Origin of the sequence: Enterobacter sp. UCD-UG_FMILLET (assembly GCF_000762975.1) — a bacterium.
Taxonomy (GTDB): Bacteria; Pseudomonadota; Gammaproteobacteria; order Enterobacterales; family Enterobacteriaceae; genus Enterobacter; species Enterobacter dykesii.
The window spans coordinates 1-57,188 of the sequence record NZ_JRJC01000014.1; the positions used below are offsets into that span (position 1 = coordinate 1).

General features: G+C 54.5%; 57 protein-coding genes, 2 tRNA genes and 1 pseudogene (1 of these 60 running past the window's edge). 23 read left to right on the forward strand and 37 right to left on the reverse strand.

Features of this window, described 5'->3' with window-relative positions; all coding sequences use genetic code 11:
• The 13 genes from LA04_RS23395 to LA04_RS06545 all read right to left on the reverse strand — a co-directional run.
• A partial coding sequence (locus LA04_RS23395) for a helix-turn-helix domain-containing protein (protein ID WP_442854765.1) occupies positions 1–159 on the reverse strand: 159 nt, incomplete at its 3' end.
• Positions 160–286: 127 nt separating this feature from the next.
• Positions 287–1,531: a tryptophan permease gene (gene mtr, locus LA04_RS06495; protein WP_047650972.1), complete on the reverse strand. Its 1,245-nt coding sequence runs from the start codon at positions 1,529–1,531 to the stop codon at positions 287–289.
• Positions 1,532–1,673: 142 nt separating this feature from the next.
• Positions 1,674–3,569 carry a DEAD/DEAH family ATP-dependent RNA helicase gene (locus LA04_RS06500; protein WP_032639702.1) on the reverse strand — a complete coding sequence of 632 codons (1,896 nt, stop codon included), beginning with the start codon at positions 3,567–3,569 and terminating at the stop codon, positions 1,674–1,676.
• Complete coding sequence (yrbN, locus tag LA04_RS24330; RefSeq protein ID WP_097397692.1) at positions 3,562–3,642, reverse strand: protein YrbN; 81 nt, start codon at positions 3,640–3,642, stop codon at positions 3,562–3,564. The genes LA04_RS06500 and yrbN overlap by 8 nt, the downstream gene beginning before the upstream one ends.
• Before the next feature lie 107 nt (positions 3,643–3,749).
• Positions 3,750–4,634 (reverse strand): lipoprotein NlpI, encoded by an 885-nt coding sequence (gene nlpI / locus LA04_RS06505; RefSeq protein ID WP_023309331.1) that lies wholly within the window; start codon positions 4,632–4,634, stop codon positions 3,750–3,752.
• 108 nt (positions 4,635–4,742) lie between these two features.
• Positions 4,743–6,881 carry a polyribonucleotide nucleotidyltransferase gene (pnp, locus tag LA04_RS06510; RefSeq protein ID WP_024906369.1) on the reverse strand — a complete coding sequence of 713 codons (2,139 nt, stop codon included), beginning with the start codon at positions 6,879–6,881 and terminating at the stop codon, positions 4,743–4,745.
• 242 nt (positions 6,882–7,123) lie between these two features.
• Positions 7,124–7,393, reverse strand: a complete 270-nt coding sequence (gene rpsO, locus LA04_RS06515; RefSeq protein ID WP_003861789.1) for a 30S ribosomal protein S15 — start codon at positions 7,391–7,393, stop codon at positions 7,124–7,126.
• 154 nt (positions 7,394–7,547) lie between these two features.
• Positions 7,548–8,258 (reverse strand): tRNA pseudouridine synthase B, encoded by a 711-nt coding sequence (locus LA04_RS06520; protein WP_047650921.1) that lies wholly within the window; start codon positions 8,256–8,258, stop codon positions 7,548–7,550.
• Entirely contained in the window at positions 8,258–8,662 is a 405-nt protein-coding gene (gene rbfA, locus LA04_RS06525; RefSeq protein WP_003024988.1) for a 30S ribosome-binding factor RbfA, read from the reverse strand. Before rbfA ends, LA04_RS06520 begins: the two co-directional genes overlap by 1 nt.
• A 90-nt stretch (positions 8,663–8,752) precedes the next feature.
• A complete protein-coding gene (infB, locus tag LA04_RS06530) occupies positions 8,753–11,440 on the reverse strand; it encodes a translation initiation factor IF-2 (protein ID WP_047650922.1) in 2,688 nt (895 codons plus the stop codon).
• Between the two features lie 24 nt (positions 11,441–11,464).
• A complete protein-coding gene (gene nusA / locus LA04_RS06535; RefSeq protein WP_029739628.1) occupies positions 11,465–12,967 on the reverse strand; it encodes a transcription termination factor NusA in 1,503 nt (500 codons plus the stop codon).
• Between the two features lie 28 nt (positions 12,968–12,995).
• Positions 12,996–13,448 carry a ribosome maturation factor RimP gene (rimP, locus tag LA04_RS06540; protein WP_014833432.1) on the reverse strand — a complete coding sequence of 151 codons (453 nt, stop codon included), beginning with the start codon at positions 13,446–13,448 and terminating at the stop codon, positions 12,996–12,998.
• A 207-nt stretch (positions 13,449–13,655) separates the two neighbouring features.
• Positions 13,656–13,732: transfer RNA gene (locus LA04_RS06545), tRNA-Met, on the reverse strand.
• Positions 13,733–14,019: 287 nt separating this feature from the next.
• Between LA04_RS06545 and argG the strand changes: the two genes are divergently transcribed.
• The gene (gene argG, locus LA04_RS06550) at positions 14,020–15,366 is read left to right on the forward strand and encodes an argininosuccinate synthase (RefSeq protein WP_023309336.1); all 1,347 of its coding nucleotides are present in this window, start codon (positions 14,020–14,022) and stop codon (positions 15,364–15,366) included.
• Between the two features lie 153 nt (positions 15,367–15,519).
• Here argG and LA04_RS06555 read toward each other — a convergent pair.
• From LA04_RS06555 to rlmE, 6 genes are all read right to left on the reverse strand, one after another.
• Positions 15,520–15,606 (reverse strand) — tRNA-Leu (locus LA04_RS06555).
• A gap of 9 nt (positions 15,607–15,615) precedes the next feature.
• Positions 15,616–15,948, reverse strand: a complete 333-nt coding sequence (secG, locus tag LA04_RS06560; protein ID WP_023333590.1) for a preprotein translocase subunit SecG — start codon at positions 15,946–15,948, stop codon at positions 15,616–15,618.
• Positions 15,949–16,171: 223 nt separating this feature from the next.
• Complete coding sequence (gene glmM / locus LA04_RS06565; protein WP_023309339.1) at positions 16,172–17,509, reverse strand: phosphoglucosamine mutase; 1,338 nt, start codon at positions 17,507–17,509, stop codon at positions 16,172–16,174.
• A complete protein-coding gene (gene folP, locus LA04_RS06570; protein ID WP_047650924.1) occupies positions 17,502–18,350 on the reverse strand; it encodes a dihydropteroate synthase in 849 nt (282 codons plus the stop codon). The genes glmM and folP overlap by 8 nt, the downstream gene beginning before the upstream one ends.
• Positions 18,351–18,448: 98 nt before the next feature.
• On the reverse strand, positions 18,449–20,383 hold the full coding sequence (gene ftsH / locus LA04_RS06575; protein WP_010436002.1) for an ATP-dependent zinc metalloprotease FtsH: 1,935 nt from the start codon (positions 20,381–20,383) through the stop codon (positions 18,449–18,451).
• A 102-nt stretch (positions 20,384–20,485) separates the two neighbouring features.
• Entirely contained in the window at positions 20,486–21,112 is a 627-nt protein-coding gene (gene rlmE, locus LA04_RS06580) for a 23S rRNA (uridine(2552)-2'-O)-methyltransferase RlmE (protein ID WP_003861812.1), read from the reverse strand.
• 127 nt (positions 21,113–21,239) lie between these two features.
• Here rlmE and yhbY point away from each other — a divergent pair, with 127 nt between their 5' ends.
• Positions 21,240–21,533 carry a ribosome assembly RNA-binding protein YhbY gene (gene yhbY, locus LA04_RS06585; protein WP_003861814.1) on the forward strand — a complete coding sequence of 98 codons (294 nt, stop codon included), beginning with the start codon at positions 21,240–21,242 and terminating at the stop codon, positions 21,531–21,533.
• A gap of 151 nt (positions 21,534–21,684) precedes the next feature.
• Here the strand turns inward: yhbY and greA are convergent, their stop codons facing one another.
• Positions 21,685–22,161 carry a transcription elongation factor GreA gene (greA, locus tag LA04_RS06590; RefSeq protein WP_014171793.1) on the reverse strand — a complete coding sequence of 159 codons (477 nt, stop codon included), beginning with the start codon at positions 22,159–22,161 and terminating at the stop codon, positions 21,685–21,687.
• Between the two features lie 228 nt (positions 22,162–22,389).
• On the opposite strand from greA, the gene dacB reads away from it, so the two are divergent.
• Genes dacB through pmrB form a run of 3 tightly spaced genes read left to right on the forward strand, consistent with a single transcriptional unit; the run spans position 22,390 to position 25,528 of the window.
• Entirely contained in the window at positions 22,390–23,823 is a 1,434-nt protein-coding gene (gene dacB / locus LA04_RS06595; RefSeq protein WP_047650926.1) for a serine-type D-Ala-D-Ala carboxypeptidase, read from the forward strand.
• 2 nt (positions 23,824–23,825) lie between these two features.
• Complete coding sequence (gene pmrA, locus LA04_RS06600) at positions 23,826–24,488, forward strand: two-component system response regulator PmrA (protein WP_047650928.1); 663 nt, start codon at positions 23,826–23,828, stop codon at positions 24,486–24,488.
• Positions 24,485–25,528, forward strand: a complete 1,044-nt coding sequence (gene pmrB, locus LA04_RS06605; protein WP_047650929.1) for a two-component system sensor histidine kinase PmrB — start codon at positions 24,485–24,487, stop codon at positions 25,526–25,528. The genes pmrA and pmrB overlap by 4 nt, the downstream gene beginning before the upstream one ends.
• Before the next feature lie 34 nt (positions 25,529–25,562).
• On the opposite strand, the gene cgtA is transcribed toward pmrB, so the two are convergent.
• The 4 genes from cgtA to rplU form a co-directional block, all read right to left on the reverse strand.
• Positions 25,563–26,738: an Obg family GTPase CgtA gene (gene cgtA, locus LA04_RS06610; protein ID WP_047650930.1), complete on the reverse strand. Its 1,176-nt coding sequence runs from the start codon at positions 26,736–26,738 to the stop codon at positions 25,563–25,565.
• A gap of 15 nt (positions 26,739–26,753) precedes the next feature.
• Entirely contained in the window at positions 26,754–27,719 is a 966-nt protein-coding gene (locus LA04_RS06615; RefSeq protein ID WP_023309346.1) for a DMT family transporter, read from the reverse strand.
• A 96-nt stretch (positions 27,720–27,815) separates the two neighbouring features.
• Positions 27,816–28,073, reverse strand: coding sequence for a 50S ribosomal protein L27 (gene rpmA, locus LA04_RS06620; protein ID WP_004385076.1), 258 nt, complete (start codon positions 28,071–28,073; stop codon positions 27,816–27,818).
• Positions 28,074–28,092: 19 nt separating this feature from the next.
• Positions 28,093–28,404, reverse strand: a complete 312-nt coding sequence (rplU, locus tag LA04_RS06625) for a 50S ribosomal protein L21 (RefSeq protein ID WP_003025032.1) — start codon at positions 28,402–28,404, stop codon at positions 28,093–28,095.
• A gap of 257 nt (positions 28,405–28,661) precedes the next feature.
• On the opposite strand from rplU, the gene ispB reads away from it, so the two are divergent.
• Entirely contained in the window at positions 28,662–29,633 is a 972-nt protein-coding gene (gene ispB / locus LA04_RS06630; protein WP_024906360.1) for an octaprenyl diphosphate synthase, read from the forward strand.
• Between the two features lie 229 nt (positions 29,634–29,862).
• Complete coding sequence (sfsB, locus tag LA04_RS06635; protein ID WP_047650931.1) at positions 29,863–30,150, forward strand: DNA-binding transcriptional regulator SfsB; 288 nt, start codon at positions 29,863–29,865, stop codon at positions 30,148–30,150.
• A 60-nt stretch (positions 30,151–30,210) separates the two neighbouring features.
• Here the strand turns inward: sfsB and murA are convergent, their stop codons facing one another.
• From murA to mlaF, 7 genes are all read right to left on the reverse strand, one after another.
• On the reverse strand, positions 30,211–31,470 hold the full coding sequence (gene murA, locus LA04_RS06640; protein ID WP_023309349.1) for a UDP-N-acetylglucosamine 1-carboxyvinyltransferase: 1,260 nt from the start codon (positions 31,468–31,470) through the stop codon (positions 30,211–30,213).
• Between the two features lie 50 nt (positions 31,471–31,520).
• Entirely contained in the window at positions 31,521–31,775 is a 255-nt protein-coding gene (ibaG, locus tag LA04_RS06645; protein ID WP_008501458.1) for a BolA family iron metabolism protein IbaG, read from the reverse strand.
• Positions 31,776–31,901: 126 nt separating this feature from the next.
• Positions 31,902–32,195 carry a lipid asymmetry maintenance protein MlaB gene (gene mlaB / locus LA04_RS06650; protein WP_047650933.1) on the reverse strand — a complete coding sequence of 98 codons (294 nt, stop codon included), beginning with the start codon at positions 32,193–32,195 and terminating at the stop codon, positions 31,902–31,904.
• Positions 32,195–32,830, reverse strand: coding sequence for a phospholipid-binding protein MlaC (gene mlaC, locus LA04_RS06655; RefSeq protein ID WP_047650934.1), 636 nt, complete (start codon positions 32,828–32,830; stop codon positions 32,195–32,197). The genes mlaB and mlaC overlap by 1 nt, the downstream gene beginning before the upstream one ends.
• A gap of 18 nt (positions 32,831–32,848) precedes the next feature.
• A complete protein-coding gene (gene mlaD, locus LA04_RS06660; RefSeq protein ID WP_047650935.1) occupies positions 32,849–33,397 on the reverse strand; it encodes an outer membrane lipid asymmetry maintenance protein MlaD in 549 nt (182 codons plus the stop codon).
• Positions 33,398–33,401: 4 nt separating this feature from the next.
• A complete protein-coding gene (gene mlaE / locus LA04_RS06665) occupies positions 33,402–34,184 on the reverse strand; it encodes a lipid asymmetry maintenance ABC transporter permease subunit MlaE (protein WP_010436044.1) in 783 nt (260 codons plus the stop codon).
• Between the two features lie 7 nt (positions 34,185–34,191).
• Positions 34,192–35,004 carry a phospholipid ABC transporter ATP-binding protein MlaF gene (mlaF, locus tag LA04_RS06670; protein ID WP_024906354.1) on the reverse strand — a complete coding sequence of 271 codons (813 nt, stop codon included), beginning with the start codon at positions 35,002–35,004 and terminating at the stop codon, positions 34,192–34,194.
• A 227-nt stretch (positions 35,005–35,231) separates the two neighbouring features.
• On the opposite strand from mlaF, the gene LA04_RS06675 reads away from it, so the two are divergent.
• The 11 genes from LA04_RS06675 (at position 35,232) to npr (ending at position 43,151) form a co-directional block, all read left to right on the forward strand.
• Positions 35,232–36,209, forward strand: a complete 978-nt coding sequence (locus tag LA04_RS06675) for a calcium/sodium antiporter (protein WP_047650936.1) — start codon at positions 35,232–35,234, stop codon at positions 36,207–36,209.
• A 13-nt stretch (positions 36,210–36,222) separates the two neighbouring features.
• A complete protein-coding gene (gene kdsD, locus LA04_RS06680; RefSeq protein ID WP_047650937.1) occupies positions 36,223–37,209 on the forward strand; it encodes an arabinose-5-phosphate isomerase KdsD in 987 nt (328 codons plus the stop codon).
• A 14-nt stretch (positions 37,210–37,223) separates the two neighbouring features.
• Positions 37,224–37,790: a 3-deoxy-manno-octulosonate-8-phosphatase KdsC gene (gene kdsC / locus LA04_RS06685; protein ID WP_023309356.1), complete on the forward strand. Its 567-nt coding sequence runs from the start codon at positions 37,224–37,226 to the stop codon at positions 37,788–37,790.
• Entirely contained in the window at positions 37,787–38,362 is a 576-nt protein-coding gene (gene lptC / locus LA04_RS06690) for an LPS export ABC transporter periplasmic protein LptC (RefSeq protein ID WP_047650938.1), read from the forward strand. The genes kdsC and lptC overlap by 4 nt, the downstream gene beginning before the upstream one ends.
• On the forward strand, positions 38,331–38,885 hold the full coding sequence (lptA, locus tag LA04_RS06695) for a lipopolysaccharide ABC transporter substrate-binding protein LptA (protein WP_033146750.1): 555 nt from the start codon (positions 38,331–38,333) through the stop codon (positions 38,883–38,885). The genes lptC and lptA overlap by 32 nt, the downstream gene beginning before the upstream one ends.
• A 6-nt stretch (positions 38,886–38,891) precedes the next feature.
• Entirely contained in the window at positions 38,892–39,617 is a 726-nt protein-coding gene (gene lptB / locus LA04_RS06700) for an LPS export ABC transporter ATP-binding protein (RefSeq protein WP_033146751.1), read from the forward strand.
• Between the two features lie 47 nt (positions 39,618–39,664).
• Positions 39,665–41,098 (forward strand): RNA polymerase factor sigma-54, encoded by a 1,434-nt coding sequence (gene rpoN, locus LA04_RS06705; RefSeq protein ID WP_047650939.1) that lies wholly within the window; start codon positions 39,665–39,667, stop codon positions 41,096–41,098.
• A 22-nt stretch (positions 41,099–41,120) separates the two neighbouring features.
• Positions 41,121–41,408 (forward strand): ribosome hibernation promoting factor, encoded by a 288-nt coding sequence (hpf, locus tag LA04_RS06710; protein WP_008501444.1) that lies wholly within the window; start codon positions 41,121–41,123, stop codon positions 41,406–41,408.
• A gap of 82 nt (positions 41,409–41,490) precedes the next feature.
• On the forward strand, positions 41,491–41,982 hold the full coding sequence (gene ptsN / locus LA04_RS06715; RefSeq protein ID WP_047650940.1) for a PTS IIA-like nitrogen regulatory protein PtsN: 492 nt from the start codon (positions 41,491–41,493) through the stop codon (positions 41,980–41,982).
• Positions 41,983–42,027: 45 nt separating this feature from the next.
• On the forward strand, positions 42,028–42,882 hold the full coding sequence (gene rapZ / locus LA04_RS06720; RefSeq protein ID WP_014885397.1) for an RNase adapter RapZ: 855 nt from the start codon (positions 42,028–42,030) through the stop codon (positions 42,880–42,882).
• Positions 42,879–43,151: a PTS phosphocarrier protein NPr gene (gene npr / locus LA04_RS06725; protein WP_003861872.1), complete on the forward strand. Its 273-nt coding sequence runs from the start codon at positions 42,879–42,881 to the stop codon at positions 43,149–43,151. The genes rapZ and npr overlap by 4 nt, the downstream gene beginning before the upstream one ends.
• 39 nt (positions 43,152–43,190) lie before the next feature.
• On the opposite strand, the gene mtgA is transcribed toward npr, so the two are convergent.
• From mtgA to lptF, 5 genes and pseudogenes are all read right to left on the reverse strand, one after another.
• On the reverse strand, positions 43,191–43,916 hold the full coding sequence (mtgA, locus tag LA04_RS06730) for a monofunctional biosynthetic peptidoglycan transglycosylase (RefSeq protein ID WP_047650941.1): 726 nt from the start codon (positions 43,914–43,916) through the stop codon (positions 43,191–43,193).
• Complete coding sequence (gene elbB, locus LA04_RS06735) at positions 43,913–44,566, reverse strand: isoprenoid biosynthesis glyoxalase ElbB (RefSeq protein WP_047650942.1); 654 nt, start codon at positions 44,564–44,566, stop codon at positions 43,913–43,915. The genes mtgA and elbB overlap by 4 nt, the downstream gene beginning before the upstream one ends.
• Before the next feature lie 232 nt (positions 44,567–44,798).
• A pseudogene (gene arcB, locus LA04_RS06740) lies at positions 44,799–47,133 on the reverse strand (aerobic respiration two-component sensor histidine kinase ArcB).
• A 135-nt stretch (positions 47,134–47,268) separates the two neighbouring features.
• Positions 47,269–48,351 carry an LPS export ABC transporter permease LptG gene (lptG, locus tag LA04_RS06745; RefSeq protein WP_047650943.1) on the reverse strand — a complete coding sequence of 361 codons (1,083 nt, stop codon included), beginning with the start codon at positions 48,349–48,351 and terminating at the stop codon, positions 47,269–47,271.
• On the reverse strand, positions 48,351–49,451 hold the full coding sequence (gene lptF / locus LA04_RS06750; protein ID WP_047650945.1) for an LPS export ABC transporter permease LptF: 1,101 nt from the start codon (positions 49,449–49,451) through the stop codon (positions 48,351–48,353). Before lptF ends, lptG begins: the two co-directional genes overlap by 1 nt.
• Positions 49,452–49,717: 266 nt before the next feature.
• Between lptF and pepA the strand changes: the two genes are divergently transcribed.
• The 5 genes from pepA to ahr all read left to right on the forward strand — a co-directional run bounded on the left by pepA (position 49,718) and on the right by ahr (position 56,344).
• On the forward strand, positions 49,718–51,229 hold the full coding sequence (pepA, locus tag LA04_RS06755) for a leucyl aminopeptidase (RefSeq protein WP_023309366.1): 1,512 nt from the start codon (positions 49,718–49,720) through the stop codon (positions 51,227–51,229).
• A gap of 86 nt (positions 51,230–51,315) precedes the next feature.
• Entirely contained in the window at positions 51,316–51,759 is a 444-nt protein-coding gene (gene holC / locus LA04_RS06760; RefSeq protein ID WP_008502815.1) for a DNA polymerase III subunit chi, read from the forward strand.
• Entirely contained in the window at positions 51,759–54,614 is a 2,856-nt protein-coding gene (locus LA04_RS06765; protein WP_047650946.1) for a valine--tRNA ligase, read from the forward strand. The genes holC and LA04_RS06765 overlap by 1 nt, the downstream gene beginning before the upstream one ends.
• Before the next feature lie 123 nt (positions 54,615–54,737).
• Positions 54,738–55,241: a GNAT family N-acetyltransferase gene (locus tag LA04_RS06770; protein WP_047650947.1), complete on the forward strand. Its 504-nt coding sequence runs from the start codon at positions 54,738–54,740 to the stop codon at positions 55,239–55,241.
• An 83-nt stretch (positions 55,242–55,324) separates the two neighbouring features.
• Positions 55,325–56,344, forward strand: a complete 1,020-nt coding sequence (ahr, locus tag LA04_RS06775; protein WP_047650948.1) for an NADPH-dependent aldehyde reductase Ahr — start codon at positions 55,325–55,327, stop codon at positions 56,342–56,344.
• A 43-nt stretch (positions 56,345–56,387) separates the two neighbouring features.
• On the opposite strand, the gene LA04_RS06780 is transcribed toward ahr, so the two are convergent.
• A protein-coding gene (locus tag LA04_RS06780; RefSeq protein ID WP_047650949.1) for a dihydroxyacetone kinase subunit DhaK crosses the window boundary here: on the reverse strand, positions 56,388–57,188 show its 3' portion. It continues 840 nt past the right edge of the window; only the last 801 of its 1,641 coding nucleotides appear in the window; the start codon falls outside the window, past its right edge; it ends in the stop codon at positions 56,388–56,390.

Sequence of the window (57,188 nt, forward strand, 5' to 3'; positions counted from 1 at the left end):
GGACGGGCCTTCCTGAGCCCAGCGCTGAAGCCACTTGTAGCCGGTGGCAGGTGAAATGCCGTAGTGACGGCAGAGGTAACGGATGTTCGCCCCGTCCTGCGAGGCGAACAAAACAAACTCAGTACGTAATGACATGGTATCTCTCGCATCCCAGGGCATAAGCGACTCCATAAACGGGTTCTTATGCCTTAGTTGTAAGTGTCTACCATGTCCCCGAACAAGTGTTCACTATGTCCCCGGACCGTACAATGGGAGAGGGCCGGGGTGAGGGGTTCAACCCCTCGTTTTACTGATACACGGGTAACAGGTTAAAGCTCGACAATATGTGTACCACCGCGTTACCCACGCCAAACACCAGGATCAGCGCAATCATCGGCTTGCCGCCCCAGACGCGGAATTTCGGGCTACCGAAACGTTTACGTGATTTGCGCGCCAGCAGCGCCGGCACAATTGCCGCCCAGATAGTTGCCGCCAGCCCTGCATAGCCGATGGCGTACAGGAAGCCGTTCGGCCACAGCAGGCCGCCCACAATCGGCGGCAGGAAGGTCAGCAGCGCGGTTTTAAAGCGCCCCATCGCCGAGTCGTCAAAGCCGAACAGATCTGCCAGGTAATCAAACAGGCCCAGCGTCACGCCGAGGAAAGAGCTCGCTACCGCAAAGTTAGAGAAAACCACCAGCAGCAGATCCAGGCTGCGGCTGTTCAGCACGCCGCTCAGCGCCTGCACCAGCACGTCGATGTTACCGCCCTTCTGGGCAATGCCGATAAATTCCGGACGCGGGATGTTGCCCATCGTCCCCAGCAGCCAAATCACATACAGACCCAGCGCCAGCAGCGTGCCGTAGACCAGACACTTCACAATGGTGCGGGGATCTTTGCCATAGTACTTCATCAGGCTCGGCACGTTACCGTGGTAGCCGAACGACGCCAGACAGAACGGCAGCGTCATCAGCAGGTACCGCGTGTAGGAGGTGTTCACTTCGGCGACGTTAAACAGCGTGGCGGGCGTCACGTGCCCCAGCAGGCTGCCGAAGGTAAGGAAGAAGGTGATGACCTTCGCGCCTAATACGATCGCCGTCATGCGGCTTACCGCTTTGGTACTCATCCAGACGATAAACGCCACAGCCAGCGCAAAACAGAGTCCCGCCAGACGCGCCGGAACGTTCAGCGACATCTCCGAGAAGGTGTGATGCAGAATCGAGCCGCTCGCAGAAATGTACGCGTAGGTCAGGATATAGAGCACAAACGCGATGGACAGCCCGTTCACCAGGTTCCAGCCTTTGCCCAGCAGATCTTTGGTGATGGTGTCGAAGCTGGAGCCAATCCGGTAGTTCAGGTTTGCTTCGAGGATCATCAGCCCGGAATGGAGCATGCAGAACCAGGTAAAGACCAGCGCCGCCAGCGACCAGAAGAACCACGCACCGGACATGACCACAGGCAGGGAAAACATCCCGGCACCTATAATGGTTCCGCCGATGATCACCACGCCGCCAAGCAGCGAAGGTGACGTTTGGGTGGTGGTTAGTGTCGCCATACAGCCTTTTCTCCAGTCAATCATGCGGTTCTGCATTTTAATGTGACGCACTGTACCAGTACAAGAGTACAAAAGGAATAAAAAAAGCCCCGATAGCGTGTATCGGGGCTGTATAGTTTACTTTACGTCAGAAGCGTAAGGCTTACGCGTCACCGAAACGACGGCGGCTGGTGCCTTCTTCACGACGTGGACCACGGTTTTCGCGACGCTCGCCGGAGAAACGACGACCTTCACCACCGCGACCTTCGCTGCGGCCGCCTTCACGACGCTCGCCACCGAAGCTGCGACCACCGCCACGACGTTCACCACCGCGGTCAGGGCGTGGCTGTGCATCACCCATCAGCTGCATGTTCATCGGCTTGTTCAGGATGCGGGTACGCGTAAAGTGCTGCAGCACTTCGCCCGGCATGCCTTTTGGCAGCTCGATGGTAGAGTGGGATGCGAACAGCTTGATGTTACCGATATAACGGCTGCTGATGTCGCCTTCGTTAGCGATCGCGCCAACGATGTGACGAACCTCAACGCCATCATCACGACCCACTTCAATGCGGTACAGTTCCATATCACCCGCGTCGCGACGCTCGCGACGTGGACGATCTTCACCACCACGCTCTGGGCGGTCACCACGTGGGCCACGGTCATTACGGTCGCCACGACGTTCGAAGCGATCGTCACGGTCACGGAATTCACGCTTAGGACGCATCGGCGCATCTGGTGGCACGATCAGGCTACGTTCGCCCTGAGCCATCTTCAGCAGTGCTGCAGCCAGGGTTTCCATGTCCAGCTCTTCGCCTTCAGCAACAGGCTGAATCTGCGACAGCAGCGCACGGTACTGGTCCAGATCGCTGCTTTCCAGCTGCTGCTGTACTTTCGCGGCGAATTTTTCCAGGCGGCGTTTGCCCAGCAGATCTGCGTTTGGCAGGTCAGCTTCTGGAATGGTCAGCTTCATGGTGCGTTCAATGTTACGCAGCAGACGACGCTCGCGGTTCTCAACGAACAGCAGCGCACGGCCAGCACGACCCGCACGACCGGTACGGCCGATACGGTGAACGTAAGACTCGGAATCCATCGGGATATCGTAGTTCACAACCAGGCTGATACGCTCAACGTCCAGACCACGTGCTGCCACGTCGGTTGCAATCAGGATATCCAGACGACCGTCTTTCAGACGCTCCAGAGTCTGCTCACGCAGGGCCTGGTTCATGTCGCCGTTCAGCGCTGCGCTGTTGTAGCCGCTACGCTCCAGGGCTTCAGCCACTTCCAGGGTCGCGTTTTTGGTACGAACGAAGATAATCGCCGCATCAAAATCTTCCGCTTCCAGGAAACGTACCAGCGCTTCGTTTTTGCGCATGCCGTACACAGACCAGTAGCTCTGGCTGATGTCCGGGCGAGTGGTGACGCTGGACTGAATACGCACTTCCTGAGGATCTTTCATGAAGCGCTTGGTGATACGACGAATCGCTTCTGGCATGGTGGCAGAGAACAGCGCGGTCTGATGACCGTCCGGGATCTGCGCCATGATGGTTTCAACGTCTTCGATGAAGCCCATACGCAGCATTTCATCTGCTTCATCCAGTACCAGGCCGCTCAGTTTAGAGAGATCCAGAGTACCGCGCTTCAGGTGATCCAGCAGACGGCCCGGCGTACCGACAACAATCTGTGGGCCCTGGCGCAGGGCGCGTAACTGCACGTCATAACGCTGGCCGCCGTACAGGGCTACCACGTTTACGCCGCGCATGTGTTTAGAGAATTCCGTCATGGCTTCTGCAACCTGAACAGCCAGTTCACGGGTTGGAGCCAGGACGAGGATCTGCGGTGCACGCAGGTCCGGATCAATGTTGTTCAGCAGCGGCAGCGAGAATGCTGCAGTTTTACCGCTACCAGTCTGGGCCATGCCCAGCACGTCACGACCAGAAAGCAGGTGTGGGATACACTCAGCCTGGATCGGAGATGGTTTTTCGTAACCCAGATCGTTAAGGGCTTCAAGGATAGGAGCCTTCAGGCCCAGATCTGCAAAAGTGGTTTCGAATTCAGCCATGTAGTACAAGTGCCTCGATATTAATGGCGGCCAGTCTACTTAGCTCATCGTGAAAATGATTAGCAATTTTCATTGAAAAGTGTGAACCGGCTCAAAGTAGGTGTATTGACGAACAACAACGCCCTCACCAGTTAAGGTGATGGCAATCAAAAGATTACGGGCTGATGTTTATGTCGTCAGCTATTGCTGGTCCGATTCTGCCAGGTCGTCATGCTCCTGGCCCAAGAGCGATAATTCCAACAATGCATAACGGTGCTCAACGAAGTTGTGTACGTTGTTAGCAACCGCTAATTTGAACAGTGCCGTAGCGCTGTCCATATCCCCCAGACTTAGGTAGTACTTACCTAAATAGAAGTTGGTTTCACTGAGATGCTCAGCGAGCGAGGTGTTATCCGTTGCGTCCGCCTTGAGGCGTTCCATCAGCGTTGCTTCGCTAATGTTGCCCAGGTAGAACTCGACAATGTTCCATCCCCACTGTTCCTTGTCCGATTTATCGAAGCGCTGTTTCAGTGCCTCTTTTGCCTGCTTCTCATCGAGCTTCCGCTCAACGATGTAAAGCCACAGGCTACGGAAAGGATCATTAGGATCGTCTTGATAAAACGCCAGCAGATCATCTTGCGCTAACTTATCACGACCGCCGTAATACAATGCGATACCGCGATTCAAGTGCGCGTAGTTGTAAGTTGGATCAAGCTCAAGTACAGAATCAAACGCTTCATAGGCAGCATCAAAATTGCCTGCCTGCGTTAAATAAATGCCTAAGTAATTGAATACTTCAGGCATATCAGGTCGGATAGCCAGCGCTTGTGAAAAATCATTTCGCGCCAATGCCCTCAGACCGAGACTATCATACAACACTCCGCGCTCATATAAAAGCTGTGCGCGTTCTTCATCGGTTAAAGCCCGACTGGCAAGTATTTGTTCCATGCGTGCCAGGATCACTTCCTGCTGCAAAGTCGGTTGCAATGGCACTGCGAGGACTTCGCTCTTACGCCAGGCAGAGTTGCTGCATCCTGCCAGCGTTAAAGCTGTCGCAACGAAACACCAGCGCAAAAAAGGCTTCATTTCCCACTCCCGAAGACAACTATTGGATGAACGTCCTGTCCCCCGGCGGCTTAACAAGGCGTCCTGCCTGATAATAGGCCCTCCGCAAAGCGGAGGGCAAATGGCAACTTACTCGCCTTGCTGTTCTGCTGCCTGTGCTTCTGGCGCAGCAGCTGGCTGAGACTGCTCGGTTGCTTCTTTAATGCTCAGACGGATGCGGCCCTGGCGATCAACTTCCAGAACTTTCACCGGTACTTCCTGACCCATCTGCAGGTAATCGGTCACTTTCTCAACGCGCTTATCAGCGATCTGAGAGATGTGAACCAGACCTTCTTTACCGCCACCGATGGCAACGAACGCGCCAAAGTCAACGATACGGGTCACTTTACCTGCGTAGACGCGGCCCACTTCGATCTCTGCAGTGATTTCTTCGATGCGACGGATTGCGAATTTCGCTTTCTCGCCGTCGGTTGCTGCGATTTTCACAGTACCGTCATCTTCGATTTCGATCGTGGTGCCAGTCTCTTCGGTCAGCGCACGGATTACGGAACCGCCCTTACCGATAACATCTTTGATCTTGTCTGGATTGATCTTGATGGTGTGGATACGTGGAGCGAACTGAGAAATGTCGCCACGCGGCGCGTTAATCGCCTGTTCCATCACGCCCAGGATGTGCAGACGCGCACCTTTAGCCTGGTTCAGAGCAACCTGCATGATCTCTTTGGTGATACCTTCAATTTTGATATCCATCTGCAGCGCAGAGATACCTTCGCGGGAACCCGCTACTTTGAAGTCCATATCGCCCAAGTGGTCTTCGTCGCCCAGGATGTCAGACAGAACAACAAAGTTGTCGCCTTCTTTCACCAGACCCATAGCGATACCAGCCACAGCGGCTTTGATTGGTACGCCTGCATCCATCAGCGCCAGAGAGGCACCACACACGGAAGCCATGGAAGAAGAACCGTTGGATTCGGTGATTTCAGACACCACACGTACGGTGTACGGGAATTTGTCTGCTTCTGGCATCACTGCCAGCACGCCGCGCTTCGCCAGACGACCGTGACCAATTTCACGACGCTTCGGCGAGCCAACCATACCAGTTTCGCCTACGGAGTACGGAGGGAAGTTGTAGTGGAACAGGAAGCTGTCAGTGCGCTCGCCCATCAGTTCGTCGATGATCTGTGCATCACGTGCAGTACCCAGAGTCGCGGTAACCAGCGCCTGCGTTTCGCCACGGGTGAACAGCGCTGAACCGTGAGTACGTGGCAGAACGCCAGTACGCACATCCAGACCACGGATCATGTCTTTTTCGCGGCCATCGATACGCGGCTCGCCTGCCAGAACGCGGCTACGAACAACGTTTTTCTCGATAGCGTGCAGAATGTCGCTCAGTTCGTTAGCGTCCAGCGTTTCATCTTCAGCAACCAGGGTGGCGATAGTTTCAGACTTGATCACGTCAACCTGAGCATAACGCTCCTGCTTGTCAGTGATGCGGTATGCATCGCTCAGACGTGATTCTGCCAGGGCTGCAACGCGTGCGTTCAGCGCGTCGTTTGCCGCTTCTGGCTGCCAGTCCCAACGTGGTTTACCGGCTTCTTTCACCAGGTCGTTGATGTTCTGGATAACGATCTGCTGCTGATCGTGGCCAAACACCACAGCGCCCAGCATCTGGTCTTCGCTCAGCAGTTCAGCTTCGGATTCAACCATCAGCACAGCCGCTTCAGTACCCGCAACAACCAGGTCCAGCTTACTTTCTTTCAGCTCTTCCTGGGTTGGGTTCAGCACGTACTGGTCGTTGATGTAGCCAACGCGCGCGGCACCGATTGGGCCATTGAATGGAATACCAGACAGTGACAGGGCAGCGGATGCGCCGATCATGGCAACGATGTCCGGGTTAACCTGTGGGTTAACGGAAACAACGGTAGCGATAACCTGTACTTCGTTAACGAAGCCTTCTGGGAACAGCGGACGAACCGGGCGGTCAATCAGACGCGCAATCAGGGTTTCGCCTTCGCTTGGACGGCCTTCACGACGGAAGAAACCACCCGGGATTTTACCGGCAGCGTAGGTACGCTCCTGGTAGTTAACGGTCAGCGGGAAGAAGTCCTGACCTGGTTTAGCTTTTTTCTGGCCAACAACGGTAACGAATACCGCAGTGTCATCCATGCTTACCATGACGGCAGCAGTAGCCTGACGTGCCATCATGCCGGTTTCCAGCGTGACGGTATGTTGACCATACTGGAATTTACGAACGATCGGATTCAGCAAAGTTCTGTCCTTTCTTAAATGTTTGACAGCACACCACCGGTGTGCTGTCGATTTGACCCGACCTTCTTCGCATCCTCGCGACTAATGACAACCAACACCCCCATGGGTGAAGCCTCTCATTAGCCGCGCGAACCTCTGCAATGAAGATCATTTATAGCAACAATACAATAGTTTCCAGTGAATTGCTGCCGTCTGGTTGAAAAAAGGGGCCATCAGGCCCCCTTTTCTGAAACTCGCAAGACTTAGCGACGCAGACCCAGACGCTCGATCAGCGCGGTGTAGCGTGCAACATCTTTACGTTTCAGGTAGTCGAGCAGTTTACGACGCTGAGAAACCATACGCAGCAGACCACGACGGCTGTGGTGATCTTTTTTGTGCTCTGCAAAGTGACCCTGCAGGTGGTTAATCTGTGCAGTCAGCAGTGCAACCTGAACTTCGGTAGAACCGCTGTCGTTAGTACCACGACCAAACTCAGAAACGATTTTAGCTTTAGCTTCAACGCTTAGAGACATTTTCAAACTCCAAAGTATAAAGAATGTAAGGATGCCGATCTCTAATTCAGCAATCCCATGTACGCCCCGCAGATTGTTAAACAATTTGCCAGGCGTTAAGCGGCGATATTCTACTCGTCTCCCCTGCTTATCGCAAGGTGAGCCGTTATCACCGTCACGCGTCGACCGGATATTCGACGACCAGACGACGCGGCGCAACGCGCCCTTCGCCATCCATTTCGCCCATACCGATGAATTTCCCTTCGTCACCTTCGGTCACGCGTACCAGTCCTTCCAGCGGCGCTTGTGCCGTACGAACCGGGTTGCCGTTCTTAAAGTAAACGGACGATGTTAAAGGAAGATTAACAACCGGGAAGTCCGCTGCCGGACTGTCCATCGGCATAAGCAAGGGATCCAGCAAATCTGCCGGCGCAATCCCCTGCGCTTCCGCCTGTTCTACCAGCTCGCGCAGATATTCCAGGGTCACCATCCGCTCCACTGGGTACTTGCTCACCGCCAGGCGGCGCATCGTGTCCCCACGGAAGCTCTCCAGCGCAGCATCAAGCTGTTCCGCGCTGAACGTCACCGGACGCTCTTCCACCACCTGGCCATCCGCGTCGGAGGTATCCGTGCGCTGGCCCAGCTTAGCGATCACACGGTAGCGCTTATCGGAGTCGAGCAGGTACTGGGAAAACTTTGTCGCCTCTCCCAGGCAGACCGGCAGCATGCCGGTTGCCAGCGGATCGAGCGCGCCGGTGTGGCCCGCACGGTTGGCGTTATAAATACGCTTAACTTTTTGCAGCACGTCGTTGCTGGAAGCGCCCTGGGGTTTATCCAGCAGCAGCACACCATGCACGTCGCGACCGCGACGACGAGGACGACTCATTAGTCCTCCTTGCTGTCGTCCGCCGGGTTAACACGACGCTCGTCGTCATGTTTAACCACGCTGGTCACCAGGTTGGACATACGCATACCTTCGACCAGCGAGTTGTCGTAGAAGAAGGTCAGTTCAGGCACGATACGCAGGCGCATCGCTTTGCCAAGCAGGGAGCGGATGAAACCAGAGGCTTCCTGCAGCGCTTTAATGCCGTTTTTCACTGCCGCTTCGTCCTGATCGTTCAGGAAGGTGACGAACACTTTTGCATAGGCCAAATCGCGGGACATTTCGACACCGGAAACGGTGGTCATCATGCCGACGCGCGGGTCTTTAATTTCACGTTGCAGAATGAGTGCGATCTCTTTCTGCATTTCCTGCGCTACGCGCTGAGGGCGACCAAATTCTTTCGCCATAATAAATTCTCCAGACAAAAAAGGGGCTAAAAGCCCCTTTTTAAAATTATTGCCGGGTGGCGCGAGGCGATCCCGGCTTACAATCGGTAATTAAGCGATGGTACGCTGAATTTCGATGATCTCGAACACTTCGATCATATCGCCAACGCGAACGTCGTTGTAGTTCTTCACGCCGATACCACATTCCATGCCGTTACGGACTTCGTTAACGTCATCTTTGAAGCGGCGCAGGGATTCCAGCTCGCCTTCGTAGATAACCACGTTGTCACGCAGTACGCGGATTGGGTTGTGACGCTTGATGTTACCTTCGGTAACCATACAGCCCGCGATCGCACCGAATTTCGGTGATTTGAACACGTCACGTACTTCAGCCAGACCGATGATCTGCTGTTTCAGCTCAGGAGACAGCATGCCGCTCATCGCTGCTTTCACTTCGTCGATCAGGTTATAGATGACGGAGTAGTAACGCAGATCCAGGCTTTCGGCTTCAATTACTTTACGCGCAGATGCATCCGCACGAACGTTGAAGCCAACCAGGATAGCGTTGGAGGCAGCAGCCAGGGTCGCGTCGGTTTCGGTGATACCACCTACGCCAGAACCGATGATCTTCACTTTCACTTCGTCGGTAGACAGTTTCAGCAAGGAGTCGGAGATCGCTTCCACAGAACCCTGAACGTCAGCTTTCAGAACGATGTTCACTTCGTGAACTTCGCCCTCGGTCATGTTGGCAAACATGTTCTCGAGTTTAGATTTCTGCTGACGAGCCAGTTTAACTTCACGGAATTTGCCCTGACGATACAGCGCAACTTCACGCGCTTTCTTCTCGTCACGCACAACGGTCACTTCGTCACCGGCAGCCGGAACTCCGGACAGACCCAGGATTTCAACAGGAATGGACGGACCTGCTTCCAGTACCTCCTGGCCCAGTTCGTTACGCATCGCACGGACGCGACCGTATTCGAAACCGCACAGAACGATATCGCCTTTATGCAGTGTACCTTCACGAACCAGAACGGTAGCAACCGGGCCACGTCCTTTATCCAGGAAGGATTCGATCACCGCACCGCTCGCCATACCGTTACGGATGGCTTTCAGCTCCAGAACTTCGGCCTGCAGCAGGATCGCGTCCAGCAGTTCGTCGATACCGGTACCCGCTTTCGCAGACACGTGTACGAACTGGCTTTCGCCGCCCCACTCTTCCGGCAGAATACCGTACTGGGAAAGTTCGTTTTTAACACGATCTGGATCCGCTTCTGGCTTATCGATCTTGTTAACTGCAACCACAACCGGCACACCTGCTGCTTTCGCGTGCTGGATAGCTTCGATGGTCTGAGGCATGACGCCGTCGTCCGCCGCAACAACCAGAACAACGATATCCGTCGCCTGAGCACCACGAGCACGCATTGAGGTAAACGCGGCGTGGCCCGGAGTATCCAGGAAGGTGATCATACCGTTGTCAGTTTCTACGTGGTATGCACCGATGTGCTGGGTAATACCACCCGCTTCACCAGAGGCAACCTTAGTAGAACGAATGTAGTCAAGCAGAGAGGTTTTACCGTGGTCAACGTGACCCATGATGGTCACAACCGGTGCACGCGGTTCAGCCGCAGCGCCAGTATCACGGTCGCTCATCACTGCTTCTTCCAGCTCGTTTTCACGACGCAGGATAACTTTGTGGCCCATCTCTTCCGCAACCAGCTGTGCAGTTTCCTGATCGATCACCTGGTTGATGGTCGCCATGGCGCCCAGCTTCATCATCGCTTTGATGACCTGAGAGCCTTTAACCGCCATTTTGTTCGCCAGTTCGCCAACGGTGATGGTTTCGCCAATCACGACGTCACGGTTAACCGCCTGAGCTGGCTTCTGGAAGCCCTGCTGCAGAGCAGAACCTTTACGCTTGCCGCCTTTACCGCCGCGAATAGCAGCGCGTGCTTCTTCACGGTCAGCTTTAGATTCAGCGTGCTTGTTACCTTTTTTCGCCGGACGCGCAGCTTTTGCATTACGGCCACGACCACGACCGCCTTCAACTTCACGGTCGTTATCATCTTCAGCCTGACGCGCATGCTGAGAAGTGGTCACGTGATAGTCGCTGGTGTCTTCAGTCGGCTCAACGGTATTCACACCATTCTTCTCGTTTTCTTCTGCCATGCGGCGCGCTTCTTCGGCGACGCGGCGAGCTTCTTCTTCCAGCTTACGGCGGGCTTCTTCTTCCGCTTTACGCTTCAGCTCGGCAGCTTCATTTTCACGGCGGGCTTTTTCAGCCTGGGCAGTTTTGGTCATTTCGTCTGTCTGTTGATTGCTCACTTTGTCTTTTTCCGCAGCGTCACGCTTCACTTTATCACTTGCGTCGCGTTTCGCTTTTTCTGCGGCCTCACGTTCAGCTTTTAATTCTGCTTCACGTTTGGCGGCAGCTTCCGCCTCACGCTGAGCTTGTTCTTCCGCTTCACGCTGTGCCTGCTCTTCCGCGGCAAGGCGTTCTGCCTCTTGCGGATCACGTTTTACAAAGGTGCGCGTCTTGCGGACTTCAATTTGGACCGATTTGCTTTTGCCACCGGTACCAGGGATGTTTAACGTGCTACGCGTTTTGCGCTGCAGCGTTAACTTGTCAGGCGTAGAACCGTGTTCACGGTTCAGGTGCGTTAACAAGGTTTGTTTTTCTTGCGCGGTCACCGAGTCATCAGCGGACTTCGGGATCCCTGCATCAGCAAATTGCTGTACCAGGCGGTCCACGGAGGTCTGAATCTCAGCAGCCAGCGATTTTACAGTTACATCAGTCATGCTGTTCCTTCCTGCTACAGTTTATTACGCTTCGTCGCCGAACCAGCAAATATTACGTGCGGCCATGATGAGCTCGCCGGCTTTCTCGTCGGTTAAACCTTCGATATCAGCCAGGTCATCAACGCCTTGCTCAGCGAGATCTTCCAGCGTACAAACACCACGGGCAGCCAGCTTGAACGCAATCGCACGATCAAGACCTTCCAGATTCAGCAGGTCATCAGCCGGCTTTTTGTCGCCAAGGCTTTCTTCCTGAGCCAGTGCCAGGGTGGTCAGTGCGTTTTTAGCGCGTTCACGCAGGGCTTCAACGGTTGGTTCATCCAGACCGTCAATTTCCAGCAGCTCTTTCATTGGCACATAGGCCAGTTCTTCCAGCGTAGAGAAACCTTCTTCAACCAGAACAGTGGCGAAATCTTCGTCAATATCCAGGTATTTAGTGAAGGTATCGATCGCCGCATGGGCTTCAGCCTGATGCTTAGCCTGCAGGTCATCAACGGTCATTACGTTGAGTTCCCAGCCGCTCAGCTGTGACGCCAGGCGTACGTTCTGACCGTTACGGCCGATTGCCTGCGCCAGGTTGCCCGCTTCAACAGCGATATCCATGGTGTGTTTGTCTTCGTCAACAACGATAGACGCCACATCAGCTGGAGCCATTGCGTTGATCACGAACTGCGCCGGGTTGTCATCCCACAGAACGATATCAATACGTTCGCCGCCCAGCTCAGTAGAAACTGCCTGAACGCGCGCACCGCGCATACCGACGCAAGCACCGACCGGGTCGATACGCTTGTCGTTGGTTTTCACCGCAATTTTCGCACGGGAGCCCGGATCGCGAGCCGCCGCTTTAATCTCGATAACTTCTTCACCGATTTCCGGTACTTCGATACGGAACAGTTCTACCAGCATTTCTGGTTTAGAACGGGTCACGAACAGCTGTGCACCACGCGCTTCAGGGCGAACGGCGTACAGAACACCGCGAATACGGTCGCCTGGGCGGAAGTTTTCACGCGGCAGCATATCTTCACGCAGGATAACGGCTTCAGCGTTACCCGGTAATCCTTCGGATTTGATCTCCAGGGAGATGTTGTCGCGGTTCACTTTCTTCACCACGCCGGTGATGATTTCGCCTTCCTGATCGCGGAACTGATCGACAACCAGCGCGCGCTCGGCTTCGCGCACTTTCTGCACGATAACCTGTTTAGCGGTCTGGGTCGTGATACGGTCGAAGGTGACAGATTCAATCTGATCTTCAACGTACTCGCCCACGTTCAGACTTTCGTCTTCAAAACGGGCGGCTTCCAGCGTGATCTCTTTGGTCGGCTGGGTCACTTCTTCAACGATTACCCAACGACGGAATGTATCGAAGTCACCGCTTTTACGATCGATTTCTACGCGAACATCGATCTCTTGTTCGTATTTTTTCTTGGTTGCTGTAGCCAGGGCACTTTCCAGCGCTTCGAAAATCTTCTCACGCGGCAGTGATTTCTCGTTGGAGACGGCTTCAACAACAGCCAAAATTTCTTTGTTCATCGCGGGCTTTTCACCTCAATCCAGACTGTTAAAAGTGGGGAACCAGGTTCGCCTTCTGGATATTACTCAGCGCGAACACTTCATCTTTGCCTTCGACTGTCACCGTGATCATTTCACCATCAACGGCTTTGATAATTCCCTGCCATTTACGGCGGTTCTGTACGGCCATACGCAGAACGAGAGCCACTTCTTCACCGGTAAAGCGCACATAGTGCTCGGCCGTGAACATCGGGCGATCGAGGCCAGGTGAGGAAACTTCCAGGTTGTACGCAACGGTAATCGGGTCTTCAACATCAAGAACCGCACTCACCTGGTGGCTGACATCAGCACAATCATCAACATTGATGCCATCTTCACTATCAATATAGATGCGCAGCGTCGATGTACGGCCGCGAACGAATTCGATGCCGACCAGTTCGTAGCCCAGTGCTTCGACCGGTGCAGTAATCATCTCTGTTAATTTTTGCTCTAATGTGGACAAGCCCACCCCCAAGACATAAAAAAAGGGCGTAAAGCCCAGTTATTCTGTAGTCAGATAACAAAAAACCCCGATAAATCGGGGCTTTAGATAACTGAACCCTATAGCCACAACTGTGGCCTGGAGCACTTTCCGAAAGAATTTTTTCAAATCCAGCTACGAAGGCTCTAAGTCTTCACAGTATATTTGAAAAAGAACTTTATGGGAAAGTGGTTGCGGGGGCCGGATTTGAACCGACGACCTTCGGGTTATGAGCCCGACGAGCTACCAGGCTGCTCCACCCCGCGCCTGAAACGTGGCAAATTCTACGCGTTTTGGACAGAATTTGCAAATAATGCTGGGATTTGGTACCGAAGACGGGACGTAAAATCGGCGTTTAGTATATTGATAGTTGACCCCACCTGTCAAGGCGACTTCCGCCAGATCGATTTGACCAAAATTTTTACAAAAAACGCACGACTCTCTTCCGGTCTTCGCCAAAAGATGATTAAATGAATACTCACTTATTTTGCATAAAAATGCACAAGAGAGCGAAAGCGGTCTCTAATCAGTCAATCAAGCAGGGTTTTATTCTATGACGACGATTCTCAAGCATCTTCCGGTAGGACAACGTATTGGCATCGCTTTCTCAGGCGGCCTGGATACCAGCGCTGCACTGCTGTGGATGCGCCAGAAGGGAGCGGTTCCGTACGCCTATACTGCGAACCTGGGCCAGCCGGATGAGGACGACTACGATGCCATTCCTCGTCGCGCTAAAGAGTATGGTGCAGAGAACGCGCGCCTGATTGACTGCCGTAAGCAACTGGTCGCTGAAGGTATCGCGGCTATTCAGTGCGGTGCGTTCCATAACACCACCGGCGGCCTGACCTATTTCAACACCACCCCGCTGGGCCGTGCGGTCACCGGCACCATGCTGGTTGCGGCGATGAAAGAAGACGGCGTCAACATCTGGGGTGACGGCAGTACCTATAAAGGCAACGATATTGAGCGTTTCTATCGTTATGGCCTGCTGACCAACGCCGAACTGCAGATCTACAAGCCGTGGCTGGATACCGACTTCATCGACGAGCTGGGTGGCCGTCATGAGATGTCCGAGTTTATGATCGCCTGCGGTTTCGACTATAAGATGTCTGTCGAGAAAGCTTACTCCACTGACTCCAACATGCTGGGTGCGACGCACGAAGCGAAAGACCTGGAATTCCTGAACTCCAGCGTGAAGATCGTTAACCCGATCATGGGCGTGAAGTTCTGGGACGAGAACGTCAAAATCCAGGCTGAAGAAGTGACCGTACGTTTCGAACGCGGCCATCCGGTTGCGCTGAACGGTAAAACCTTCTCTGATGATGTTGAGCTGATGCTGGAAGCGAACCGTATTGGCGGTCGTCACGGTCTGGGTATGAGCGATCAGATTGAAAACCGTATTATCGAAGCGAAAAGCCGTGGCATCTATGAAGCCCCGGGAATGGCGCTGCTGCACATCGCTTACGAGCGTCTGCTGACCGGCATTCACAACGAAGATACCATCGAGCAGTATCACTCTCATGGCCGTCAGCTGGGTAAACTGCTGTATCAGGGTCGCTGGTTCGATCCACAGGCACTGATGCTGCGCGATGCGCTGCAGCGTTGGGTGGCAAGCGCGATCACCGGTGAAGTAACGCTGGAACTGCGTCGCGGTAACGACTACTCCATCCTGAACACCGTGTCTGACAACCTGACCTATAAAGCAGAGCGTCTGACCATGGAGAAAGGTGAATCCGTGTTCTCGCCGGACGATCGTATCGGTCAGCTGACTATGCGTAACCTGGACATCACCGATACCCGCGAGAAGCTGTTCAACTATGTTGAGAATGGCCTGCTCTCCGCGAATTCCGGTAACGGTCTGCCGCAGGTTGAAAACCTGGAGCACAGCGATAAGAAGTAATCGCTGATATAACGTGCAAAAGGCGTCCTATGGACGCCTTTTTTGTGGGCTTTTGTCGGGCCGATAAGCACAACGCCATCCACCACTTTGCCCGCCACACACAATCTACAAACGAAAAAAAAGACGCCTTTCGACGTCTTTCTTCTGGAATATTGGTACCGAGGATGGGACTCGAACCCACAAGCCCGTTAGGGCACTACCACCTCAAGGTAGCGTGTCTACCAATTCCACCACCTCGGTACAGAATACTTAGTGCGGGATATCGCTGGTCGGCTTAGCCGGTGCAGCTGGCTGAGTCTGCTCAGTTTTCGCTGGCGCGCTCAGATTTTCCCACTCGCTTCCTTTGCTGGTCTTGTTGCTGTTGATATTGCCAAGCACAAGGCTGATGATGAAGAACAGCGTAGCCAGAATCGCCGTTGTGCGGGTCATGAAGTTCGCAGAACCACTTGAACCGAACAGCGTACCGGAAGCGCCTGCTCCGAAGGAGGCTCCCATATCAGCGCCTTTACCTTGCTGCAGCATGATCAGCGCTACGAGAGCGATGGCTACAATAAGGAAAATAACTAAAAGAGCTTCGTACATAATCAACCTGTTCCTTGCGGATTTGCCGCATACCAATGCTTCGACCAATTAGCAGGATTTTTGTTTCCCACTGAAGCGGGTGTGAATACTAACCAAAGCGAATGACCTTCGCAAGGGCATTTTTGACGCATTGTATCAACTGCGGAAAAAAACAGCAAAAAGCCATTAATTGCTTAAAACAAAGGCGACAAAAGCCGCCTTTTTATACATTTAGCGTGCACGATTATGCAGCTTTAACAGCATCCGCAATACGGTGCGCAAATTCGGTAACCTGCGCTTCGTCTTCGCCTTCTACCATCACGCGGATCAGCGGTTCGGTACCGGACTTACGCAGCAGCACGCGTCCACGATTGCCCAGGGCCGCTTCAACGTCAGCCATCACCGCTTTGACGTTCTCGTTTTCCAGCGGATCGCCTTTACCGGCAGTGAAGCGTACGTTGACAAGAATCTGTGGGAACATTTTCATGCCGCTGCACAGATCGTGCAGGCTCATATGGTTGCGCGCCATTGCGGCAACCACCTGCAGCGCGGCCACGATACCGTCACCGGTGGTGGTTTTATCAAGCAGGATCACGTGACCCGAGTTTTCTGCGCCGATGCGCCAGCCCTTCTCCTGCAGTTTTTCCAGCACATAGCGGTCACCCACTTTCGCGCGGACAAACGGAATACCGAGCTGTTTCAGCGCCAGTTCCAGGCCCATGTTACTCATCAGCGTGCCCACCGCACCACCGCGCAGCTGACCCTGACGCAGGCCCTCACGGGCAATGATGTAGAGGATTTGATCGCCGTCGACCTTGTTACCTTCGTGGTCGACCATGATCACGCGGTCACCGTCGCCGTCCAGCGCAATACCCAGGTCGGCTTTCTCTGCCAGAACACGCGCCTGCAGGGCACGAACGTCAGTTGCCCCCACCTGCTCGTTAATGTTCAGACCATCCGGCTCGCAGCCAATAGTGATGACTTTCGCACCCAGTTCGCGGAAGACATTCGGGGCGATGTGATAGGTCGCGCCATTAGCACAGTCCACCACAATTTTGAGGTGAGCCAGGCTCAGCTCATTCGGGAAGGTGCCTTTACAGAATTCGATATAACGGCCCGCCGCATCAACGATACGGTTCGCTTTACCCAGCTCTGCGGAATCAACACAGGTGATCTCTTTTTCCATTTCGGCTTCAATAGCTTCTTCCACGTCATCCGGGAGCTTGGTGCCGTCAATGGAGAAGAATTTAATGCCGTTGTCGTAGAACGGGTTGTGAGAAGCTGAAATGACAATCCCCGCTTCCGCACGGAAGGTACGCGTCAGATACGCGACTGCAGGTGTCGGCATCGGGCCCGTAAAGGACGCGGACAGTCCAGCCGCCGCCAAACCCGCTTCCAGCGCGGACTCCAGCATATAGCCGGAAATACGGGTATCTTTACCGATAATGATCTTACGGGAACCATGACGCGCCAGCACTTTGCCAGCAGCCCAGCCGAGCTTCAGGACAAAATCAGGGGTGATGGGAGCATCGCCTACACGCCCACGGATACCATCGGTACCAAAATACTTACGATTACTCATAGCGTTTGTTTTCCTTCGCTGCCAGTGTGGCTTCCACCACACGCATGGCTTCTACTGTTTCTTTGACGTCATGGACACGAATAATGTGCGCACCCTGCATCGCCGCAATCACTGCGCAGGCCAGGCTGCCGCTCAGGCGTTCGCTCGGCCCCACGTTCAGCAACTGCCCAATCATCGACTTTCTCGACATCCCCACCAGTAACGGCAGGCCAAAATGATGGAATTCCGACAGGCGCGCAAGCAACGCATAATTGTGGGAGAGATTTTTACCGAAACCGAACCCCGGGTCGAGCAGCAATTTCTCTTTTGGGATACCTGCACGTTCACAGCGTGCAATATGCTCAATAAAGAAGCGATTCACGTCGGCAAAGACATCGTCATACCTCGGTGCTTCCTGCATGGTTTTTGGTTGACCCTGCATGTGCATCAGGCATACCGGTAACCCGGTCTCTGCCGCGGCTTCAAGGGCGCCAGGCTCAGTGAGCGAGCGAATATCATTGATAATGTGAGCGCCCACTCTCGCCACTTCACGGATCACTTCGGGTTTAGAGGTATCAACGGAGATCCATACCTCAAACCGCTGCGCGATAGCTTCAACCACCGGCACCACGCGCGCCAGCTCTTCTTCCACAGACACGTCCGCCGCACCAGGACGCGTCGATTCGCCGCCCACGTCAATAATGGTGGCACCCGCATTAATCATTAAATTCGCGTGCTTAACCGCCTCGATAAGCGTGTTATGCGTGCCGCCGTCAGAGAAAGAGTCAGGGGTAACATTCAGGATCCCCATCACATGGGGATGTGAAAGATCGAGATGCGAGTCCTGAGCGAATAATTTCATTGCGAAATCCCTGGTATCTATATCGTTAAACAGAAATGAAAAACCCCGGAGCAAGCTCCAGGGTTTGAGGTACAGACAAACGCTTCAACAGCAGTGGCTTACTTATCGCCCAACTGTTCTGACATGGTGTTGCCCGGATTTGGCGTACGCGGTTCATCAACCGGACGCGGCGCACGCGGGGTGCCATTGTTGTCAGAATTATTGGAAGCACCTGGGTCTTCCCAGCCTGCTGGCGGACGTACTTCGCGGCGCGCCATCAGGTCGTCAATCTGCGGTGCATCGATGGTCTCATATTTCATGAGCGCATCTTTCATCGAATGCAGGATGTCCATATTGTCGTTCAGGATCTGGCGTGCACGTGCGTAGTTACGCTCTACCAGAGATTTTACTTCCTGGTCGATGATACGTGCCGTCTCATCGGACATATGTTTCGCTTTAGCCACAGAACGGCCCAGGAATACTTCACCCTCTTCCTCTGCATACAGCAGCGGACCGAGTTTGTCGGAGAAGCCCCACTGCGTCACCATGTTACGCGCCAGGTTTGTCGCAACTTTAATGTCGTTGGACGCACCGGTAGAAACATGTTCCACACCGTAGATAATTTCTTCTGCCAGACGACCGCCGTACAGGGTCGAAATCTGGCTTTCCAGCTTCTGACGGCTGGCGCTGATCGCGTCGCCTTCAGGCAGGAAGAAAGTCACACCCAGCGCACGCCCGCGCGGAATAATCGTCACTTTATGCACCGGATCATGTTCCGGCACGAGGCGACCGATAATCGCGTGACCCGCTTCGTGGTATGCCGTGGACTCTTTCTGCGCTTCCGTCATCACCATGGAGCGACGTTCCGCACCCATCATGATTTTGTCTTTCGCTTTCTCAAACTCCACCATAGATACGACGCGCTTGTTACCGCGAGCGGCAAACAGAGCAGCTTCGTTGACCAGGTTCGCCAGGTCCGCACCGGAGAAGCCAGGAGTACCGCGCGCAATGATTGCCGCATCGATATCTGGCGCCAGCGGTACGCGACGCATGTGAACTTTCAGAATCTGTTCACGACCGCGAACGTCCGGCAGACCCACAACAACCTGACGGTCGAAACGGCCTGGACGCAGCAGCGCAGGGTCAAGTACGTCCGGACGGTTAGTCGCCGCGATAACGATGATACCTTCGTTACCTTCGAAGCCGTCCATCTCAACCAGCATCTGGTTCAGCGTCTGTTCACGTTCATCGTGACCACCGCCCAGACCTGCGCCACGCTGGCGGCCTACGGCGTCGATTTCATCGATGAAGATAATGCACGGTGCTGCCTTCTTGGCCTGCTCAAACATGTCACGCACACGAGATGCACCGACACCCACGAACATTTCAACGAAGTCAGAACCTGAAATAGTAAAGAACGGCACCTTCGCTTCACCCGCAATGGCTTTCGCCAGCAGGGTTTTACCGGTACCCGGAGGGCCAACCATCAGCACGCCTTTCGGGATCTTACCGCCCAGTTTCTGGAAACGGCTCGGTTCACGCAGGTATTCAACCAGTTCACCTACCTCTTCTTTCGCTTCGTCACAACCGGCGACGTCAGCGAAGGTGGTCTTGATCTGGTCTTCCGTCAGCATACGCGCCTTGCTCTTACCGAACGACATGGCACCTTTGCCACCGCCGCCCTGCATCTGGCGCATAAAGAAGATCCAGACGCCAATAAGAAGCAGCATCGGGAACCAGGAAATGAAGATAGAAGCCAGCAGGCTTGGTTCTTCTGGCGGCTCGCCAACTACCTTGACGTTTTTGGTCAGAAGGTTATCAAGCAGCTTAGGATCATTCACCGGGATGTAAGTCGTGTAACGGTTACTATCTTTCTTGGTAACGTTGATCTCACGTCCGTTGATACGCGCTTCGCGAACCTGGTCCTGATTGACCTCCTGCAGGAAGGTAGAATAATCCACCTTGCGGCCATTCGACTCGCTGGGCCCAAAGCTCTGGAATACTGACATCAGCACAACGGCAATGACCAGCCAGAGTATTAGGTTTTTCGCCATGTCACTCAAGGGATTAACCTCATATTACAACTGTGTTAAAAACAGCGTCAGGATACTCTATATCCAGTTTCATTCAAACTTTCGCCTGAAATCTACCGGTTATCATTTTCGCCCGGTCGCTACAATATACACTTCTCGGGAACGGGCCCGGGAAGAGTCCGGCTTACGAACTTTAACCTTCGCAAACAGGGAGCGAATTTCCTTAAGATACTCCTCGAAACCTTCGCCCTGAAACACCTTCACAACAAAACTACCACCAGGCGCTAGTACATCACGACACATTTCTAACGCTAGCTCCACCAGATACATGGCGCGGGGGATATCCACCGCCGGTGTTCCGCACATATTTGGTGCCATATCTGACATGACAACCTGGACCTTACTGTCACCTACACGATCAAGTAACGCTTTCAGCACTAATTCATCACGAAAGTCGCCCTGAAGGAAGTCGACACCGACGATGGGATCCATTGGTAAAAGATCGCACGCGATGATTCGGCCCGTTCCGCCGATCTGCGTTACCGCATACTGGGACCATCCGCCAGGTGCCGCACCGAGGTCAACAACCGTCATCCCCGGCTTAAAAAGTTTGTCACTTTGCTGTATTTCATCAAGTTTAAACCAGGCACGGGAACGCAACCCCTTTTTCTGTGCCTGTTGAACATATTTATCGCTAAAGTGTTCCTGAAGCCAGCGGCTGGAGCTGGCAGAACGCTTTTTACCTGTCATTTAACATTTCCGTCCTGGTTCATCGTTACCTGCCTGTGACGTAAATTTCTACGCAGCTATTTGGCGATATAAGGGAGATGGCGGTAGAATGAACCGTTTTCAATCCCAACGTAAGCAAAAATATACGATGAATCTGAGTACTAAACAAAAACAGCACCTTAAAGGTCTGGCACATCCGCTCAAGCCTGTAGTGATGCTTGGCAACAATGGTTTGACCGAAGGGGTGCTTGCCGAGATTGAACAAGCGCTGGAACACCACGAGCTGATCAAGGTGAAAATCGCCTCTGAAGACAGAGACACTAAAAACCTGATCGTGGAAGCCATCGTGCGCGAAACCGGCGCCTGTAATGTACAGGTCATCGGTAAAACGCTGGTGCTCTACCGCCCATCTAAAGAGCGTAAAATCTCGCTGCCACGCTAAGGATATCCTGAATTAAACACATTTTCTGTGTGAAACGAGGGATTTCTGTCAGCAGGCGAGCAAAATGCCATGCTCCTTGAGTTGATAAAAGGCCGCTATGCGGCCTTTTTCTTTTCTTTACAATGTATCAACATCTTAGTAGAGAAGCGAATTACAGGTATTCAACCTTAATAATTTCGTATTCCACTTCACCGCCAGGGGTGCGGATGGTGACAACATCGTCCTGCTCTTTGCCAATCAGGCCGCGAGCAATCGGGGAGTTCACTGAAATCAGGTTCTGTTTGAAGTCTGCTTCATCATCACCCACGATGCGATAGGTCTGCTCTTCGTCGTTGTCCAGGTTCAGGACGGTCACGGTAGAACCAAAGATCACACGCCCGTTGTTAGGCATTTTGGTGATATCGATAACCTGTGCATTGGACAGTTTTGCCTCGATATCTTTAATACGCCCTTCACAGAAGCCCTGCTGCTCACGCGCGGCGTGGTATTCAGCATTCTCTTTCAGGTCGCCATGCTCGCGCGCATCCGCGATAGCGGCGATGATTTCAGGGCGACGCACGGATTTCAGGAAATCCAGCTCTTCGCGCAGTTTTTCGGCACCACGTAAGGTCATCGGAATAGCTTGCATTTGTTATACCTCTTAAACATTCCTGTTGGGAGCAGTGTTCCCTGCTCCTGCCCACCTAAGCGGGCAAGAAGCAAAAAGAAAACCGACCCGGGAGCAATGCCCCAGGTCAGCAGCAATTTTTCAATTTGATATGCATTTTACCGCGAAGTTCACTATGGGTCATCGTTTACTTTGCAGTGCCATGCACCGTAGTATGACGGTTTGTTTTCGGGTTGTTAGCGCGAGATTATGCGATTTTCCAGATTTATCATCGGATTGACTACCAGTATAACGTTCACCGCCCAGGCCGCGAATGTTGATGAGTACATTAATCAGCTCCCCGCAGGCGCGAACCTTGCCCTGATGGTGCAGAAGGTTGGCGCACAGGCTCCCGAGATTGACTATCATAGTCAACAGATGGCGCTGCCTGCCAGTACCCAAAAGGTGATTACTGCCCTCGCCGCCCTGCTCCAGCTCGGTCCTGACTTCCGTTTTACTACCACACTCGAGACCAAAGGTGACGTCGAGGGTGGCGAACTGAAAGGCGATCTTATCGCCCGTTTTGGCGGCGATCCGACCTTTAAGCGCCAGGATATCCGCAATATGGTTGCGGTACTGAAAAAATCTGGCGTGCAGAAAATTGATGGCAATGTGCTGATCGACACGTCCATTTTTGCCAGCCACGATAAAGCCCCAGGCTGGCCGTGGAACGACATGACCCAATGTTTTAGCGCCCCGCCCGCCGCCGCGATTGTTGACCGTAACTGCTTCTCGGTTTCGCTTTACAGCGCGCCAAAGCCAGATGATTTAGCGTTTATCCGCATAGCGTCCTACTACCCGGTCACCATGTTCAGCCAGGTTCGCACGCTGGCGAAAGGCTCCCCGGATGCGCAATATTGTGAGCTTGACGTCGTGCCAGGCGATCTTAACCGCTTCACGCTTACCGGCTGCCTGACGCAGCGCGCCGATCCGCTGCCGCTGGCCTTTGCGATACAGGATGGTGCAAGCTATGCGGGTGCCATTCTGAAAGATGAGCTGAAACAAGCGGGCATAACATACACCGGCACGCTGCTTCGCCAGACGCAGGTTAATCAGCCCGGCACGGTCATCGCCAGCAAACAGTCTCCGCCGCTGCACGATTTACTGCGAATCATGCTGAAAAAGTCAGACAACATGATTGCCGACACCGTGTTCCGCATGATTGGCCACGCGCGTTTCGGGGTGCCGGGAACCTGGCGCGCGGGTTCAGACGCCGTTCGTCAGATCCTGCGCCAGCAGGCCGGGATCGAGCTGGGCAATACCATCGCCGTCGATGGCTCCGGATTATCGCGTCATAATTTGATCTCGCCGGCCACGATGATGCAGGTGCTTCAGTACATTGCACAGCATGACACTGAGCTAAACTTTATTTCAATGCTGCCGCTGGCCGGGCATGACGGTTCGCTGCAGTATCGCGCCGGGCTTCACGCTGCCGGCGTGGATGGCAAAGTATCCGCTAAGACAGGCTCACTGCAGGGGGTTTACAACCTTGCAGGCTTTATCACTACCGCCAGCGGACAACGCATGGCATTCGTGCAGTATCTTTCCGGCTATGCCGTCGAACCGACCGACCAGCGCAATCGTCGTATTCCTCTGGTTCGCTTCGAAAGCAGGCTTTATAAGGACATCTACCAGAATAACTAGCGATGAAACTACTCATAGTTGAAGACGATCAGTTATTGCAGGAAGGGCTGGCGCTGGGGCTGGCCAATGAAGGGTATGCCCTCGACTGTGCCTGCACCGCCGCGGAGGCGGACTCTCTGATCCAGAGCGGCGAATACAGCCTGGTGATCCTCGATTTGGGCTTGCCTGATAAAGACGGCGCCACGCTGCTCAGCCAGTGGCGACGCCGCGGTATTGCCAACCCGGTGTTGATCCTGACGGCACGCGATGCCATTGAGGATCGTATCACCGGCCTTGATGCAGGCGCAGATGATTACCTGGTGAAACCTTTTGCACTTGCGGAGCTGCAGGCGCGAGTGCGGGCATTGATTCGCCGCTATCAGGGCCATAGTGATAACTTACTGACCGACGGCGATATTACGCTGAATCTGCAAACCCAGCAGGTATTGCGCCGGGACCAGGCGGTAGAGGTGACGCCAAAAGAGTTCGCCTTGCTTACGCGTCTGATCATGCGCAGCGGGCAAACGGTACACCGAGAGACGCTCCAGCAGGATATCTACTCCTGGCAGGACGACCCGGGGTCAAATACCCTTGAAGTTCATATTCACAACCTGCGTCGCAAGCTCGGCAAGGACAGAATCAAAACCGTCCGTGGCGTTGGCTATCGCCTTGAGAGCCAGAAATGAACAGCATGCGTCGGCGTTTGATGGTGCTGCTGGCGGTCATTCTGTTATTTTTCCAGCTGATAAGCGTCATCTGGCTGTGGCATGAAAGCCGTGAGCAGATTGGTTTTCTGGTGAATGAAACGCTGTCGGCAAAATCCCGCAATAACCATGTCGAGAAAGAGATCCGCGAAGCGATTGCTTCCCTTCTCGTCCCTTCTCTGGTGATGGTAGGCTTTACGCTGTTTTTCTCTTTCTGGGCAGTCAGCTGGATAACCCGACCGCTGAATAAACTGCGTGACAGCCTTGCTAACCGTTCGGCGGATAACTTAACACCGCTTCCCATGTATTCCGACATGGAAGAAATAGGCGCGGTGACAACCTCCCTGAACCAGCTGCTCGCCCGGCTGGACAATACCATTCAGCAGGAGCGTCTCTTCACCGCTGACGCCGCACACGAGCTCCGAACGCCCCTTGCCGGTATCCGGCTCCATCTGGAGCTTATGGCCCAGTCAGGCGCACCACAGGCCGCGACGTTAATTAGCCGTATCGATCAGCTCATGCATACCGTTGAGCAGCTGCTGATGCTGGCCCGTGCCGGACAGGCAATGGCCAGCGGACACTACGAAACCGTAAGCTGGACGGAAAATATCATTGAACCTCTCGGCCTGGGCCATGAAGCCAAAGAGCATACGGTGATTTGGCCCGCTAAAAGCGCGCTCACGGTTCAGGGAGACGCCGTGCTCCTGCGTCTGATGCTGCGCAACCTGCTGGAGAATGCCGGGCGCTACAGCCCGGCAGGGACAACGATTACAGTGACATTAACCGGGGTCGACGGGGGGACGCAGATCAGCGTGATCGATCAGGGGCCAGGGATTGATGAAGCACACCGTCAGTCAATTACCGAGCCATTCCGCCGTCTTGACCAGCGCTACGGTGGCAGCGGTCTGGGGCTGAGTATCGTGCAGCGCATCGTGCAGCTCCACCACGGCAGGCTGACGCTTGAGAACGGCGCTGAAGGTGGTTTGATCGCCAGCTGCTGGCTACCCGCAACGCTGGAATAAAAAAAGCCCCCATAATGGGGGCTTCGGGCAGATATTAGTGCTTGTAGATGAACTCGACGCCTTCTTCGTCGTCTTCATCCCAGTCATCGTCCCAGTCTTCATCATCGTCTTCCGCTTCCAGCTCTTCGAGCTGCTGGCGGTGGTAGTCATCCCACATGAATTCGACTTTTTCAGGCTGTTTCGCTTCTTCCGCCTGCACGATTGGGTTCTCGATGATGAAGGTCATCACATCCCAGCACAGATCTTTCACGCCAACCTGGCTTGCCGCAGAGATCAGGTAGTATTTATCTTCCCAACCCATCGCTTCAGCAATCGCTTTGGCTTTCTCTTCCGCTTCGGCTTTGTCCATCAGGTCGATCTTGTTGAAGACCAGCCAGCGTGGTTTATTCGCCAGTTTTTCGCTGTATTTTTCCAGCTCACCGATGATGATACGGGCGTTTTCAACCGGATCGGAACCATCGATAGGATCGATATCGATAAGATGCAGCAGCACGCGGCAACGCTCAAGGTGTTTCAGGAAGCGAATACCCAGACCCGCGCCTTCCGCAGCGCCTTCAATCAGTCCCGGAATATCGGCAACCACAAAGCTCTTCTCGTTATCCATACGGACAACGCCCAGGCTTGGTACCAGCGTGGTAAACGGATAGTCCGCCACTTTTGGTTTCGCCGCAGAGACGGCGCGAATGAACGTCGATTTACCGGCGTTTGGCATACCCAGCATGCCCACGTCTGCCAGAAGCATCAGCTCCAGCTGCAGATCGCGCTTATCACCCGGCGTACCCATCGTTTTCTGACGCGGAGTACGGTTAACGGAGGATTTGAAACGGCTGTTACCCAGACCGTGCCAGCCGCCTTTAGCCACCATCAGGCGCTGACCGTGTTTGGTCATGTCACCCATGGTTTCACCGGTTCCCTGGTCAATCACACGAGTACCGACCGGAACTTTAATAGTGACATCTTTACCGCGTTTCCCGGTACAGTCACGGCTCTGGCCGTTCTGGCCACGTTCAGCGCGGAAGGATTTCTCGAAACGGTAGTCGATCAGCGTGTTGAGGTTCTCATCCGCCTCCAGCCACACGTCACCACCATCCCCGCCGTCGCCGCCGTCAGGACCGCCACGTGGGATATACTTTTCACGGCGGAAGCTTACGCAACCATTGCCGCCATCACCAGCCACGACCAGGATCGTCGCTTCATCAACAAACTTCATTTTACTCTCCGTAACTCATTCGCCTGAGCGGGGGACTACTACAACCGCTTCATTTTTGCGCCAACGTCCCCAAAGACGATGACCAATGGCGGAATACATCGCGCCCGCAACCACGACAAACGCACCGAGATAACCCAACAGGTTGAGCATCGGTCTGACGAAGACATCGGGCCAGGCCATTGATAACAAATCTGAAAATAACAGCGTAAACAGCGGAGTAAGCGTAATTAACGCGCTCACCTGTGCTGCCTGCCAGCGCGCCATCGCTTCGGCCAGCGCGCCATAACCGACCAGCGTGTTCAGCCCACAAAAAATGAGGCACGCCAGTTGCCAGTCGCTAAGCTGGGAAATCACACCCGGCTTTGCTAATGGCAGCAATGCTATTGTACACAAAGTGTACAGCAAAAAGAGGATCTGCTGTGAGGCAAGACGACGCAATAACACCTTTTGCGCGACGCCATAGCTCACCCAGACCGTTGCCGCCCCCACACCGAAAATTACACCCCATGTGTAATCCGTCAGGCGGGTAAAAATCTCTATCAGACTGGTATTGAAGAACATCACCAGACCGCACAGCAGCATGCTCGCCCCGATAATCTGCGTACCGCGCATCTTCTCCTTGAGGATAAAGACGCTGGCGACCATCATGCCCACAGGTGAAAGCTGACCTATCACCTGCGACGCCGTGGGGCTGAGATATTGCAGGGAAGAGCTGAACAGGATGAAGTTACCGAACAGACCGCCCGTCGCGATAGCCAGTAATACCAGCCAGCGCGGTTTGCGGAAGAGCCGCAAGGGTGGAAGCTTACCTTTGATAGCCAGAATGGCCCCGAGGCCGATGCTTGCCATCAGAAAGCGATAAAAGACCACCGTAGGCGGCTCCATCACTTCCAGTACCTGCTTCATTGCAATTGGCAGCGCACCCCAGCACATTGCGGTAGTGAGCGCCAAAAGAATACCAATGCCGGCCTGCTGCTTCATGCCCGTTTTCCCTACAGAAAAAATTACCGGGTTTCCAATGTAAAAAGCCCCGCAACAGGTTGCGGGGCTTTAATCCGTTACCGGACCGAGAAAACCTTACTCAGCAACGATGCTGATGTATTTACGGTTGTTCGGGCCTTTAACTTCAAATTTCACTTTACCGTCTGCTTTAGCAAACAGAGTGTGGTCACGACCGCAACCTACGTTGTTGCCAGCGTGGAATTTGGTACCACGTTGACGAACGATGATGCTACCCGCCAGAACGGATTCGCCACCGAAACGCTTAACGCCAAGACGTTTAGCTTCTGAATCGCGACCATTACGTGTGGAGCCGCCAGCCTTTTTATGTGCCATTTAAATCTCTCCTCAGGTCTTAGGCGCTGATGCCAGTAATTTTCACATCAGTGAACCACTGACGGTGGCCCTGCTGCTTACGGTAGTGCTTACGACGACGAAACTTAACGATTTTAACTTTCTCGCCACGACCGTGTGCAACAACTTCAGCTTTGATAACGCCGCCATCAACGAAAGGAACGCCGATTTTGACTTCTTCACCGTTTGCGATCATCAGAACTTCTGCGAACTCAACAGATTCGCCAGTTGCGATGTCCAGCTTTTCCAGGCGAACGGTCTGACCTTCGCTTACTCGGTGTTGTTTACCACCACTTTGGAAAACCGCGTACATATAAACTCCGCTTCCGCGCACGTCCTCGTATGAATCAGAGTGCGCTATAAATATTCACAATAGGGCGCGAATATTACGCAAAACGCGAGCCTTTGACAAGTGCTACCGTCAATACATGAAGAAAAAAAACACAACACGTACGGTAACGTTTATCTGTGCCGTTTTTTCAGTACAATCAGCACTACTATTGATAAACCGAAACCCTTCGTTACCCCATTGAAGATGGGATCAACAGGATAAAAAGCCCGGCTTTTGCGATGAATTTAGAAAAAATCAACGAGTTAACCGCGCAAGATATGGCGGGTGTGAATGCAGCAATCCTGGAGCAACTCAACTCTGACGTTCAGCTGATCAATCAGTTGGGCTATTACATCGTCAGCGGCGGCGGTAAACGCATTCGTCCGATGATTGCCATTCTGGCTGCCAGAGCCGTTGGCTATCAGGGAAATGCTCACATCACTATCGCAGCGCTCATCGAATTTATTCACACGGCGACGCTTCTGCATGACGATGTTGTGGATGAATCGGATATGCGTCGTGGCAAAGCCACGGCAAACGCCGCTTTCGGAAACGCAGCCAGCGTCCTGGTGGGGGATTTTATCTATACCCGCGCCTTCCAGATGATGACCAGCCTGGGTTCCCTGAAAGTGCTGGAAGTGATGTCCGAAGCCGTAAACGTCATTGCTGAAGGCGAAGTGCTGCAGCTGATGAACGTCAACGACCCTGATATCACCGAAGAAAACTACATGCGCGTCATCTACAGCAAAACGGCGCGCCTGTTTGAAGCGGCTGCCCAGTGTTCCGGCATTCTGGCTGACTGTACCGAAGCACAGGAAAAAGGCCTGCAGGACTATGGCCGCTATCTGGGTACTGCCTTCCAGCTGATTGATGATTTGCTGGACTACAGTGCGGACGGCGAGACGCTCGGTAAAAACGTGGGCGATGACCTGAACGAAGGTAAACCAACCCTGCCGCTGCTTCATGCTATGCGCAACGGAACAGCTGACCAGGCGAAAATGATCCGTGAAGCGATTGAGCAGGGAAATGGCCGCCATCTTCTGGAACCTGTACTGGAAACTATGGCTATCTGCGGATCGCTGGAATGGACGCGTCAGCGCGCGGAAGAAGAAGCCGACAAAGCCATCGAAGCGCTTCAGGTCATTCCAGACAGTCCGTGGCGCGAGGCACTGATTGGTCTTGCCCACATCGCCGTTCAGCGCGACCGTTAATCCCCTTGTTTCTCCCCGCAGCGATAGCGGGGAGATTCCAGTACACTCCAGTAAATTCCGTGTTCATTTAAATTCATCGGTTTAGAGACCGCATGAATAAAGCCGTGTCTTATTCTGAATATCCCATCAAGTAACGCGAACTTTTTAGAACAAGAAGTTGAAATGGGTATAGTAACCGCGTCGTTTCAGAAAAAACGGCGTAGGTGAATCCAAACTTAAGGACGGCGTTATGGATACGAAATTTATCGACTGGCACACGGCTGATATTATTGCCGCACTGCACAAAAGAGGCACTTCACTGGCAGCAGAGTCCCGCCGCCATGGACTAAGTTCTTCAACTCTGGCAAACGCCCTCACTCGCCCCTGGCCCAAGGGAGAATTAATCATCGCGACGGCGCTGGATACGCATCCGTGGGTGATTTGGCCTTCGCGCTACCACGACCCCATTACCCATGAATTTATCGACAGATCGCGCATGATTCGCCAGAGAAAGGCAAAAAGAGAACCACAGGAATAACGCTTTTTTGACAGGAACAGCAACCCCCCGGTCATTGCTGGCAGGGGGCTGCCGGAACGATTACTCGCCCTTCACACGCTCAATGTTGGCACCCAGCGCGCGCAGTTTATCTTCGATACGCTCATAGCCACGATCGATGTGATAGATACGATCCACGATCGTTGTGCCTTCCGCAATACAACCCGCCAGCACCAGGCTTGCAGACGCACGCAGATCGGTTGCCATCACCTGAGCCCCTGACAATTTCTCAACGCCGTGGCAAATCACGGTATTACTTTCGATCTCAGCATGCGCGCCCATACGGATAAGTTCCGGTACGTGCATAAAGCGGTTCTCGAAAATGGTTTCGGTGATGAAACCAGTGCCTTCGGCAACCAGGTTCAACAGGGTAAACTGCGCCTGCATGTCCGTAGGGAACGCCGGATGCGGCGCCGTACGCACATTAACCGCTTTTGGACGCTGACCGTGCATATCGAGGCTGATCCAGTCTTCTCCGATTTCGATATCCGCACCCGCATCGCGCAGTTTCGCCAGCACCGCATCCAGGGTATCTGGCTGCGCGTTGCGACAAACAATCTTCCCGCCAGAAATCGCCGCAGCGACCAGGAAGGTACCGGTTTCGATACGGTCCGGCAGAACGCGATAGACACCACCGCCCAGACGCTCAACGCCTTCGATGGTGATACGGTCGGTACCCTGACCGGAAATCTTCGCCCCCAGCGCCACGAGGAAGTTGGCGGTATCCACAATCTCCGGTTCGCGCGCGGCGTTTTCGATGATGGTGGTACCTTCTGCCAGCGTCGCCGCAGACATAATGGTCACCGTTGCGCCCACGCTCACTTTATCCATGACGATGTGCGCGCCTTTCAGACGACCATTGACGGACGCTTTAACGTAACCTTCTTCGAGTTTAATCTCTGCGCCCAGCTTCTCCAGACCAAAGATGTGCAGGTCAACCGGACGCGCACCGATGGCGCAGCCGCCGGGCAGAGAGACCTGACCCTGCCCAAAACGCGCTACCAGCGGGCCAAGCGCCCAGATGGATGCACGCATGGTTTTCACCAGATCGTAAGGGGCTGAAAAGTTGTTCACCTTGCTGGCGTCGATCCAGACGGAACCGTTACGCTCAACTTTCGTGCCCAGTTGGGTGAGCAGCTTCATGGTGGTGTCGATATCTTTCAGCTTCGGTACGTTCTGAATTTCTACCGGCTCTTCAGCCAGCAGCGCAGCAAAGAGGATTGGCAGCGCGGCGTTTTTTGCGCCAGAAATTGTGACTTCGCCCTGGAGACGTGTTGGCCCCTGTACACGAAATTTATCCATTGTGTGTTCTCTTATAAAATCAACCGTGCTGCGGGCCTGTCGCCCTCAGCTCAAAAACCGTTTAGTTTGCGATCGCGTGCCCACTCTTGCGGGGTGAACGCTTTAATCGACAGGGCGTGGATGCGGTTATCCGCAATATATTCCATCAGAGGCGCGTACACAGCCTGCTGCTTCTTCACGCGGCTCATACCGTCGAACATCTCACCCACAGCAATAACCTGGAAGTGACTGCCATCGCCAGTGACGTGGGCTTCCTGAAGGGAGAGTGCATTCATCAGCACTGTCTGGATTTCATGATTTTCCATGGGCTCTTAATCATCTGATAGTGAAAACAAGCTCAACATCTTAGAGCAAAGTGGCGTTGTCTTAAACAAGCAAAAAGCCCCGACGATGAAACAGTCAGGGCTTTCGGAAGTAACGCACTGAAAATATTAACGAGGCAGTACGTCCTGAGGAAGATTGTAGAGCTGCGCAAGGGTCACGACATTATCGCTCGCGCCGTGAAGCTTAGCGCTTGTCCCCTGCTTTTTCCCCACGGCAACCAGATGGGCAAGCAGCGCAACACCCGCCGTATCCACCCGCGTAACGTCGGTTAAGTCGATACGCGTCACGCCCTGCATCGCTTCGTGGCGTTTGTCCCACAGTGGGTTCAGCAGATCCTGATCCAGTTCACCGGACAGCTTTAATGTCTCGCCTTCACGCGACCAGCTGAGTTGCTGTGACATTACTTCTTCTCGTCCAGGGTAATTTTCTGGCGAGAGATAGACTGCAGCTGAGCGGTCAGGCCATCAATGCCTTTAGTGCGCAGCAGGTCGCTCCATTCGTTCTGTTTGGTGGTGATCATGCTTACCCCTTCGGCAATCATGTCATACGCCTGCCAGTGACCGGTCTGGCTGTTTTTACGCCACTGGAAATCCAGACGAACTGGCGGACGACCGTTAGGATCGTTGATCGTCACACGGATAGGGACGATGGTCGCATCGCCCAGCGGCTGTTCAGGCGCAATCTGATAGGTCTGACCGTGGTACATCGCCAGCGCCTGGCCATAAGCCTGTTTCAGGTATTCACGAAACGCGGCAAAGTACGCATCACGTTGCGCAGGGGTCGCGTCTTTGTAATAACGTCCCAGCACCAGCGCACCCGCATATTTAATCTGCACGTACGGCAGCAGTTCCTGATCAACGACGTCACGCAGATAATCAGGATTAGCACGAATTTTAGGCTGTTCGTTTTTAAGACGGTCGAAGGTCTTCTTCGCCGCTTCGTCCATCAGTTTGTACGGGTTACTCTGATCCGCAGCGTGGGCGGCGGTTAGAGGGGCGATGACCAGCATGGCAACCATTAACAGTCGTTTAAACATGAATGACTTCTCCTGAAATTAATGCGTCGCGCCAGATGTCGGTGCGACGTCGGTATGATCTTCGCTCTGCGCAGGGGCAGCGTCGGATTTTTTCTCATCCCCTTTACTGTTGTAAAGGAACTGACCAATCATATCCTCCAGAACCATCGCGGATTTCGTATCCTGAATGACGCTACCGTCTTTAAGGATAGTCGTTCCCAGCTCGGGGTCTTCAAAGCCAACGTTAAGCGCCAGATATTGTTCGCCCAGCAGACCGGAAGTACGAATAGAAAGGGAGCTGGTGTCCGGGATATGGTTGTAACGCTCTTCGATATCCATCGCGACGCGTGGCAGGTAGGTTTTCTCATCCAGCGTAATGTCAGATACGCGTCCGATCACCACGCCGCCGATGCGGACCGGTGAACGCGCCTTCAGCCCGCCGATGTTATCGAAGGTGGCATAGATGCGATACGTCGGCTCGGTGCGCACAGACGTAATATCCGCCGCTCTCAGGCAGATAAACAGCGCGGCCAGCAGCGCCAGCAGCAGGAATACACCGACCCAAATTTCATTTTTTCTCGTTTGCATGAACTCAATTCCCAAACATCAGTGCGGTGAGCACAAAATCCAGACCCAGTACGGCCAGCGACGAATGTACGACGGTACGTGTAGTTGCACGGCTAATGCCCGCCGACGTCGGGATGGCATCGTAACCATTGAACAATGCAATCCAGGTGACCGTAATGGCAAATACCACGCTTTTAATCAGACAGTTAACCAGATCCATTCGCAGGTCGATTGCGTCCTGCATCGCGGACCAGAAGAAACCGGCATCAATGCCTTTCCAGTGCACGCCAACCAGCGAACCGCCCCAGATACCCACGGCGACAAACAGAATAGTCAGTAACGGTAAAGAGATCACCCCAGCCCAGAAACGCGGCGAGATCACGCGACGCAGCGGGTCGACCGCCATCATCTCCATGCTGGAGAGCTGCTCGGTCGCACGCATCAGGCCAATTTCAGCCGTTAATGCCGACCCCGCGCGCCCGGCGAACAACAGCGCCGCCACAACAGGCCCCAGCTCGCGCAGCAGCGAGAGCGCCACCAGCATCCCGAGGCTGGTTTCCGCACTGTAGGTTGTCAGAACCAGATAGCCCTGCAGCCCAAGCACCATACCGATAAACAGACCGGAGACAATGATGATGAGCATCGACAGCACGCCGACATTATAAAGCTGCCGCACCAGCAGAGGTGCGTGCTTACGGAATTCCGGCTTGCCGACCAGCGCGTTGAATAACATCAATCCGGCACGCCCGAACGTCCTGATGGTTTTTATGCCACGGTGTCCGAGAGCGGCCAACGCATTTAACAGCATGAGTGGCTTAACTCCCTATTCCCAGTAAATCGTCACGATAGTCGCCCGCGGGGTAGCGGAACGGCACAGGGCCATCGGCAATACCGTCAAGGAACTGCCGCACGCGCGGATCGCAATTTTCCTGCAGCGCCTGAGCGCTACCGTGTGCGACGATCTTTTTGTCCGCCACGATATAGGCGTAATCGGCAATGCTCAATACTTCCGGTACATCGTGAGATACCACAATGCAGGTGACGCCAAGCGCGCTGTTCAGTTCAGAGATGAGCTTCACCAGCACGCCCATCGTGATGGGATCCTGTCCAACAAACGGTTCGTCGAACATGATTAAATCAGGTTCTAATGCAATGGCTCGCGCCAGCGCGGCACGACGCGCCATCCCGCCGGACAGCTCCGAGGGCATCAGCTTTGCGGCGCCTCGCAAACCGACGGCTTCGAGCTTCATCATCACCGTGCTTTTCAGCAGTTCAGGCGGCAGGCTGGTATGCTCGCGCAGCGGATAGGCCACGTTATCAAAGACATTCATGTCGGTGAACAAGGCTCCCGACTGAAAGAGCATGCTCATGCGTTTGCGGACAGTATACAGACGCGAGCGTGACATCTCCGGGATGTTTTCGCCATCAAAGAGGATTTCACCGCTATCAGGTGGGATCTGCCCACCAATGAGGCGCAGCAGGGTCGTTTTACCGATCCCGGACGGCCCCATGATGGCAGTGATTTTGCCACGCGGTACGGTCAACGAAATATCATCAAATATCAATCTGTTGGCGCGGGAAAAACTCACGCCGCGAACATCGACTAAATTCGCCATCGTTTGGCTCATTTATGGTTCCTTTATTACCCTGCTCACGTTAAGGCATGCCGCCTGAATCAGCCCTCAACTCCGCATTTTTACAGAATAATAGCCGTTGAGGTTAGCGAAAGCTGGCATTTGTTTTACTTTTCCGGCGCATAAAGTCAAAATTAGGAATTCGTTACGCCTCAGACTGTATGCAGTCCAGCCATTCCCGTGCGATGGACCGACGAGTATACCTGAAGAAAGGACTTTTGATGCTTTTAGCAACAGCACTGTTAATAATTGGTTTACTTTTGGTGGTCTACAGTGCTGACCGTTTAGTGTTTGCTGCATCTATCCTGTGTCGCCTGACCGGCGTACCGCCTGTCGTCATCGGGATGACCGTTGTCAGTGTTGGAACGTCACTTCCTGAAATCATCGTCTCTGTAACAGCATCGCTGCATGGTCAGTTAGACCTGGCAGTAGGCACCGCGATTGGCTCTAATATCGTCAATATACTCTTGATTTTAGGCCTGGCCGCATTGCTCCATCCATTTCGCGTGCATTCTGATGTTCTGCGCCGTGAATTGCCGCTAATGTTAATCGTAAGCCTGCTGGCAGGCTGCGTATTTTATGATGGTGTACTGAGCTACAGCGACGGCATTTTCCTGCTGGCGCTGGCCATCATCTGGCTGCTGTATAGTGTTAAAATCGCCCGTCAGGCTGAGAAGCAGGGTCAGGATAGCCTCACGCGGGAGCAGGTCGCCGAACTGCCGCGAGAAGGCACGCTGCCTGTTGCCCTGCTCTGGCTTGGCGTTGCGCTGATCATCATGCCGATGGCAACGCGCATGGTTGTGGATAACGCGACGGTGCTGGCGAACTATTTCGCCATCAGTGAACTGACCATTGGCCTGACGGTGATTGCCATCGGCACCAGCCTGCCGGAGCTGGCCACGGCCATTGCGGGGGCACGGAAAGGTGAGGATGACATTGCCATTGGTAATATCATCGGTTCCAACATATTTAATATCGCCATTGTGATGGGCCTACCGGCCCTGATTACGCCAGGGCCCTTTAATCCCCTGGCGTTCTCACGTGACTACGGCGTGATGTTATTGGTCAGCGTGATATTTGCCCTGCTCTGCTGGCGGCGGCAACGACAGATCGGCAAAGGCGCAGGCGCGCTGCTGACGGGTGGATTTATCGTATGGATGGCGATGCTGTACTGGCTCTCGCCTCTTATCTCTGGGTAAACGGAAACGCATTATGTCGCAAATAGAATTGCAGCCGGGTTTTGACTTTCAGAAGGCAGGCAAAGAGGTTCTGGAGATTGAACGTGAAGGTCTGGCGCAGTTAGATCAGTACATTAATCAGGATTTTAGTCTGGCATGTGAGAAGATGTTCTACTGTGCCGGCAAAGTCGTGGTGATGGGGATGGGCAAGTCCGGCCACATTGGACGCAAAATGGCGGCAACGTTTGCCAGTACCGGCACCTCGTCCTTCTTTGTACATCCGGGGGAAGCCGCGCACGGTGATCTGGGTATGGTCACGCCGCAGGATATCGTCATCGCGCTGTCCAACTCCGGGGAATCCAATGAAATTTTGGCGCTGATCCCGGTATTGAAGCGACTGCAGGTGCCGCTTATTTGCATGACCAGCCGTCCGGAAAGCAGCATGGCGCGGGCAGCCGATATTCACCTGTGCGTGAAAGTGCCCAAGGAGGCCTGTCCGCTTGGCCTGGCGCCGACGTCCAGCACCACCGCCGCGCTGGTCATGGGTGATGCGCTTGCCGTCGCGCTGCTCGAAGCCCGCGGTTTTACGCCGGAGGATTTCGCGCTTTCCCACCCGGGCGGTGCGCTGGGGCGCAAGCTTCTGCTTCGGGTAAACGATATTATGCACACCGGGGACGAGATCCCTCACGTCAGTAAAGAAGCCTCCCTGCGTGATGCGCTGCTGGAAATCACCCGTAAGAATCTGGGTATGACGGTCGTGTGCGACGATCTGATGAAAATTCAGGGGATCTTCACCGATGGCGACCTGCGTCGCGTGTTCGACATGGGTGTAGACGTCCGCACGCTCGGCATCGCCGATGTGATGACGCCGGGCGGTATACGCGTCCGTCCGGGTACGCTGGCGGTGGATGTGCTGAACCTGATGCAGTCCCGTCACATTACCTCAGTGATGGTTGCCGATGGCGACCAGATGCTGGGTGTGGTACATATGCATGATCTGCTGCGCGCAGGCGTAGTGTAATGAAGGATAAGACAATGAGTAATGCGGGTGCATCCCTTGCAACCTGTTATGGACCGGTCAGTACCCAGATGATGGCAAAGGCGGAAAACATTCGTCTGCTCATCCTGGACGTGGATGGCGTACTTTCCGATGGCCTGATTTACATGGGCAATAATGGTGAAGAGCTGAAAGCTTTTAACGTTCGCGACGGCTACGGTATCCGCTGCGCGCTCACCTCGGGTATTGAGGTGGCTATCATCACCGGACGAAAAGCTAAACTGGTAGAAGACCGCTGTGAAACCTTAGGAATTACCCATCTGTATCAGGGTCAATCCGATAAGATGGCGGCGTTTAAGGATTTACTGGGTAAACTGGCTATCGCACCGGAAAACGTAGCCTACGTCGGGGACGATCTGATTGACTGGCCTGTGATGGCTGAAGTCGGGCTGAGCATCGCCGTTGCCGATGCGCATCCGCTGCTGATCCCGCGCGCAGACTACGTTACCCACATCAACGGGGGCCGTGGTGCCGTACGTGAAGTCTGCGATCTGCTTTTGCTGGCGCAGGGCAAGCTTGATGAGGCCAAAGGGCAATCGATATGAGTAAAACCAGACGCTGGATTATCATTTTGCTTTCGCTTGTCGCACTGATATTGATTGGCGTGAACCTTGCCGATCGCGACGATACGCAAACGGAAGTGGTCAACAATAACGATCCAACCTATAAAAGCGATCACAGCGACACCGTGGTCTATAGCCCGGAAGGCGCGCTGAACTATCGTCTGATTGCCCAGCATGTTGAATATTTTTCAGATGACGGTATTTCGTGGTTTACCCAACCTGTCATGACCACATTTGATAAGGACAAAGTGCCGACGTGGTCAATTAAGTCAGATAGGGCAAAACTGACAAATGACCGTATGCTTTATCTGTATGGCCACGTTGAAGTCAACGCCCTGACCGCTGACTCGCAACTGCGAAAAATTACGACGGATAATGCCCAGATTAACCTGGTAACCCAGGACGTGACCTCGCAGGATCTGGTCACACTGTATGGCACAACATTTAATTCCAGCGGTTTGAGAATGCGCGGGAACTTACGCAGCAAGAACGCCGAGCTGATTGAAAAGGTTAGAACCTCCTATGAAATTCAAAACAAACAAACTCAGCCTTAAAGTAATTATCGCCAGCGCGATGCTGGCGACCAGTCTCCCCGCGCTTGCTGTAACGGGCGATACCGACCAACCGATCCATATCGAGTCTGATACCCAGTCACTCGATATGCAGGGCAACGTCGTCACCTTCACGGGTAACGTCGTCATGACTCAGGGCACCATCAAAATTAACGCCGACAAAGTGGTCGTGACCCGTCCGGGTGGCGAGCAGGGCAAAGAGATCATTGATGGTTACGGCAACCCGGCCACCTTCTACCAGATGCAGGACAACGGCAAGCCGGTGAAAGGCCGCGCCTCGCATATGCACTATGAGCTGGCGAAGGACCTGGTCATCCTGACCGGAAACGCGTATCTGGAACAGCTGGACAGCAACATTACCGGCGACCAGATCACCTATCTGGTGAAAGAGCAAAAAATGCAGGCCTCCAGCGAGAAAGGCAAACGCGTCACGACCGTCCTGGTTCCGTCGCAGCTGCAGGACAAAGGCAAAGGCCAGGCCCCGGCACAGAAGAAGAGCAACTAATTCGTTATGGCAACATTAACTGCAAAAAATCTCGCGAAGGCCTACAAGGGCCGCCGTGTCGTAGAAGATGTCAGTCTGACCGTCAACTCCGGCGAAATCGTGGGGCTGCTTGGCCCTAACGGTGCGGGTAAAACCACCACTTTCTACATGGTCGTTGGCATTGTGCCGCGCGATGCCGGCAACATTATCATTGACGATGAAGACATCAGCCTTCTGCCTCTGCACGCGCGCGCGCGTCGCGGGATCGGCTACCTGCCGCAGGAAGCCTCCATTTTCCGTCGTCTTAGCGTTTACGATAACCTGATGGCGGTCCTGGAAATTCGTAACGATCTGACCAGCGAACAGCGCCAGGATCGTGCCAACGAGTTGATGGAAGAGTTCCACATTGAGCATCTTCGCGACAGCCTCGGTCAGGCACTCTCCGGGGGTGAACGCCGTCGCGTTGAGATTGCGCGTGCGCTGGCCGCAAACCCGAAATTTATCCTTTTGGATGAACCGTTTGCCGGCGTTGACCCGATCTCGGTTATCGACATTAAACGCATCATTGAACACCTGCGTGACAGCGGGCTTGGCGTACTGATCACCGACCACAACGTCCGTGAAACGCTGGCCGTGTGTGAACGCGCGTATATTGTGAGCCAGGGCAATCTGATCGCCCACGGTACGCCGCAGCAGATCCTCGAAGACGATCATGTTAAGCGCGTCTATCTTGGGGAAGACTTCAGACTCTGATAGGGTAGAGGTAACGTAACGCCGAACCGGAGAAAAACGCTCTGAACATGAAGCAAGGTTTGCAATTAAGGCTCAGCCAACAACTGGCAATGACGCCGCAGCTACAGCAGGCAATTCGCCTGTTGCAACTGTCCACGTTAGAACTTCAGCAGGAGCTCCAGCAGGCGCTGGACAGCAACCCCCTGCTGGAACAAACCGATCTTCATGACGAGGTAGATGCTCAGCAGTCACAGGATACAGAAGCGCTCGACACCGCGGATGCACTCGAACAAAAAGAGATGCCCGACGAGCTACCGCTGGATGCCAGCTGGGATGAAATCTACACCGCCGGAACCCCTTCCGGTACGCGTGCAGACTACCAGGATGATGAGCTACCGGTCTATCAGGGAGAGACCACCCAGTCGCTGCAGGATTACCTGATGTGGCAGGTGGAACTTACCCCCTTCTCCGATACCGACCGCGCGATTGCCACCTCAATTGTCGATGCCGTTGACGACACCGGCTATTTGACCGTCACGCTGGACGATATCCTGGAAAGCATGGGCGACGACGAGATTGAGCTTGAGGAAGTTGAAGCCGTTCTGAAGCGCATCCAGCGTTTCGATCCGGTAGGCGTAGCCGCAAAAGATCTGCGCGACTGCCTGCTGATCCAGCTTTCTCAGTTCAGCAAAGAGACGCCATGGCTCGACGAGGCGCGCTTAATCATCAGCGATCATCTGGATCTGTTGGCCAACCACGATTTCCGCAGCCTGATGCGCGTCACGCGCCTGAAGGAAGAGGTGCTGAAAGAAGCGGTGAATCTGATCCAGTCGCTCGATCCGCGCCCGGGACAGTCGATCCAGACCAGCGAACCCGAGTACGTCATCCCGGACGTGCTGGTCAGAAAACACAATGACCGCTGGGTCGTTGAACTGAATTCAGACAGCATCCCTCGCCTGCAAATCAACCAGCAGTATGCCTCCATGTGCACCAGCGCGCGTAACGACTCCGACAATCAATATATTCGCAGCAATCTTCAGGAAGCGCGATGGCTGATTAAAAGTCTGGAGAGCCGAAATGATACGCTGCTGCGCGTCAGCCGCTGTATTGTCGAACAGCAGCAGGCGTTCTTTGAGCAGGGCGAAGAGTATATGAAACCGATGGTACTGGCGGATATCGCCCAGGCCGTCGAGATGCATGAATCAACCATTTCCCGTGTCACCACGCAGAAGTATCTGCACAGTCCACGCGGTATATTTGAGCTTAAGTATTTCTTCTCCAGCCATGTGAATACCGAGGGCGGCGGCGAAGCGTCGTCAACGGCCATTCGTGCCCTGGTGAAGAAGTTGATCGCCGCGGAGAACCCCGCGAAGCCACTAAGCGACAGTAAGTTAACCACCATGCTGTCCGATCAGGGTATTATGGTGGCACGTCGTACTGTTGCGAAGTATCGAGAGTCTTTATCCATTCCGCCGTCCAACCAGCGTAAACAGCTGGTCTGACACAACCGATAAGGAAGACACTATGCAGCTCAACATCACTGGACAAAACGTCGAAATTACTGAGGCTTTACGCGACTTCGTTAACGCGAAGTTTGCAAAACTCGAGCAGTATTTCGAAAGGATCAATCAGGTCTATATTGTGTTGAAAGTGGAGAAAGTGACTCATATCTCGGATGCCACCCTGCATGTTAACGGGGGTGAACTGCATGCCAGTGCGGAAGGGCAAGACATGTACGCTGCTATCGACGGCTTGATTGATAAGCTTGCACGACAGCTCAATAAACATAAAGATAAACTGAAACAACACTAATTGTCCGGGCAGTTAACGGGTGCAGGAAGGCCTGTTGTGAAACACAACAGGCCATTTGTACAGTTAGCGCTTAGGTGAAATTATGATGAACAACGATTCCGCTCTTCAACTGAGCAATGTCCTTAACCAGGAATGTACCCGCTGTGCGGTTCACTGCCAGAGCAAAAAACGTGCGCTGGAGATCATCAGTGAACTGGCTGCCAAACAGCTGGGCCTGCCGCCGCAGGTGGTGTTCGAAGCGATTCTGACCCGTGAAAAAATGGGCAGTACCGGTATCGGCAACGGCATCGCGATCCCGCATGGCAAACTGGAAGAGGATACCCTGCGTGCCGTTGGTGTGTTTGTGCAGCTTGAAACGCCCATCGCCTTCGATGCCATTGATAACCAGCCCGTCGATCTCCTCTTCGCGCTGCTGGTGCCTGCCGATCAGACGAAAACCCATCTGCATACGCTGTCGCTGGTCGCCAAGCGTCTGGCCGATAAAACTATTTGCCGTCGACTGCGCTCGGCTCAAAGTGATGAAGAGCTCTATCAAATTATCACTGAAGCAGAAGGCAATCAGGATGATGCATAACCAGGAGATGGCCTTCACATCTGTTGTCCTGAGGAGAAACGGAACATGGTGCTGATGATTGTCAGTGGCCGTTCAGGGTCGGGGAAATCCGTTGCTCTGCGCGCCCTGGAAGACATGGGTTTTTACTGCGTCGATAATCTGCCGGTCGTGTTGTTACCCGACCTGGCCCGCACGCTGGCGGAGAGACAAACCTCTGCCGCCGTCAGTATCGACGTTCGTAACATGCCTGAATCGCCAGAGATATTCGAACAGGCCATGAGCAACCTGCCTGATGCGTTCTCGCCTCAGCTGCTGTTCCTCGATGCAGACCGCAATACGCTGATCCGCCGCTATAGCGATACCCGTCGTTTGCACCCGCTTTCCAGCAAGAACCTCTCTCTGGAGAGCGCTATTGATGAAGAGAGCGACCTGCTGGAGCCGCTGCGCTCTCGTGCCGACCTGATTGTCGACACCTCTGAGATGTCCGTTCACGAGCTGGCGGAAATGCTGCGTACCCGGCTGTTGGGTAAACGCGAGCGCGAACTGACGATGGTGTTCGAATCCTTCGGCTTTAAGCACGGTATTCCGATTGATGCGGATTACGTTTTCGACGTGCGCTTCCTGCCGAACCCGCACTGGGATCCAAAACTGCGTCCAATGACCGGTCTGGATAAGCCGGTGGCGGCGTTCCTCGACCGGCACACAGAAGTACACAATTTTATCTACCAGACGCGAAGCTACCTTGAGCTATGGTTACCTATGCTGGAGACAAACAATCGTAGCTACCTGACGGTGGCGATTGGCTGTACCGGCGGTAAACATCGTTCGGTTTATATCGCCGAACAGCTGGCCGACTATTTCCGCTCGCGCGGGAAGAACGTTCAGTCCCGTCATCGCACGCTGGAAAAACGTAAAACATGACCGTAAAACAAACCGTTGAGATCACCAATAAGCTGGGTATGCATGCGCGCCCGGCGATGAAGCTTTTTGAGCTGATGCAGGGTTTCGATGCAGAGGTACTGCTGCGGAATGACGAAGGCACCGAAGCGGAAGCGAACAGCGTGATCGCGCTGCTCATGCTCGATTCCGCCAAAGGGCGCCAGATTGAAGTAGAAGCCACCGGGCCTCAGGAAGAGGAAGCGCTGGCGGCGGTGATTGCCCTGTTTAACGCAGGGTTCGACGAAGATTAAGGTCTGCTATTCACGCGGGTAGCGCTGCGCTTACCCGCTCTACATAAGATTATTACGCTGCATAAACCCCTCTCCGCCCAGCTGATTCATCTGGCGCATAATCCACGCCTGACGGCTTCGCACGTACCCTGATGGGGCACTGGCCTTAAGGCGGATAGGGTTCGGTAACACAGCGGCCAATAGCGCTGCTTCTGACATGCTCAGACGGCTGGCTGGCTTATTGAAATACCGCTGTGCGGCAGCTTCCACGCCAAATATGCCGTCGCCAAACTCAGCGACGTTGAGATAGACGGTCAGAATGCGTTTTTTGCTCCAGACCGTTTCCATCCCCAGGGTCAGCCCCGCTTCCAGCCCTTTTCGCACCCAGCTTCGACCATCCCACAGAAACAGATTTTTGGCCGTCTGCTGCGACAAGGTTGATGCCCCGCGCACGCGGTTTTCATGGCGTTCGTTATGGGCTAGCGCCTTTTCAATGGCCGCCATGTCGAACCCCCAGTGCTCAGGGAATTTCTGATCCTCCGCCGCGATGACCGCCAGCCCCATGAACGGGGAGATCTCGTCCATGCTCACCCAGTCAGAGTGGGCAACATAGCTGAAATCGCCGCTGAACCACGCGCTAAGCTGGCGCTCAACCATAACGGCAGAGAACGGTACCGGCATAATGCTGAATAAAGCCAGCCCGCCGCCCCAGAATACCGCCAGCACAAGTACGATGCGCAAGAGAAAACGTTTCACCCCTGCGCCTGCGGCAAATTTACGCCTCATTCAGTCAGCACCAGCACGCGGGCCACCAGCTTTTCAATACCTGAGGCAGCCTCAGCGATATTATTCGCCAGCATATACGCCGGCGTGGTGACAATTTTGTTATCTTCATCAACCACAATGTCATCAACCGGGCACGGAACGTGTTCGCCCCCCATTTCCTCCACGATCTCTGCGGTATCAATATCCGTCCCGATAGTCAGGCGCAGCGGGAAATCAAAAATCCTGGGCAGCATTGCCGGCGCGATGCAGATAAAGCCCTGCGGTTTTCCAGCCGCATGCATGGCCTGCGACAGCGCTTTAAGATGAGGATCGATCTGACACTCCGCTCCCTGCGCAGCAAAGGTACTGAGATTTTTGGCCGCCCCAAAGCCACCCGGCACAATGAGCGCATCAAGCTCTGTAGGGTCTGCCTGAATAAGAGGATGGATATCACCTCGCGCAATACGTGCGGCTTCAATCAGTACATTACGGGTTTCCGCCATCGGCTCGCCGGTCAGATGATTAATCACATCCGCATGATTTTTATCTGGCGCAAAACAAATAACCTCTGCTCCCTGCTTAGCCAGGGCCAGCAGCGTGATTACGGCTTCATGTATTTCAGAACCATCATAAACACCGCATCCGCTCAGCACGACACCAATCTTTTTCATCATGACAATCCTTTTCTGCAACTTGCTGAAGCACATTAATAATTTTGATTAAAACGCTATGCTTCACACATTTCACTGATTCATGTAACAAACCATTTAAGATTTGCTATCTTATCTGCGTGCGGCCTAAATTTTTCAGGCAGCGCCATTTCGAAAATAACTTTAAAAAACAGGCGCAGCCACGATTTCCCTGGTGTTGGCGCAGTATTCGCGCACCCCGGTTAATCCGGGGTCATTTTTTTCTGGCGTCGACCCAGGCTTTAAGTACCGCAACATCGTTTTTGCCACTCTTGTTTCATCTCTTCAACCCAATCACCCACGTTATCTTCCCATGCAGGTAAATCAGGCGACTGAATCTGTTGACCCAGTTGCTGCAGATGGCGTAAGCCAACCGAGCCGGCGGCACCTTTGATTTTATGACCTTCTTCGACGATGCCCTTCTGGTCCCGGGCCGTCAGGTTTGATTCCAGCACGCTCAGGTAGCCTGGCATCATTTTTTCGAACACTGCCAGACCGTCGGTAATCAGTTTCGGCCCCACCAGATCGATGTACTGCTCCAGCATCGCGGTATCGAGTATCGTTTGGGCTTTTGCGCTATCTAAAGACGTCATGGTGCTCTCCTCTTCATCATGGGTATCCCAGAACTTCTTAATCATGGCGGTCAGAGCAGGCACCGCCAGCGGCTTGCTGAGTACATCGTCCATACCGGCATCGAGATACTCTTTTTTATCTTTCAGCACGTTCGCCGTCAGCGCCACCAGCGGCGGCAGTTCGTCGGCCGCGTACTGACGCGTCAGCTCACGCGAAATATCCAGCCCGGTCATATCCGGCAGCTGAATATCCAGCAGGACAAGATCGTATTCGCCCGGTTTAAACATCTCCAGCGCGGCCTTACCGGTCATCGCGACATCCACGCTGTTGCCCAGTTTTTCCAGCACAGAGCGCGCCACAATCACGTTCAGCTCGATATCTTCCACCAGCAGGACGTGCAGCGCGGGCAGCGGCATATCGTCGTCTGCAAAGGTATCCTCAACCTCTTCCGCCACCGCAGGGGCATGAACCGTCAGCGTGAAGGTTGATCCGCTGCCAGGCTGGCTGGCAACGGTGATATCACCGCCCATACTCTTCGCCAGCCGTTTAGACACGGCCAGGCCAATGCCCGTTCCGGTCGCCGGTTTCCCGCCGTTGCTGTCCTTAACCTGATAGTACATCGCGAAAATTTTGTCCTGCTCCTCCTGCGGAATGCCCATCCCGGAGTCCTCCACCTCGAAGTGCAGCATGTCGCCTTCGTCATAGCGCACGCGCACCGCCACCTGACCCTTCTGGGTAAACTTCACCGCGTTGCTGATAAGGTTCCACAGGATCTGACGCAGACGCGTGCCGTCAGTCACCACTTTATGCGGCAGCGGCAGGGTAGGATCCATAACAAAACTCAGTCCCTTCTGCTGCGCCTGCAGGCCGGAGAGGTTCTCCAGATCGGCAAGGAAGCTGGTGAAATCAACAGGCTGATTATCAAGCTGAACTTTACGGCGCTCCATCTTATCCATATCAATAATATCGTTGAAGATATTACCCAGCGTGACCGCTGAGACATGGATAGTCTTAAGGTATTTTTCCTGCTCTGCGGTCAGGTCGGTATCCAGCAGAATACGGCTCAGCCCGACAATGCCATTAAGCGGCGTACGCAACTCGTGGCTGATGGTGGAGATAAAGGTAGTCTTATCACGGCTGGCGCGCTCCAGGGCATCCTGGTAGCGCTTACGCTCGGTGATATCGCGGCCAAAGCCCATCAGGCCGTGGCGTTTCCCCACGCGGTCATAGTAGGGCACCTTACGGATCTCAAAGCAGGCTTTGCGTCCGTCCGGATAATCCAGCCACTGTTCATAGGTCAGCGAGACGTTATGGCGGAATACTTTTTCGTCTGTCTCCATAACCTTGGCCGCCGCCTCTTCAGAGTAAACGTCCTGCGGCTTCAGGTTAATCAGCTGCTTCTCGCTTTTCCCGGTGAGCAACTCCATCGCCCGGTTACAGCCGGAAAACTCTTTATCTTCATTACGGTAAAACACCAGATCCGGCGAAGCATCGAGGAATGACCGCAGGAAAGAGGATTGCTGCTCAAGCTGGATCTGCGTGACTTCACGCTCTTTCATTTCGATTTTCAGCTGCTCCAGCGTGGCCTGACGCTCGGCTTCCGCCTTCTCACGATCGGAGATCTCCTGATTCAGCTGCGCAATGTTGTCTTTAAGCTGGACGTTGAGCTTCAGGTCGCGCTCGCGCATCTCTTCCAGTTTATCGACCAGTTTTGACAGACGCTGACGGGACTCTTCCAGCTGTTCAACCACTACGGAAAGGAAATAGACCGCCCAGGGCGTAATGAGCAAGCCAAAGAAGATGGAGCGGATGACGTCGATACTCTCGACCTGACCATGCAGAACCATGGTGACGGCCATTTGCACGACAATGGCCAGAACGACCAGCGCCAGCGCAAGCAGCATGGAGAAACGCACCAGCCCAAGCTTCATCATCAGGTCGACGTAATACTGGGCAAGCATTCGAATTTGCTTCATAGAGGATCCCTTCACGACTTTATCGCTCAATAATACTCAAATTCAGGGCGAGGCGTTGAAGGTTGTGAGAAAAAGTGCGGGGTGAAACAGGAGATTAGCCTCGCTCCCGGTTAACCGGAAGCGAGGAGAGGTCGATCAGGAGCGTTTCAACAGCAGCCAGAGGCTGATCAGGAGGAAACTTGCGCTTGGCAGCAGCGCTCCAATTATCGGCGGAATGCCATAAACCAGCGTCAGCGGACCGAAGATCTGATCGAGCACGTAGAACACAAAGCCGAAACTGATGCCGGTTACGACGCGAACCCCCATCGGCACGCTGCGCAACGGACCGAAGATAAACGACAGCGCCATCAGCATCATTACAGCCACGGACATCGGCTGGAAGATTTTGCTCCACATGTTGAGCTGATAACGTCCCGCATCCTGCCCGCTCGACTTCAGGTATTTCACATAGTTGTGCAAACCGCTGATGGAGAGCGCGTCAGGATCCAAGGCAACAACACCGAGCTTGTCAGGCGTCAGGTTGGTCTTCCACGTGCCGGTTACCGTCTGAGAACCCGTAATCTGTTTCGGATCGGTCAGGTTAGATTCATCAACCTGGGACAAACGCCACTGCTTATGTTCGGCGTCAAATTTCGCCGAAGAGGCGTGGCGAACGGACTGCAGACGGCGCTGGTCATCGAAAGCGTAGATGCTCACCCCGCCCAGTTCATCATTCCCCTTGACCCGTTCGATGTAGACGAAGTTTTTACCGTCTTTCGCCCATAAACCTTGTTGAGTCGAGAGCAGCGAGCCGCCGAACATGGCCTGAGCACGGTAGTTACGCGCCATCTGTTCACCCTGCGGCGCGACCCACTCGCCAATCGCCATGGTCAACAGCACCAGTGGGATTGCGGTTTTCATCACCGACAGCGCAACCTGCATACGGGTAAAACCCGAGGCCTGCATAACGACCAGCTCGCTGCGCTGCGCCAGCATTCCCAGCCCCAGCAGGGCACCCAGCAGGGCCGCCATCGGGAAGAAGATCTGCACATCTTTCGGCACGCTGAGCAGGGTATACATCCCCGCGCCCAGCGCGTCGTAGCTCCCCTGCCCGGCTTTTTTCAGCTGATCGACAAATTTGATAATGCCGGAGAGCGACACCAGCATGAACAACGTCATCATGATGGTGGTAAAAATGGTTTTACCGATATAGCGATCAAGAACGCCAAACGCCTGCATTAGATGGCTCCTTTACGCGAGAATCGGGCACGTATGCGGCGCACAGGCACCGTATCCCACAGGTTTAATCCCAGCGCCAGTAAGATGTACAGGCTGTTGACGAACCATGTCCAGACCATAGGGTCCAGCTTACCCTTCGCGCCGTTAGAACGAATCGAGGTTTGCAGCAGGAAATAGATCAGGTAAAGCAGCATCGCCGGCAGCATAGAGAGCACGCGTCCCTGGCGCGGGTTAACCACGCTCAGCGGAACGACAATCAGCGCCATCATAAACACGGTGAATACAAGCGTAATACGCCAGTGGAACTCAGCGCGCGCTCTGTCGGTATCGGTATTCCACAGGGTACGCATGTCCATTTGCTCGGTATCCGTTGGATCGAGCGCCACAGTCTGATGGCCGATAATGGCCTGATAGTTCTGGAAATCCGTAATGCGGAAGTCGCGCAGCATCGCGGTGCCTTCGAATCGAGTGCCTTTGTTCAGCGTCACGACCTGAGAGCCATCTTTGCGTTGAGCCAGCTGACCGGAATCTGCCACCACCACGGAAGGACGCGCGTTACCTTTTGGACGCAGCTGCGCCAGGAAAACATCGTTGAATTTACTGCCGTCAACGCTCTCAATAAACAGCACGGAGTTGCCGTCGGTCGCCTGCTGGAACTGCCCCTGGGCTAACGCCGCCATGCCGGGGTTGGCTTTCGCTTCGGCCAGCACTTCGTCCTGATGGCGGGAAGACATGGGGCCCGCCCACATCACGTTCACCGCCGCAACAATACCCGTGAACAGCGCCAGTATCATGGCCGCTTTCACCAGTACCGCTTTGCTCAGGCCACAGGCATGCATCACCGTGATTTCACTCTCGGTGTAGAGTTTCCCAAGCGTCATGAGCAGGCCAAGGAAAAGACTTAGCGGCAGGATGAGCTGCGCCATTTCCGGGATCCCTAAACCAAGCAGGGAAAGCACCAGATTTGTTGGAATTTCGCCGTCAACGGCCGCACCGAGGATCTTAACCAGCTTCTGACAGAAAAAAATCAGCAGCAGGATAAAGAGGATCGCCAGTTGGCTTTTGAGCGTCTCCCGCACCAGATATCTTATGATTATCACTTTAAATACGCCCGTAAAAACCCGTCTCTTTGCAGGAATTTCGCTTGTTTCATGGCTTAAACGTCATTTATTCTCTTGAGTCGTCGAAATCATCGCTAAGATTAAAACATCCAGCGGATTCACGCTTCAGGACTTTTTCTGACGTGTCGAAACCGTAGTAACGTAAGATTAACACGAAGTCACCACAACAGCGGACATGAGTTACGAAAGGTTTCAATTCTATCCGTAGCAGCCGCCGTTGTCTTTAAGATTCAGGAGCGTAGTGCATGGAGTTCAGTGTAAAAAGCGGTAGCCCGGAGAAACAGCGGAGTGCCTGCATCGTTGTGGGCGTCTTTGAACCACGCCGACTCTCCCCGATCGCCGAGCAACTCGATAAAATCAGTGACGGCTATATTAGCGCCCTGTTGCGCCGTGGCGAACTGGAAGGCAAACCTGGGCAGACGCTGTTACTGCACCATGTTCCGAACGTACTGTCAGAGCGTATTCTGCTGATTGGCTGCGGAAAAGAACGCGAGCTGGATGAACGTCAGTATAAGCAGGTGATTCAGAAAACAATCAATACGCTGAATGATACCGGCTCAATGGAAGCCGTCTGCTTCCTGACTGAACTGCACGTCAAAGGACGTAACACCTACTGGAAAGTGCGTCAGGCGGTTGAAACGGCAAAAGAGAGCCTCTACAGCTTCGATCAGTTGAAGACCAATAAAAGCGAGCCGCGCCGTCCGCTGCGTAAAATGGTCTTTAACGTGCCAACCCGCCGCGAACTGACCAGCGGCGAACGCGCGATCCAGCACGGTCTGGCGATCGCCGCCGGCATTAAAGCGGCTAAAGATCTCGGCAACATGCCGCCTAATATCTGTAACGCGGCGTACCTGGCCTCTCAGGCACGTCAGTTGGCCGACGCCTATAGCAAAAACGTCATTACCCGCGTCATCGGCGAACAGCAGATGAAAGAGCTGGGAATGCACTCTTACCTGGCGGTCGGTAACGGCTCGCAGAACGAATCCCTGATGTCCGTCATCGAGTACAAAGGCAACCCGTCCGAAGACGCACGCCCCATCGTGCTGGTCGGTAAAGGCCTGACCTTCGACTCCGGCGGTATCTCCATCAAGCCTGCCGAAGGCATGGATGAGATGAAGTACGACATGTGCGGTGCGGCGGCGGTTTACGGCGTCATGCGCATGGTCGCGGAACTTCAGCTGCCTATCAACGTGATCGGCGTTCTGGCGGGCTGCGAAAACATGCCTGGCGGCCGCGCCTATCGTCCGGGTGACGTTCTGACCACCATGTCCGGCCAGACCGTTGAAGTGCTGAACACCGACGCCGAAGGCCGTCTGGTACTCTGTGACGTGCTGACCTACGTTGAGCGCTTCGAGCCGGAAGCGGTGATTGACGTCGCTACCCTCACCGGAGCCTGCGTGATTGCCCTGGGTCACCACATCACCGGCCTGATGTCGAACCACAACCCGCTGGCGCATGAACTTATCGGTGCCTCAGAACAGGCCGGCGACCGCGCATGGCGTCTGCCGCTTGGCGATGAGTATCAGGATCAGCTGGAATCTAACTTTGCGGATATGGCGAACATTGGCGGGCGTCCTGGCGGGGCGATCACCGCGGGCTGCTTCCTGGCACGCTTCACCCGCAAGTACAACTGGGCGCACCTGGATATCGCGGGCACCGCATGGCGCTCCGGTAAAGCCAAAGGCGCAACCGGTCGTCCAGTGGCGCTGCTGTCGCAGTTCCTGCTCAATCGTGCGGGTTTTAACGGCGACGAGTAAGTCAAAACGGCAGTAAACCGTAGGCCGGGTAAGGCGAAGCCGCCACCCGGCTTAAGCATTTAAAGTGAGCACAAGAAGCCCCATATATGAAGAATGCAACGTTCTACCTTCTGGACAACGACACTCATCAGGATGGCCTGAGCGCCGTCGAACAGCTGGTGTGTGAAATTGCCGCAGAACGTTGGCGCGCAGGTAAACGCGTTCTGATTGCCTGTGAAGATGAACAGCAGGCGATTCGCCTGGATGAAGCGCTGTGGGCGCGCCCGCCCGAGAGTTTTGTGCCGCATAATCTGTCGGGCGAAGGCCCGCGCGGCGGTGCACCGGTTGAAATTGCCTGGCCGCAAAAGCGCAACAGCAGCGCGCGCGATATTCTGATTAGCCTGCGGATAGATTTTGCAGATTTTGCCACCGCTTTCACAGAAGTGGTAGACTTTGTCCCTTACGAAGAATCTTTGAAACAACTGGCGCGCGAACGCTATAAAGCGTACCGCCTGGCTGGTTTTAACCTGAATACGGCAACCTGGAAATAATGGAAAAGACATATAACCCACGCGATATCGAACAGCCGCTTTACGAGCACTGGGAACAGCAGGGCTATTTCAAGCCTAACGGCGACGAAAGCAAAGAGTCCTTCTGCATCATGATCCCGCCGCCGAACGTCACCGGCAGTTTGCATATGGGTCATGCTTTCCAGCAGACCATCATGGACACCATGATCCGCTACCAGCGCATGCAGGGTAAAAACACCCTATGGCAGGCGGGGACTGATCACGCGGGTATCGCGACCCAGATGGTGGTTGAGCGTAAAATTGCCGCTGAAGAAGGAAAAACCCGCCACGACTACGGTCGCGACGCGTTCATCGACAAAATCTGGCAGTGGAAGGCGGAATCCGGCGGCACCATTACCCGTCAGATGCGCCGTCTCGGCAACTCCGTGGACTGGGAGCGTGAGCGCTTCACCATGGATGAAGGCCTGTCCAACGCCGTTAAAGAAGTCTTCGTCCGCCTGTACAAAGAAGACCTGATTTACCGCGGCAAACGCCTGGTAAACTGGGATCCAAAACTGCGCACCGCCATCTCTGACCTGGAAGTGGAAAACCGCGAGTCTAAAGGCTCCATGTGGCACATCCGCTATCCGCTGGCCGACGGCGCAAAAATCGCCGACGGTAAAGATTACCTGGTGGTCGCGACCACCCGTCCGGAAACCCTGCTGGGCGATACCGGCGTGGCCGTTAACCCGGAAGATCCGCGTTATAAAGACCTGATCGGCAAATTTGTCGTGCTGCCGCTGGTAAACCGCCGTATTCCGATTGTGGGCGACGAACACGCCGACATGGAAAAAGGCACCGGCTGCGTGAAAATCACCCCGGCGCACGACTTCAACGACTATGAAGTGGGCCGTCGTCACGCCCTGCCGATGATCAATATTCTGACCTTCGACGGCGATATCCGCGAAAGCGCAGAAGTGTACGACACCAAAGGCAACGAATCCGACGTTTATTCCAGCGACATCCCGGCTGAGTTCCAGAAGCTGGAGCGTTTTGCCGCCCGTAAAGCCATCGTGGCTGCCGTTGACGCACTCGGACTGTTGGAAGAGATCAAACCTCACGATCTGACCGTGCCCTACGGCGACCGTGGCGGCGTGGTTATCGAGCCAATGCTGACCGACCAGTGGTACGTGCGTGCCGACGTGCTGGCGAAACCGGCTGTGGAAGCGGTTGAAAACGGCAGCATTCAGTTCGTGCCGAAGCAGTACGAAAACATGTACTTCTCCTGGATGCGCGACATTCAGGACTGGTGTATCTCCCGTCAGCTGTGGTGGGGTCACCGTATTCCGGCGTGGTACGACAACGAAGGCAACGTTTACGTTGGCCGTAGCGAAGACGAAGTGCGTCAGGAAAACAACCTGAGCGCGGATGTTGCGCTGCGTCAGGACGAAGACGTGCTGGACACCTGGTTCTCCTCCGCGCTGTGGACCTTCTCCACCCTCGGCTGGCCAGAAAATACCGACGCGCTGCGTCAGTTCCACCCAACCAGCGTGATGGTGTCCGGCTTCGATATTATCTTCTTCTGGATTGCCCGCATGATCATGATGACCATGCACTTCATCAAAGACGAAGACGGCAAGCCACAGGTTCCGTTCCATACCGTCTACATGACCGGTCTGATCCGCGACGACGAAGGCCAGAAGATGTCCAAGTCCAAGGGGAACGTTATTGACCCGCTGGATATGGTTGACGGTATCTCTCTGGAAGATCTGCTGGAAAAACGTACCGGCAACATGATGCAGCCGCAGCTGGCTGAGAAAATCCGCAAGCGCACCGAGAAGCAGTTCCCGAACGGGATCGAGTCTCACGGTACCGACGCCCTGCGCTTCACCCTGGCGGCACTGGCCTCAACTGGCCGTGACATCAACTGGGACATGAAGCGTCTGGAAGGTTACCGTAACTTCTGTAACAAGCTGTGGAACGCCAGCCGCTTCGTGCTGATGAACACCGAAGATCAGGACTGTGGCTTCAACGGCGGCGAGATGACGCTGTCTCTGGCAGACCGCTGGATCCTGGCAGAATTCAACCAGACGGTGAAAGCGTTCCGCGAGGCGCTGGACAGCTACCGCTTCGATATCGCGGCGGGCATCCTGTATGAATTCACCTGGAACCAGTTCTGCGACTGGTATCTGGAGCTGGCGAAGCCGGTGATGAACGGCGGCACCGAGGCGGAACTGCGCGGCACGCGCAACACGCTGATTACCGTTCTGGAAGGTCTGCTGCGCCTGGCGCATCCGGTCATTCCATTCATCACAGAAACCATTTGGCAGCGCGTGAAGGTGATTGCGGGCATCAACGCCGATACCATCATGCTGCAGCCGTTCCCGGAATTCGATGCGGCTAAGGTTGATGAAGCGGCGTCCGCGGATACCGAGTGGCTGAAACAGGCGATCGTTGCGGTACGTAACATCCGTGCTGAAATGAACATTGCCCCTGGCAAACCGCTGGAGCTACTGCTGCGTGGCTGTAGCGAGGCTGCCGTTCGTCGCGTCACCGAGAACAACACTTTCCTGAAAACCATGGCGCGTCTGGAAAGCATCACCGTGCTGCCTGCGGATGATAAAGGTCCGGTTTCCGTGACCAAAATCATCGACGGCGCCGAGCTACTGATCCCGATGGCGGGCCTGATCGACAAAGACGCCGAGCTGGCTCGTCTGGCGAAAGAAGTGGCGAAAGTCGACGTGGAAATTGGCAAAATCGAAAGCAAGCTGGCGAACGAAGGCTTTGTCGCCCGCGCGCCGGAAGCGGTCATCGCGAAAGAGCGCGAGCGTCTGGTTGCCTTCGCCGATGCGAAGACCAAACTGATCGAGCAGCAGGCGGTTATCGCAGCCCTGTAATGCTTTTACCCCTTACGCTTCAGGGCGTAAGGGGTATCCTTCCTGAAAACTCCTCGCTTGCACTCCCCTTTCTGCGGTGCTATTAACAGCAGTTATGTGTCAATTTTTGTAATGAGTAATGCTATGAGCGTGATTACCCCCGTCGCGACGACGATGCGTCGGATCACTGAGCAGGATAACCCGGCTATCGCCGCCGTTATCCGCACCGTTTCTGCCGAATATGGCCTGACGGCTGACAAAGGCTACACGGTTGCTGACCCGAATCTGGACGAGCTTTACCAGCTCTACAGCCAGCCAGGGCATGCCTACTGGGTAATTGAGCAGAACGGCCAGGTCGTGGGCGGCGGTGGCGTGGCGCCCCTCAGCTGCAGCGAGCCGGATATCTGTGAGCTGCAGAAAATGTATTTCCTCCCAACGGCGCGCGGGCAAGGACTGGCGAAAAAGCTGGCGCTAATTGCGCTGGACCACGCCCGCAAGCAGGGTTTTACGCGCTGCTACCTTGAAACAACCGCTTTCCTTAAAGAGGCCATCGGCCTGTATGAACATCTGGGCTTTGAGCATATCGATGCACCGCTGGGCTGTACCGGCCACGTTGATTGCGAAGTCAGAATGCTGAAAACTCTGTAAGTTTCGTTCCTGCCCTCTTCTGTTAAGCGGCTGTAAACTGAATGCTCTACACTCTCAGTTCACACCACAACGGGGGAAACACGATGTCGAAGATAAAAAGCTACGCCGCACCGCAGGCGGGTGCAGAACTTGAGCTGTACGAGTACGATGCGGGCGAACTAAAAGCAGAAGACGTCGAAGTACAGGTTGATTACTGTGGGATCTGCCACTCGGATCTCTCGATGATCGACAACGAATGGGGCTTCTCCAGCTATCCGCTGGTTGCCGGGCACGAAGTTATTGGCCGCGTCGTGGCGCTCGGTAGCGCCGCACAGGACAAAGGGCTGAAGGTAGGCCAACGCGTGGGCATCGGCTGGACGGCACGCAGCTGTGGTCACTGCGACGCCTGTATCAGCGGGAATCAGATCAACTGCCTCGAAGGCGCCGTTCCCACCATTCTGAACAAGGGCGGTTTTGCCGACAAACTGCGCGCCGACTGGCAATGGGTGATTCCGCTGCCGGACAGCATTGATATCGAATCCGCCGGTCCGCTGCTGTGCGGCGGTATCACCGTCTTCAAACCCCTGCTGATGCACCATATCACCGCCACCAGCCGCGTGGGCGTCATTGGTATTGGCGGCCTGGGGCATATCGCCATCAAGCTGCTGCACGCGATGGGCTGTGAAGTCACGGCGTTCAGCTCGAACCCGGCGAAAGAGAAAGAAGTGCTGGCGATGGGTGCGGATAAAGTCGTGAACAGCCGCGATCCTGACGCGCTGAACGCGCTGGCCGGGCAGTTTGACCTGATCATCAACACCGTTAACGTCGATCTTGACTGGCAGCCGTACTTTGAGGCGCTGGCCTACGGCGGTAACTTCCACACCGTAGGTGCCGTGATGAAGCCGCTGCCGGTTCCGGCGTTTACCCTGATCGGCGGGGATCGCAGCGTGTCAGGCTCCGCGACCGGTACGCCGTTTGAGTTGCGCAAGCTGATGAAGTTTGCCGGACGCACCAAAGTGGTGCCGACCACCGAACTGTATCCGATGTCGAAAATAAACGAAGCGATCCAGCACGTGCGTGACGGCAAAGCCCGCTACCGCGTGGTGTTGAAAGCGGATTTTTGATGTGATAGTGCCGGGTGGCGGCTTCGCCTTACCCGGCCTACTTTCACTGCTGCGACAATACGTTAAATACTTCCGCTATCGCGACCGCTCCCGGATCCATTACCCCATCCAGATTCTCTTTATTCACATACGATGAACGTCCCGCGCCGGCTTTCGCCATTTTCGCCGTTGCTTCGGCACCGTGCTGTGCGGCCTGCGCCGCTGCCTGAAGATCGCCATTCTTCAATGCTTCAAGCGCCGGTTGCAGCGCGTCGATCAGGGTACGATCGCCGAGATCTGCCCCACCGTACTGCTTCATCTGCGCCAGCCCGCTGAGCAATGCCTCGGGCAGCGGCTGACCATCGTGAAGCTTTTGCCCGGCCGCGGTAAAGAAGATCGACATCAGCACCCCGCTCGATCCGCCCATCACCGTCGCCAGCCGCTCGCCCACCAGCAACAGCAGCGTCGATACGTTATCAAGCGGGAGCTTGCGATCCTCCAGACGCTGCGCAATATCCCGCGCCCCTTGCGCAAAAGTGGAGCCGCTATCGCCGTCGCCCACTTTGGCATCCAGCACGTTCAGTCGGTTTTCCAGCTGGAGCAGCGTTTTTGTCACCGAGGAGACATACTCGCCCACCCGCAGATTGTCCGACGGAGTGTATTCCACGCGATCGTGAATGGCGGTATGCGCCACGGTGCGCAGCGGCGCAAACGCCACGGGTTTCTGCCAGCCCAGCGTCTCGACCTCGGCGTGAATCGCCTTTTCAAAGAAGTCATTGAGCTTCAGCAGCGTGAGCGAAAAGCCCTTCATGTCCAGCGCGCTCACCAGCGGCGCGGGGCCTATCAGATACGCGATATCCTCTTT

Coding starts and splice junctions, on each gene's coding strand:
- mtr (WP_047650972.1), bottom strand. CDS start 1,531: ATGGCGACACTAACCACCACCCAAACGTCACCTTCGCTGCTTGGCGGC.
- LA04_RS06500 (WP_032639702.1), bottom strand. CDS start 3,569: ATGGCTGAATTCGAAACCACTTTTGCAGATCTGGGCCTGAAGGCTCCT.
- yrbN (WP_097397692.1), bottom strand. CDS start 3,642: ATGAAAATTGCTAATCATTTTCACGATGAGCTAAGTAGACTGGCCGCC.
- nlpI (WP_023309331.1), bottom strand. CDS start 4,634: ATGAAGCCTTTTTTGCGCTGGTGTTTCGTTGCGACAGCTTTAACGCTG.
- rpsO (WP_003861789.1), bottom strand. CDS start 7,393: ATGTCTCTAAGCGTTGAAGCTAAAGCTAAAATCGTTTCTGAGTTTGGT.
- LA04_RS06520 (WP_047650921.1), bottom strand. CDS start 8,258: ATGAGTCGTCCTCGTCGTCGCGGTCGCGACGTGCATGGTGTGCTGCTG.
- rbfA (WP_003024988.1), bottom strand. CDS start 8,662: ATGGCGAAAGAATTTGGTCGCCCTCAGCGCGTAGCGCAGGAAATGCAG.
- infB (WP_047650922.1), bottom strand. CDS start 11,440: ATGACTGATGTAACTGTAAAATCGCTGGCTGCTGAGATTCAGACCTCC.
- nusA (WP_029739628.1), bottom strand. CDS start 12,967: ATGAACAAAGAAATTTTGGCTGTTGTTGAAGCCGTCTCCAACGAGAAA.
- argG (WP_023309336.1), top strand. CDS start 14,020: ATGACGACGATTCTCAAGCATCTTCCGGTAGGACAACGTATTGGCATC.
- secG (WP_023333590.1), bottom strand. CDS start 15,948: ATGTACGAAGCTCTTTTAGTTATTTTCCTTATTGTAGCCATCGCTCTC.
- glmM (WP_023309339.1), bottom strand. CDS start 17,509: ATGAGTAATCGTAAGTATTTTGGTACCGATGGTATCCGTGGGCGTGTA.
- folP (WP_047650924.1), bottom strand. CDS start 18,350: ATGAAATTATTCGCTCAGGACTCGCATCTCGATCTTTCACATCCCCAT.
- ftsH (WP_010436002.1), bottom strand. CDS start 20,383: ATGGCGAAAAACCTAATACTCTGGCTGGTCATTGCCGTTGTGCTGATG.
- rlmE (WP_003861812.1), bottom strand. CDS start 21,112: ATGACAGGTAAAAAGCGTTCTGCCAGCTCCAGCCGCTGGCTTCAGGAA.
- yhbY (WP_003861814.1), top strand. CDS start 21,240: ATGAATCTGAGTACTAAACAAAAACAGCACCTTAAAGGTCTGGCACAT.
- greA (WP_014171793.1), bottom strand. CDS start 22,161: ATGCAAGCTATTCCGATGACCTTACGTGGTGCCGAAAAACTGCGCGAA.
- dacB (WP_047650926.1), top strand. CDS start 22,390: ATGCGATTTTCCAGATTTATCATCGGATTGACTACCAGTATAACGTTC.
- pmrA (WP_047650928.1), top strand. CDS start 23,826: ATGAAACTACTCATAGTTGAAGACGATCAGTTATTGCAGGAAGGGCTG.
- pmrB (WP_047650929.1), top strand. CDS start 24,485: ATGAACAGCATGCGTCGGCGTTTGATGGTGCTGCTGGCGGTCATTCTG.
- cgtA (WP_047650930.1), bottom strand. CDS start 26,738: ATGAAGTTTGTTGATGAAGCGACGATCCTGGTCGTGGCTGGTGATGGC.
- LA04_RS06615 (WP_023309346.1), bottom strand. CDS start 27,719: ATGAAGCAGCAGGCCGGCATTGGTATTCTTTTGGCGCTCACTACCGCA.
- rpmA (WP_004385076.1), bottom strand. CDS start 28,073: ATGGCACATAAAAAGGCTGGCGGCTCCACACGTAATGGTCGCGATTCA.
- rplU (WP_003025032.1), bottom strand. CDS start 28,404: ATGTACGCGGTTTTCCAAAGTGGTGGTAAACAACACCGAGTAAGCGAA.
- ispB (WP_024906360.1), top strand. CDS start 28,662: ATGAATTTAGAAAAAATCAACGAGTTAACCGCGCAAGATATGGCGGGT.
- sfsB (WP_047650931.1), top strand. CDS start 29,863: ATGGATACGAAATTTATCGACTGGCACACGGCTGATATTATTGCCGCA.
- murA (WP_023309349.1), bottom strand. CDS start 31,470: ATGGATAAATTTCGTGTACAGGGGCCAACACGTCTCCAGGGCGAAGTC.
- ibaG (WP_008501458.1), bottom strand. CDS start 31,775: ATGGAAAATCATGAAATCCAGACAGTGCTGATGAATGCACTCTCCCTT.
- mlaB (WP_047650933.1), bottom strand. CDS start 32,195: ATGTCACAGCAACTCAGCTGGTCGCGTGAAGGCGAGACATTAAAGCTG.
- mlaC (WP_047650934.1), bottom strand. CDS start 32,830: ATGTTTAAACGACTGTTAATGGTTGCCATGCTGGTCATCGCCCCTCTA.
- mlaD (WP_047650935.1), bottom strand. CDS start 33,397: ATGCAAACGAGAAAAAATGAAATTTGGGTCGGTGTATTCCTGCTGCTG.
- mlaE (WP_010436044.1), bottom strand. CDS start 34,184: ATGCTGTTAAATGCGTTGGCCGCTCTCGGACACCGTGGCATAAAAACC.
- mlaF (WP_024906354.1), bottom strand. CDS start 35,004: ATGAGCCAAACGATGGCGAATTTAGTCGATGTTCGCGGCGTGAGTTTT.
- LA04_RS06675 (WP_047650936.1), top strand. CDS start 35,232: ATGCTTTTAGCAACAGCACTGTTAATAATTGGTTTACTTTTGGTGGTC.
- kdsD (WP_047650937.1), top strand. CDS start 36,223: ATGTCGCAAATAGAATTGCAGCCGGGTTTTGACTTTCAGAAGGCAGGC.
- kdsC (WP_023309356.1), top strand. CDS start 37,224: ATGAGTAATGCGGGTGCATCCCTTGCAACCTGTTATGGACCGGTCAGT.
- lptC (WP_047650938.1), top strand. CDS start 37,787: ATGAGTAAAACCAGACGCTGGATTATCATTTTGCTTTCGCTTGTCGCA.
- lptA (WP_033146750.1), top strand. CDS start 38,331: ATGAAATTCAAAACAAACAAACTCAGCCTTAAAGTAATTATCGCCAGC.
- lptB (WP_033146751.1), top strand. CDS start 38,892: ATGGCAACATTAACTGCAAAAAATCTCGCGAAGGCCTACAAGGGCCGC.
- rpoN (WP_047650939.1), top strand. CDS start 39,665: ATGAAGCAAGGTTTGCAATTAAGGCTCAGCCAACAACTGGCAATGACG.
- hpf (WP_008501444.1), top strand. CDS start 41,121: ATGCAGCTCAACATCACTGGACAAAACGTCGAAATTACTGAGGCTTTA.
- ptsN (WP_047650940.1), top strand. CDS start 41,491: ATGATGAACAACGATTCCGCTCTTCAACTGAGCAATGTCCTTAACCAG.
- rapZ (WP_014885397.1), top strand. CDS start 42,028: ATGGTGCTGATGATTGTCAGTGGCCGTTCAGGGTCGGGGAAATCCGTT.
- npr (WP_003861872.1), top strand. CDS start 42,879: ATGACCGTAAAACAAACCGTTGAGATCACCAATAAGCTGGGTATGCAT.
- mtgA (WP_047650941.1), bottom strand. CDS start 43,916: ATGAGGCGTAAATTTGCCGCAGGCGCAGGGGTGAAACGTTTTCTCTTG.
- elbB (WP_047650942.1), bottom strand. CDS start 44,566: ATGAAAAAGATTGGTGTCGTGCTGAGCGGATGCGGTGTTTATGATGGT.
- lptG (WP_047650943.1), bottom strand. CDS start 48,351: ATGCAGGCGTTTGGCGTTCTTGATCGCTATATCGGTAAAACCATTTTT.
- pepA (WP_023309366.1), top strand. CDS start 49,718: ATGGAGTTCAGTGTAAAAAGCGGTAGCCCGGAGAAACAGCGGAGTGCC.
- holC (WP_008502815.1), top strand. CDS start 51,316: ATGAAGAATGCAACGTTCTACCTTCTGGACAACGACACTCATCAGGAT.
- LA04_RS06765 (WP_047650946.1), top strand. CDS start 51,759: ATGGAAAAGACATATAACCCACGCGATATCGAACAGCCGCTTTACGAG.
- LA04_RS06770 (WP_047650947.1), top strand. CDS start 54,738: ATGAGCGTGATTACCCCCGTCGCGACGACGATGCGTCGGATCACTGAG.
- ahr (WP_047650948.1), top strand. CDS start 55,325: ATGTCGAAGATAAAAAGCTACGCCGCACCGCAGGCGGGTGCAGAACTT.